Source organism: Nonomuraea insulae (genome assembly GCF_042656245.1).
Genome location: NZ_JBHSPA010000017.1, coordinates 206,666 through 260,814, shown reverse-complemented (window position 1 = coordinate 260,814; position 54,149 = coordinate 206,666). Strand labels below are relative to the sequence as shown.

The window sequence follows — 54,149 nt, the reverse complement described above, 5'->3', positions numbered from 1 at the left end:
CGTCGACTCTGAGATCACCCAGGGCACGCTGACCGAAGACGACATCGTCGCCACCATCGAATACCTGGTCAGGTTGCATGCCGGTGAGGAGTCGGCGCAGGACGATGTCGTCCTGGAGGTCGACGACATCGACCACTTCGGCAACCGCCGTCTCCGTAGCGTCGGCGAGCTGATCCAGAACCAGGTCCGCCTGGGCCTGGCGCGGATGGAGCGGGTCGTCCGCGAGCGGATGACCACGCAGGACGTCGAGGCGATCACGCCGCAGACCTTGATCAACATCCGCCCCGTCGTGGCGTCCATGAAGGAGTTCTTCGGGACGTCGCAGCTGTCGCAGTTCATGAATCAGACCAACCCGCTCGATGGGCTGACGCACAAGCGGCGTCTGTCCGCTCTGGGCCCCGGTGGTCTGTCGCGTGAGCGGGCCGGGTTCGAGGTGCGTGACGTGCACCCGTCCCACTACGGCCGGATGTGCCCCATCGAGACGCCTGAAGGGCCGAACATCGGCCTGATCGGCTCGCTGGCCTCCTATGCGCGGCTCAACCCGTTCGGTTTCATCGAGACGCCTTACCGCAAGGTCGTCGACGGGAAGGTGACCGCGCAGATCGACTACCTGACCGCTGACGAGGAAGACCGTTACGTCAAGGCGCAGGCCAACAGCGTGCTCAACGCCGACGGCACGTTCGCGGAGTCTCGTGTCCTGGTGCGTACCAAGGGCGGCGAGACCGAGCTCATGCGGGCCGAGGAGGTCGACTACATCGACGTGTCGCCGCGCCAGATGGTGTCGGTCGCCACCGCGATGATCCCGTTCCTGGAGCACGACGACGCCAACCGGGCGCTCATGGGCTCCAACATGATGCGTCAGTCGGTGCCGCTGATCAAGAGTGACGCGCCGCTGGTCGGCACGGGCATGGAATATCGTGCCGCCACCGACACGGGCGACATGATCAATGCGGAGAAGGCCGGTGTGGTGGAGGAGGTCTCCGCCGACTACATCACGGTCATGAACGATGACGGCAGCCGCACGACTTATCGTGTCGCCAAGTTCCGGCGGTCCAACCAGGGCACCTCGTTCAACCAGAAGCCGATCGTGGCCGAGGGTGATCGGGTGGAGGTCAACCAGGTCATCGCCGACGGTCCGTGCACCGAGAACGGTGAGATGGCGCTGGGCAAGAACCTGCTGGTGGCGTTCATGCCGTGGGAGGGTCACAACTACGAAGACGCGATCATCCTGTCGCAGCGGCTGGTCCAGGACGACGTCTTGTCCTCGATTCACATCGAGGAGCACGAGGTCGACGCCCGGGACACCAAGCTGGGCCCGGAGGAGATCACCCGGGACATCCCGAACGTCTCCGAGGAGGTCCTGGCCGACCTCGACGAGCGCGGCATCATCCGGATCGGCGCCGAGGTGGTTCCCGGCGACATCCTGGTCGGCAAGGTCACGCCCAAGGGCGAGACCGAGCTGACCCCGGAAGAGCGGCTGCTGCGCGCGATCTTCGGCGAGAAGGCCCGCGAAGTCCGCGACACCTCGCTGAAGGTGCCGCACGGTCAGCGTGGCACGGTCATCGACGTGCGGACGTTCTCCCGGGAGCACGGTGACGAGTTGCCGCCCGGGGTGAACGAGATGGTGCGCGTGCATGTCGCGCAGAAGCGTAAGATCACCGACGGTGACAAGCTGGCCGGTCGGCACGGCAACAAGGGCGTCATCTCCAAGATCCTCCCGATCGAGGACATGCCGTTCCTGGAGGACGGCACTCCGGTCGACATCATCCTCAACCCGCTGGGCGTGCCCGGCCGGATGAACGTCGGCCAGGTCCTCGAAACCCACCTGGGCTGGATCGCCGCTCGCGGCTGGGACATCTCCGGAATCGCGGAGGCCTGGGCTGAGCGTTTGCGGGACAAGGGCTTCGAGAAGGTCGAGCCGCGTACCAACATGGCCACGCCGGTCTTCGACGGCGCTCACGAGAACGAGATCGTGGGGCTGCTGGGCAACACGGTCGCCAACCGTGACGGTGACCGGATGGTGGAGCAGAGCGGTAAGGCCCGCCTGTTCGACGGTCGTAGTGGTGACCCGTTCCCGTATCCCATCGCCGTGGGGTACATCTACATCCTGAAGCTGCTGCACCTGGTCGACGACAAGATCCACGCGCGGTCGACCGGCCCCTACTCCATGATCACCCAGCAGCCGCTCGGCGGAAAGGCCCAGTTCGGTGGCCAGCGCTTCGGTGAGATGGAGGTGTGGGCGCTGGAGGCATACGGCGCCGCCTACGCCCTGCAGGAGCTTTTGACCATCAAGTCCGACGACGTGCTGGGCCGCGTGAAGGTCTACGAAGCAATCGTCAAGGGCGAGAACATTCCCGAACCGGGCATCCCGGAGTCCTTCAAGGTCCTCATCAAGGAAATGCAGTCGCTGTGCCTCAACGTCGAGGTGCTCTCCAGCGACGGCATGTCCATCGAGATGCGCGACACCGACGAGGACGTCTTCCGCGCAGCGGAGGAGCTCGGTATCGATCTGTCCCGGCGTGAGCCGAGCAGCGTCGAGGAGGTCTAACCGCTTTACGGCTGGGCTGGAGCTACCTACCGGAGGTGGCTCCAGCCCAGCTTCCGTTCAGAAGCCCTTTTGGAGCTCGGCCAGCAGGTCCTGTGAGTAGGCGATGCGGCCGGTGAGCTCCGCGGCCGGGCGGTGGCACAGGGCCAGGGCGGCCTCCGCCATGACCGTGGCGGGCTCGGCGTTGGGGTCGTCCTCGGTGGTGAGATGGTGGAAGAGAGTGCCAGGGGTGGGGACGACCTGGTTCGGCGACAGCGCGTTCACGGCGATGTTGTCGGGGTAGAGCTCGGCGGCCAGGCCGGTGGTGAAGCGTTCGAGGGCGGCCTTGCACATGCCGTAGACCGTGCCGCCGCGACCGGCGTACGGGCCGGGCGGGAACGTGGGGTGGCGGGCGGCGATCGAGGAGATGTTGAGTATCCAGCCCTCGCGGCGCTCCCGCATCCCGGGCATGACCAGTTGGGCGAGGTGGAAGGGCGCGTTGACCTGCACCTCGAACATCAAATCGTAGCGGCGGTCGGTGAACTCCGACACCGGCGTGAAGTAGGTGACGGCGGCGTTGTTGACCAGGATGTCGACCTGGCCGTACCGCTGCTCGGCCGCCTGGATGAGCGCCTGTCTGTCCTGCTCGCGTGACAGGTCGGTGGCGTGGGCGAAGGCGGTGCCGCCGGCCGCCTCGATCTGCGCGACGGTCTCGCCTATCGTCCCTTCGAGGCGGCTCTGCGACGCCTCGACGGTACGGGCGGCGGCGACGACCTTCGCACCCTCGGCGGCCAGCCGTACGGCTGTCGCCGCGCCGATGCCGCGCGATGCGCCGGTGACGACTGCGACCTTGCCTTCCAGTACGCCCATGGTTGCCCTCTCCTGAGAAGCTTGCCCTCCAAGGCGATACTAGAACGACATTTTAGAATATGACCAGACTCAGCGGGGCCAGGGTCGTCCGCTGAGCCGTTCGATGTCGGTGTTGAACTGCTGGAGGTCGGCGACGAAGCGCTCCAGGCGCTCGGACGGCCAGTCGGCCACCACTTTGGAGATGCCCCTGGCCAGCCTGTCGCGTTCGGCGGCCAGCCGTCCGGCGCCCTGCTGCGTGATGCGGAACTTGCGGGCGATCCCGCCGTTGGGGTCGAGGGTGCGCTCGACCAGGCCGTCCTTGAGCAGGGCGGCGGTCTGGCGGTTGAAGGTGGAGGCGGCCAGGCCGAACGCTTCGACGAACTCGGCGATCGACATGGGGCCCTGCACTTCGAGCCGGGTGAGCAGCACGTAGGCACTGCGTTCAAGGCGGTCCTCGCCCAGCGCGGGATGTGGCGTGGTCAGCTCGCGTTGCCGCATGAGAATCAGCAACTCGTGCTCGACGTACGCACCCGCCTGCTCGGCATCCATTCGGACCGCCTCCGATCGTGCATGTGTTCACCTGCCACGATACGTCAATGTGCATAGTGCTCAGAATGGGCATGGCGCATCCTTTGTGCATTATGCATACGCTATGTATCGTGCCTCGTACCAACATCGGGAGAGCCGCATGAGTCAGAACGAGGAAGTCCTGTCCTACCCGCTGCCCTACGACACGGCGTTGTCGGCGCCCACCGAGTGGGAGCGGCTGCGCGCCAAGTGTCCTGTGGCCACCATCGAGTTGCCCAGCGGCGACCACGCCAAGATTCTGACCCGCCACGAGCACGTCAAGGGCCTGCTGTCCGACCCCCGCTTCGCCCGCCCCGCCGCCGGGGACAACGCCGCCCGGGTCACGCGGGAAGGATCGGGTGGCGCTGTCGCGAACGGTGACATGTCCATGACCATCCCGGACAGGGGTGAAGGGCACCAGCAGTGGCGGCGCCTCGTCGGCAAGTACTTCACCGCCAAGCGCATGGCGGCCCTGCGTCCGGGCATGACCGCGATCGCCGAGCGGCTCATCGACGACATGGTACGGAGCGGCGCGCCCGCCGACCTCAAGGCCGGCGTCGGCTTCCCGCTGCCGGTGTACGTGATCTGCGACATGCTCGGCGTGCCCGCGGAGGATCGGGACCGCTTCTCCCGCTGGTCGGACATGATGCTCAGCACCTCCCGCTACACCCGGGAGGAGGCAGGCCAGGGCATGGGCGAATTCGTGCAGTACATGTCCGGCCACGTCGCCGCCAAGCGCGCCACCCCGACCGACGACCTGATCGGCATGCTGATCAGGGAGGGCGAGGAGGCGGGCCAGGGCCTGACCGACGCCCAACTGCTCAGCACCGCGATGGGGCTGCTGGTCGCCGGGCACGAGACCACCGCCAACATGATCGGCAAGATGGTCGCCATGCTCCTGGTGGACCGCACCCGCTGGGAGCGCCTGCTCGCCGAACCCTCTCTCGTACGCACCGCCGTGGAGGAGTCGCTGCGCTTCGACACCAACCTCGGCTTCGGCCTGCGCCGCTACCTCACCGACGACATCGAGATCGAGGGCCAGACGCTGCCCACCGGCACCACCGTCGTGTGCAGCATGCCGGCCGCGAACCGCGACGAGAGCGTCTTCGCCGGCGCCGACGACATGGACCTCGGCCGCAGCCCCAACCCGCACCTGACCTTCGGCGCCGGGCCGCACTCCTGCCTCGGCCAGGCCCTGGCCCGGACCGAACTGCAGGTCGTGCTGGAGACGCTGCTGCGCAAGCTGCCCACTCTGGAGCTGGCCGTGAGCGAGCAGGAGTTGCAGCGCGTCGAAGGGCTCCTCGTCGGCGGGCTGCGCCAGGTCCCTGTCCGCTGGTGAGCGCGCGTCCCTGGCAGCTGGTAAGCGCGCGTTCGTCAGGCGACGCCGTGGGCGATCAGGCTGCGGGCGCAGTCGACGACGGTCTGGGCGGCCGGTCGGGGCTGCCAGCCGAGGACACGCTGTGCTTTGTCGGTACTGTGCCGGTTTCGGCGTCCGAGTGAGACGGTGATGGACCGCAGGGGCTTGTCGAAGACCGCGGTCAGACGGACGAGAAAGTCGGGGAGCTGGCGGGTCGACACCTTGGATCCCGCCTCTCCCAGACCTTCGCGCAGGGCGATCGCCATCTGACGCATCCAGGTGAACTCCCCTGTAGCGAGGAACCGTTGCCCGGCCGCTTCCGGCGAGGTCATGGCGCGGACGTGGAGGTCGGCGAGGTCGCGTACGTCGATGATCTCCAGTCCGATGCGCGGGCTGCCCGGCAGTCTGCCGCCGATCATGCGCGCCACGATCCGCACCGAGCCGAGGTTGGCGGCGGTCAGGATCGGGCCGAAGACCGCGCCGGGCAGGATCGTGGTCAGGGTCGTCGGTCCGTGGTGCTCGGCCATGAAGTCCCAGGCGGCCTTCTCGGCGACGGTCTTGGAGCGGCGGTACGGGGTGAGCGACGGGTCGGCCGGATCGGTCCAGAGGGTTTCGTCGGTGACGCCTTCTTCGGCGTACGACGAGGGGCTCGCGGCGTTCGCGGCGGAGGTCATGACGACGCGCCGTACGCCGGCCCTGGTCGCCGCGCCGAGCACGCGGAGTGTGCCGTCCCGGGCGGGGACGATCAGCGCGTCGTCGGTCGCGCCGTCCGCGCCCAGTGGTGAGGCCACATGGAGTACGTAGTCGCAGCCGGACATGGCGGTGTCCCACCCGTCGTCCGAGGTGAGGTCGGTGACGACGAAGGTCAGCCGGTCGCCGGGATCGACGGCGGTGGAGACGGCGGCCCGGGCGGCGGCCTCCTTCGACGCGTCGCGGACGGTCGCCCGTACCCGGTAGCCGCGGTTGAGCAGCTCGACGACGCACCAGCCGGCGACGTAGCTGGTACCGCCGGTCACCAGCACTGTCTCAGTCATGTCAGCTCCAGGTACGGGGTATAAATGGAGGATTCCTCCGTTCACTATATGGAGGAATCCTCCGATTAACAACCGTGGTGGGGAGAGCAGATGACCGGTGAAGCGCGGCCGTTGCGCGCGGACGCCCGGCGTAAGCGCGAGGCGATCCTGGTCGCCGCCGTCGAGGTCTTCGCCGAGCGCGGCATAGAGATCGCGCTCGACGAGGTCGCGCGGCGCGCCGGCGTCGGCATCGCCACCCTCTACCGCCACTTCCCCACTCGCGAGGCGCTCATCACCGGCGCCTACCTCCGCGAGATCGAACTGCTCTGCGACGGAGTCGACGACCTGCTCGCCGCCATGCCGGCGGACGAGGCGCTGGTGGCGTGGATGCAGCGGTTCGTCGGGTACGTGGCCGGCAAGCCCGGCATGGCGCTGGCCCTCAAGTCCATCGTCACCACCACGGACACGGCGGGCCTTCGAGAAAGCCACGACCACGTGTACGCCGCGCTCGGCCGGCTCATCGAGGCCGGCCGTCGTGACGGCCTCATCCGCACCGACGCCTCCTCCGAGGACCTGGCCAACGGCCTGAGCGGCGTCAGCCTCGCCAACAGCCAGCCTGGCACCGAGGAACGGGCGAACCGGCTCATCGTCCTGCTCGTGGACGGCCTGCGGTACAACGCCACTCCCCGGACCGCACGGTAACGACCCCTGCGCGCGGGCCTGCTCAGGCGACCAGCCGGTACGGCTCTTCGAGGGCCCTTACCAGGGCGGCCATCCAGCGTGCGGCCAGTGCGCCGTCGATGGCGCGGTGGTCCACGGACAGCACGAGTGCGAGCAGGGTCGCGATCTCGACCTTGTCGTCGACGACGATCGGGGTCTTGGTGCCTGCGCCGACGGCGAGGATCGACGACTGCGGCGGGTTGATGATCGCCGTGAACTCCTCGACGCCGAACATGCCGAGGTTGGTCACGGTGATCGAGCCTCCCTCCAGGTCGCTCTGCCGCAGGGTGCCGTCGTCGGCCTGCCGCACGAACTCCCGCACCTGGGCGGCGATCGTACTGGGTGAGGACTTCTCGAGGCCGCGCAGCACGGGGGTGACGAGGCCGCGCTTGCCGGCGATCGCGACGCCGACATCGGCGGAGTCGTACTGCCGCAATGCATCGTCGGTCCAGATGACGTTCGCCTCCGGGACGGCCTGGTGCGCCACCGCGACCGCGCGCAGCACCAGGTCATTGACCGAGATCTTGCACGGCGAGACCTCGTTGAGCTGCGCGCGCAGTGCGAGCAGCGCGTCGATGCGGGCGGAGCGCTTCATGGAGAAGTGCGGGATCGTCTGCTTGCTGACGGTAAGCCGCTCGGCGATCGCCCGACGCAGCCGAGTGTGCGGGATCTCTCGGAACCCACCCTCGGCGACTCGCGCGCCCGGCCTCCCCACCGAGGGCGAAACCAGGGCCGAAGCGGGCACGGGGTCCGGTGCGGGTACCTGAGCGGGCGCGGGTGCCCGAGCGGAAGCGGGAGCGGGTGCCGGCTGCTCGGCGTTCGCGATGGCCGCTTCCGCGTCCCTGCGGACGATGCGGCCGTTCGGGCCGGTGCCCCGTACCTGGTCCGGCGTCAGGCCGGCCTCCTTCAGCAGCTTCCGAGCCAGCGGCGTGATGAAGATGCGGTCGGCGGGACCGTTCTGTACGGGTGCGGGTTCGGGCACCTCACGACGCTCGGGAGCCTCATGATGCTCGGCCAAAGCGACCCCGAGTTCATCGAGCAGACGATCGGCGTCGCCGGGCTGGTCGCCGGCGCCGCCGAGGAGTGCGAGTGGTGAGCCGACCTCGACGAGGGTCCCGGCCGGCGCCAGGGTGCGCAGGATCACGGCGGACGTCTCGGCGGCGATCTCCACGGACGCCTTGTCGGTCTCGACCACCGCGACGAGGTCGCCCGCGGCGAAGGGAACGTTCTCCCGCACCAGCCACTCCGACAGGACGGCTTCCGTGGCGCCTGCCGCCACTTCGGGCATCCGCAACAGCGTTGCCATGGTTGGGGACTCCTCGATCTCAGTACGCGGCGATGTCGCGCAGGGCGGTGACGACTTCCTCGGTACGCGCGATCGCGGCACGTTCGAGCACCTTGCTGATGCTGGGCGAGGCGACGCCGCCGGCGACCCGCTCGACCGGCGCGTCCAGCCAGTCGAACAGCCGCCGCTGGATCTCGTCGGCCAGCCAGCCTCCGTAGGACGTGCCGATGGCTCCCTGCTCGACGATCAGCACCCGGTTGGTCTTCTTGACGCTGCGTTCGATGGTGTCCCAGTCGATGCTCGCCCGGTCCAGCCAGCGCAGGTCGATGAGGTCGGCCTTGACCTCCGGCACCTGGTCGAGCGCCACCAGGCTGTGCCCGACCATCGACAGGTACGAGATCACCGTGACGTCGTCGCCCTCGCTGCGCAGCGCCGCTTTCCCCACCGGGATCCGGTAGTCCAGATCGGACACCGGCCCGACGCCGGTCGAGGCGTACAGATCGACATGTTCCAGGACGACGACGGGGTCCTCGCAGGCGAGCGCCGTGTTCATCAGGCCCACGTAGTCGAACGGGTTGGACGGCGCGACCACGCGCAGTCCCGCCGCCGTGGTGAGCAGGCCCGCCGGGTCCATCGAGTGCTGCGACCCGTAACCGGTGCCCGCGGCGAGTTTGGTACGCAGCACGAACGGCACGGGAATGTCTCCGCCGAACATGTGACGTACCTTCGCGACCTGGTTGAACAGCTGGTCGGCGGCGACCCACATGAAGTCCGCGTACATGTACTCCACGATCGGCCGGAACCGCCCGTCCACCGCGATGCCGCCGCCGAGGCCGGTGAAGGCGTTCTCGCAGATCGGCGTGCCGAGCACGCGGTCCGGGGCGACTTCGATCGCGTGCCTGGTGGCGCCGTTGGTGCCGCCCTTGAGCCGGTGTACGTCCTCGCCGAGCACGACGATCCGCTCGTCGGTCTCCATGCGCCGGCCGATGACGTCGCTGACCACGTCGATGAACCGGCGCTCGCCGAGCTCACCGGAGAAGGTGCCGGCCTCCTCGTAGCGGCTGCCCGCCAGCTCGCTCAGGTCGCCGCGGACGCCGACGTCGGCGAACCCGGGATCGGGCCACGCGCTCGCCCTGACCCGGCGCTGTCCCGGCTTGCCGCCCGGCACCGGCTCCAGCAGCACCTCACCGATCTCCCGCATGGTGGCGACGATCTCGTCCCGCGCCGCGGTCACGCTCTCGTCGGTGACGAGGCCACGCCGGACGACCTGGGCACGCAGCAGCTCGATCGGATCCCGGTCCCGCCAGGCCTGCTCCTCGGACTTGTCTCGGTAGCCGAAGGCACTGCCCGGGTACGGCCCGTTCTGGTGGAAGTACCGGTACACCTCGGCCTCGACGATGGTCGGCCCGTCGCCGGCCCGCATGTGATCGAGCGCCTCGTTCATCGCCAGGTTGACGGCGAGCGGATCCATTCCGTCCACCCGCCAGCTCGGGATGCCGAACCCGAGGCCACGCGCGGACAGGCGCGGTTCGGCGGTGGACTCCCCCACCGACGTCGACACCGCGTACTGGTTGTTCTCGATGAAGAAGCAGACGGGCAGCCGCCACGCGGCCGCCAGGTTGAACGTCTCCAGGACGGATCCGATGTTGACGGCGCCGTCGCCGAAGTAGGTCACGGTCACCGCGTCCGTGCCGGACCTGCGCTGGTTGAACGCGTACCCGGCCGCCTGGGGCACGCCGCCGCCGACGATCGCGTTGGTGCCCATCGCGCCCGCCTCCCGCCAGCGCAGGTGCATCGACCCGCCCCGGCCGCGGCAGTAGCCCTCGGCCAGGCCGCAGGTCTCGGCGAGGGTACGTCGCAACACGGTGCGCACGTCGTCGGTGAGCTCGGGCAGCGCCCCGGGCTTGGGCACCGCGACGTGCCCGAACGCCTTGGCCAGGAACTGGTGGTGGCCGCGGTGCGAGCCGTTGACGTAGTCGTCACCGCGCAGCGGCAGGACCGAGCCGACGGCGCCGCCCTCCTGCCCGATGCTCGAGTGCGCGGGGCCGTGCACGAGCCCCTGGCCCGCCAGTTCGAGAACGTACTCCTCGAACGCCCTGATCCACTGCGCCTGGCCCAGCATCCGGAGCAGCACATCGGGGTCCGCCGCGTCCCAGTCCTCGGCCGACGTGGTCAGCTCGACCCACGGGGAGACCGCGGCCAAGTTCACATGGGTGGGCATCGACGCTCCTTGGAACCCATTGGATCCGATTTATGCCTCTTTTCGGCACTGTTCTCTGAAAAAGCACATAATGCAAGCTAATTGGATCCATTGGAGGTTCGATGCCCATCCCCGGACTCACTCGCGTCGATCACATCGGGATCACCGTTCCCGACCTGGACCAGGCGCGCGAGTTCTTCGAAGACGTGCTCGGCTTCGAGTACCTGTACAAGCTCGGACCGCTGCGCGACGACGAGGGCCACTGGATGAGCGAGCACCTCAACGTGCACGACAGGACGGTCGCGCCGCGTATCTACTTCTTCAGGATCGGCGGCCAGGCGATCCTGGAGGTCTTCGAGTACGAGTCGCCCGGCCAGCGGCTGGAACCGCCGCGCAACAGCGACATCGGCGGGCACCACCTCGCCCTGTACGTCGACGACATCGACGCCGCCGTGGCCGACCTGCGGCGACGCGGCCTGCGCGTGCTCGGCGAGCCGACGAACAGCAAGGGACCGCACGAGGGCCAGCGGTGGGTCTACTTCCTGTCGCCGTGGGGACTGCAGTGCGAGCTCGTGTCCTACCCCGACGGCAAGGCGTACTTCCGCAACCCGGAAGCCTTCACGTGAGCGCGAACGTCGCGAGCCGGCGGATCGCCGACCAGCTCCGCGAACGCATCCTGGACGGAAGGCTGCCGCCGGGCAGCAGGATCATCCAGGACGAACTGGCCGAAGAGCTGAACACCAGCCGCCTGCCGGTCCGCGAGGCGCTGCGCATCCTGGAGGCCAGGGGGCTGGTGACCCTGCGCGCCAACCAGGGCGCGTGGGTCAGCCGGATGCACATGCGCGAGTGCGAGCTGAACTACCAGATACGCGAGCGCCTGGAACCGTTCCTGCTCGCCGAGTCGGCACCGCACCTGTCCGCCGAGGACGTCGATGAGCTGTCCCGCCTGCAGGATCGCATCGATCAGACCGACGACGTCGAGAAGTTCCTGGTGCTGGACCGGGAGCTGCACTGGGCGACCTACCGGCACCACAAGGCCGAGGAACTCGCCTCGATCGTCGCGCGGCTCTGGGACACGACGCAGCACTACCGCAGAGCCTTCACCCGGCTGGCCGGCGACCACCGCCGGTGGATCATCAGCTCCGAGCACCGGCTGCTGATCGAGGCCCTGCGCGACCAGGACCTCACGACCGCCCAGCGCATCCTGGAACTCCACATCCGCCGCACGAGGGTGGAACTCACGAAACACCCCGAGGTCTTCTCCACCAAAACCGAATAACCCGCCGTTCCAGGCAGACGGGCCGATCCTCGGCTCCTCAGGACGCGGCGCCAGGGTCGATCCCCGGCTCAGGGTCGGTGGGCGGAGGTTGCGGGTGGGAGAAGACGTCGGCGCGTAGTTCTGTGAGGGCCTGGCGTATCAGGTCGAGGACCTGTTCCGGCCGGGCGACGTGGGTGTCGAAGATTCCGGAGATCGATGCGGTGTCGTCGGTGTGCAGCATCACGAACATCGCGGCCACCCCAGGGGCCAGCGGAGGGCAGACGAACAGGTCGCGGGCGCCGGGGAACATCTGGGTGGCCTGGATCGCGCCCGCGTCGAGCCGGTTGGCCGAGCCTCGGGTGCCCAGGGGCAGGAGTGTCCTGAGCACCGGTAGGGCCGCCGCGGCCGGGATGTCGTAGAGCGCGCGGGCCGTCCGGCGTTGCGAGACGACCTTCGTCAGGGTGGTCTGCTCGATGATGCGCCGCAGCCGTTCATACGGTGACTGCTCGGCGCAGGGCAGGGTCACGGGAAAGACGCCGACGTGGTTCCCGAGCGCCGCGTGGTTGCGGCGGCCCCGCCAGCTGATCGCCAGGTTGACCGTGATTTCCCTGGACCTGCGCGAGGAGGCCTGCCAAGGCTCCGGGTGCCACGCGCGCAGAGCACCGGACAGGACCGCCAGGGTGATCTGCGGGATGGTGGCGTCCGCATGGCGGGCGATGTCGCGCAGTGCCTCGATGTCCAGGGAGGCGACGACCAGACGGGGGTTCGGGCTGCTCGCCGCCTGGGTCGGGTGCCAGCGCGGCGCCGGGGCGGCCAGCCGCCCCAGATCGGCCAGCGTCCTGCGCAACGCCGAGGCGGTCGAGACCGTTGAGCGGGAGGCGGGCATGGGTACGGGGTGCGGCAGCGTCTCGTCGCCCGTCAGCGCTCGCAGGACGCTGAGGGTCGCCAGAACGTCCTGGAAGGCGTGGTGGACGGTGTACAGGAGGACGTGTTCGCCGGCGGTGTGGCCGTGCAACACCCATAGCCTCCACAGCGGCCGGTCGCGGGGCAGCGGCCGGTCGGCCATGACGTCGGTGATCGCCTGGTAGACGTTCTGTCCCGGCTCCAGCTGGTGATATTCGACGTGCCGGGCGGGGTCGAAGTCCGGGTCGGGGGCCCAGCACGCGTGCCGTCCCCTGCCGGTCAGGCGGTAGCGCAGGACGGGCGCCTGCCGCAGTCTGTCCGTGACGAGCCTGCGCATCTCCTCCGGTGGGGGCGGAGGGCCGGGCATGTGGGCGCCCACTGCCATGTGCATGCGCGAATCATCTTTGGCGCAAGCCGCCAGGCACCGCAGGTAATGGTCGCCGAGACTCAGCGGAACCGCGCCCGCCTCACCTACGGTGTCGCTGAGCCTCGGCGGCACCACAGCCGCCCCACCTGCGGTATCGCTGAGCCTCGGCGGCACCGCAACCGCCCCACCTGCGGTATCGCCGTCGAACGCGGCCTTGAAGCCTTCGTCGAGCGACGTGGCAGGGGTGAAGCCCAGATCGTGTACGGCTTCGTCGGGGACACAGGTCCAGTCGGCGTGCCGCATCTCCCGTACCTTGTCGCGGTTGAGAGCGGGCACCGTACGGCTGAAGAGTCCCGACAGCGCGGCGACGGCGGCCAGAAGGGGCACCGGGACCGGCAGGACGGCGGGGGCGCGGCGACCCGCGGCCCGTGCGGCGGCGGCGCAGATGTCGCGCCAGTGGTGGGCGGTGCCGTCGCTGAGGGGATAGACGCCGGCGGTGGGATCGCCGGGGCGCAGGACGTTGCCGCGGTCGGCGGCGGCGAGCAGGGCCGCGCACAGGTCGTCGACGTAGATCAGGCCGTACCGGCGAGGGCCGAAGCCTGCCTTGGGGGCCAGGCCGAGCCGGATCATGGGCAGGAGCGCGGGCAGCAGGGCAGGATCCCCGGGGCCGTAGACGATGCCGGGACGCAGGATGATCGCCGGCACCTCACCGGCATGTTCGCGGACGGCGTCCTCCCCCGCCCGCTTGCTACGGCCGTAGAGGGACACCGGGTTGCCCGCGGCCAGCGAGGAGCACACCACCAGGCGTGGCGGGTCGGGCTGGGCGGCCAGGGCGCGGACGAGGTTCGCGGTGCCGTCTCGGTTGCACGCCCAGAACTCCGCGGCCGTCCGTGCCTTGACCACGGCGGCCAGGTGGATCACCCGGTCGGCGCCGCGCAGCGCCTCGTGAATGCCCTTGCCGCTCACCAGGTCACCGTCCACGACGTCCACGCCCAGCTCGCGCAGTGCCGAGGCCCGCGGTGACGGGCGGGCCAGCGCCATGACCGCGTCACCGCGGGCCAGGAGCGCGCGGGTCAGGCGCCCGCCGACGAAACCGGTGGCGCCGGTCACCAGATAGCGGCGAGCGCCATCCAGCCGGTCAGCGGTCACAGCGCCATCCGGCCTGTCGGCGGTCACAGCGCCGTCCAGCCTGTCGGCGGTCACAGCGCCATCCGGCCTGTCGGCGGTCACAGCGGGCGCCAGTACATGCGGTACGTCTTCGACCGCACGCAACCGTCGGCCATCAGATACCGGTTGACGGCCTGGTTGTCCTCCAGCGTCCAGCCCAGCTCACAGTCGATGGGCCCGCGTGCCTGTATCGCCTCGAAGGCGCGAGCGTAGAGCAGCGCCTCGACACCCCGGCCGCGCAGGCGCTCCACGACCCCGAACAGCACCGCGCGGGTACGGTCGATGCGGCGAGCCGCCCAGGCCAGACGCGCCAACCCGATCGGCAGCCCGCAGCGGGTCAGCCGGCCGCGGGCGGCGGGCAGGGCCTGGTTGACGTCGGGCAGCACCACGGCGACGCCGACCGGTTCACCGGCGACCTCGGCCAGCAGCATGAGGCTGGGATCGATGATCTGGCGCAGCCGGCCTCCGAGGTCGGCGAACTCGGCGTCGGTCATCGAGGTGAAGCCCCAATTGTGCTCCCACACGTCGTTGTACACATTCCTGATCCGGCTCAGCTCGGCGGAGAAGTCGCCGAGGTCCATCGGCCGGACGACGAGCCCGTGGCGCCGCTGGACGCGGTCGGCCAGGCGCCGGACGCGGTCGTCGAGCGGGTGGGGGCCGCGTTTCCACGCCCACAGGTCCTTGGCCTTGGTCAGGCCCCAGCCTTCCAGCAGGTCGCGGTAGTAGGCCGGGTTGTAGGGCATCATCACGCTCGGCGGGGTGTCGAAGCCGTCCACGAGCAGGCCGCACTCGTCGTTCATGGTGAAGTTCACCGGGCCGATCAGGGTGGTGAGGCCGCGATCGCGCGCCCATCGCGCGGCGGCGTCCAGCAGCGCCCCGGCGACCTCGTGATCGTAGACGCAGGCGAACTGGCCGAAGAAGCCGTCGCGGCTCCGGTGGGCGGCGTTGTGGCGGGGGTTGTGCACGGCGGCGATCCGGCCCGCCACCCGCCCGGCCTTGACGACCGTGAAGAGCTCGACGTCGCCGTAGGCGAAGAAGGGGTTGCGGCGCCGGTCGAGCACCCGCCGGCTGTCCTCGCGCAGCGGCGGTACGAAGGCCGGCTCACGACCGTGCAACCGGTAGGGCAGCTCGACGAACTGCCGGAGCCGGCGACGGCTGCGCACGTGTTGCGCTGTCAGCGTCATGCCGACTCGCCTCCGGCAAGAAGCACGCGTGAGGACAAGGCCGACTCACCGCCGGCAAGGAGCCCGCGTGAGGACCAGCCCGGGTCGTCGCTAGGAAGGGGCCGGGGTGAAGACGAGGCTGGCATTGTGGCCTCCGAAAGCGAACGAGTTCGACACGACGGCGCCGGCCGTGAGGGGCCGCGGCCGGCGGGGCACGTCGATCTCGCACGAGGGATCTTGGGAGTCGAGGTTGATGGTGGGCGGGATGAGGCGTTCGTGCAGGGTCAGCACGCTCACGACGGCCTCGATCGCCCCGGCCGCGCCGATGGCGTGACCGAGAACGCTCTTGGTCGAGGTGACGGGCACCTGACCGGGCCCGAACAGCCGGGCGATCACCTTGGCCTCGGTGGCGTCGTTGAGCGGGGTGCCGCTGCCGTGCGCGTTCACGTGCACGACGTCGCTCGCCGAGCTGCGGGCATTCGACAGCGCCTGCCGCATGCAACGCTCGGCGCCGTCCCCGTCCGGGTCGGGCATCGTCAGGTGGTGCGCGTCGGAGGTGCGGCCGTACCCGGCCAGTTCCGCGTACACGCGGGCGCCCCGCCGCACGGCGTCCTCCAGGCGTTCCAGTACGACGAAGGCGGCGCCCTCGGCCAGCACGAACCCGTCGCGATCGACGTCGAACGGCCGTGAGGCGCGTTCCGGCTCGGCCCTGCGCTGTGACAGGGCGCCGCATCGGTGGAAGGCGAGCAGGATGGTCGGCGACACGCACGCCTCGGCGCCACCGGCCACCACCATGTCGGCAGAACCGTCCCGGAGCAGGCGCAGCCCTTCGCCGATGGCGTGACCGCCGGAGGCGCAGGCCGTGGAGATCGTCAGGCTGGGGCCGAGGATGCGATGGCGCATGCTGATGAACGCGGCGGCGGCGTTGTGCATCACCTTCGGCACGTAGAGGGCGGTGGGCCGGCCATGGCCGCGTTCGTCGTGGTCCAGCAGCGTGATCTCGCTGGTCTCGTTGCCGGCCAGGCCGGTTCCCGTCACGACGGCGCGGCGTTCGGGCAGGGCTTCGTACTGGCCGGCGTCGGCCAGCGCGTCGGCGGCGGCGCAGACGGCCAGGAGCGTCGCGCGGTCCATCCGGCGCTCCTGCTTGGCCGTCACGTGGCTCGACGCGGACGGATCGGCGACCGGGCAGGCGAAGTCGACGGGCAGGCCGCCGAAGTCGGGAGAGGTGAGCGTACGGGCGCAGGAGCGTCCGGAGACCAAGGTCTCCCAGAATCCCTTGAGCTCGTTGCCGGCCGGCGTGCGCACACCCAGGCCGGTCACCGCCGCCCGGATCACGCGGCGGCTTGGACGAGGGCGACCATGTCGGTGAGGGTGCGCGCCTCTTTGGCGGTGTCGAGATCGACGGTCAGCTTGAAGCGGTCTTCCGTGGCCGCCGCCAGCTCGGCCATGTCGAGGCTGTCCGCCTCCAGCCGGTCGCGCAGGTCCACTTCCCGCGTGATGACCGCCGGGTCGACCGCGAGGATCTTGGCGCACATCGCGCGCAGTTCTTGAAAGACTTCCTCATCACTCATGTTTCTCCCATCGGCTTTGTCCGAGACTGGCGATAACCCTACGAACGCACTCGACGACTATAAGTTACTATCCGGTGGCGGCAAGTTGATCGCCCGGCGAGGAGACTGGACATGCTCAGCACTACCGCGAGAATTGACGCCTTCGCCAAGTGCCGGCCACCTGACGTGCTCCACGACGTGATCTACCCCTACTATCAGCCGATTCAGGAACGCCTGAGCGACGTCGAAGTGGTCATCGACGGCCGTCGCGTGCTCATGGCCGGCTCCAACGACTACCTCGGGTTGTCGAACGATCCCCGGCTGAAGGCCGCCGCCGGCGAAGCGCTGCGGCGGTTCGGCGCCGGCAATTCCGGCTCCCGCGTTCTCAACGGCACGCTCGAATCGCACCAGAGGCTGGAAGGCGAGCTCGCCGACTTCCTCGGGCACGAGGCGGCGATGGTCGTCTCCACTGGCTACCAGGCCAACCTGGCTCTCAGCTCGCTGTTCGGGAGCGGCGACCTGCTGCTCGCCGATCGGCACATCCACGCCTCACTCATCGAGGCCACCCGGCTCGGGCAGGCCAGGCTCCAGCGTTACCGGCACAACGACACCGCGCAGCTCGCCGAGCTGCTGAGGGCCGCCGACCCCGCCACCGGGCTGATGATCGTCACCGAGGGCATGTTCTCGGTCGCCGGGGATCTGTGCGACCTGCCCGGCATCGCCGATCTCGCGACCCGGTTCGGCGCACGCGTCATCGTGGACGGCGCGCACGACGTGGGGCTGCTCGGCGCGGGCGGGCGGGGCGCCGCCGAGCATCTCGGACGGTTGTCGGCGGTCGACGTCCAGACCGTGACGTTCTCCAAGTGCTTCGGCACCACGGGCGGCGCCGTGACCGGGCCGGCTCATGTCATCGACCATCTGCGCCATCACGCCAGGTCGGCGATGTTCTCCGCGTCCCTGCCGCCAGCCTGCACGGCGGCGGCGCTGGCCGCTCTCGACGTCATCCGCACCGAGCCGGAACGCCGGCGGCGGGCCATCGCCGCCGGCCGCCGCCTGCGCTCGGGCCTGGCGGTGTTCGGGCTTCCCATGGTCGCCGCGGACACCCCGACCGTCGCCCTGGAGGTGGGTGACGCCGCGTTGTGCTGCCGCCTCTGGAAGGAGCTGTTCGACCAGGGCGTGCTGGCCAATGCCATGCTCCCGCCGAGCGTTCCGGGCGGAAAGGCGCTGATCCGGCTGAGTGTCACGGCGGCCCATACCGACGTCCAGGTGGATCGCATCCTGGAGGCCGTGGCCGGGGCGGTCCGCCGCGTCTCGCCCGCGCACCACGGAGCCGCGACAGCATGAGAAAGCCGATGCAGCCGATATGGGAGCCATGGGTGGGCAGCGCGGTTCTGCCCGCCGCCCTGATCGTGGGCGATCGGGTCGTCGATCGAATGCTGACGCGCACCGGAGGCATGTTCGGCCTGTGGTTCCCCGGCATCGGGAAGGCCGTGATGGTGGCGGATCCCACCCTGGTCAGGGAGATCTGCCGGGCTCCCGCCGACGTCGTCGACTCCGCGGGCGCCAACCGCGTGCAGGAGCCGGTCATCGGCCCGCAGGGGCTCGGCAGCCTGGAGGGCGCGGACCATCGGCGGTTGCGCGCGGTCATGGCGCCGGCCGTCCGCGACCGGGCGTTGCCGCGCCTGCGTACGGCGACGGAAGAGCTCGCCGAGCAGGTCGTCGGCCAGTGCCCCGTCGGCACGCCGTTCTCCCTGCGGCCCCTGCTGCACCAGGCGATGATGCGCGCCGTCCTGGAGATCACGATGAGCGTGGAGCGCTCCAGGCAGAACGTGTGGCTGAGGGCGATACAACAGCTCTTCCTGCTGGCCGACTCCTACGAGATCACCATCCGGTACGCCCTGCGGCATGCCGGGGCGCTGGCCCTGTGGCCGTCGTACCATCGCGCGAAAGACGTCTGTGACCGGCTGATCCTCGACGAGATCAGCCAGCGGCGGCGGCGCGGCGACGAGGGCGACGACCTGCTCGGCATGTTGCTGCGCGCCCGCGACGAACGTGGCGCGCGGCTGACCGACGGGGTGATCCGCGACCAGGTGATGAGCATGATCGCCGGGGCGCGCACCACCACCTCCAACGGCCTGGCCTGGGCGTTCGAGCGGGTGGTGCGCCATCCCGACGCGTTGTCCCGGCTGAGCGACGAGAGCGACAAGGGGTCCGAGGACGTCTACGCCAGTGCGGTGCTGTACGAGGCGCTGCGCGTGCGGCCGCCGGTCGCGTTCTTCGGCCGCAGGGTCAGACGCCCCTTCGACCTGGGCGGCAGGCGGCTGGCGCCGAACACCACGATCATCATCCACCTCCGGTCGCTCCACCACGACCCCGGCCTCTATCCCGATCCCGCGGCCTTCCGCCCCGACCGCTGGCTCGACCGGCGGCCGGCGGGCTACGGATGGATGCCGTTCGGCGGCGGTTCACACACGTGCCTGGGAGATCGTCTGGCCATCATGCAGATGAAGACGTTCCTCCAGGTCTTCACCCGTTCGCTCGCTCTCTCCCCCGCCGATCGCCGCGACGAGCCGGTCAGGTGGAAGGCGATCTCCAACTCGCCCGGAGCGGACTGCCGCGTCGTCGCGCGTCACCGATGAGCGGTCACGCGCTCCCTCGCGGGGCGGGCGCCGGCTGAGACGACGCGCCGCGGGCGCGGCCAGGGCAGCCACCAGTTGCGCTCGCCGAACAGCCGCATGAGCGCCGGTACGAGGACCATGCGGATGAGCGTCGCGTCGAGGATGATGGCCGCGCCGACGGCGAAGCCCGCCTGCTGGTGGTCCGTGCGATGGGTGAGCAGCAGGCCCAGGAACGTGGTCGCCATGACGGCGGCGGCCAGCGTGACGGGGTGGGCGGTGTGCCGGATGCCCTCGACCACCGCCTCGGTGTTGTCGCCGGTGGCCCGGTAGTGCTCGGCGATGCGGTGGGTGAGGAAGACCTCGTAGTCGAGCGACAGCCCGAACACCAGGGTGAAGGCGAGCAGCGGGAGCGTCACGTTGACCGTGCCCGCCGCACCGAGGTGCTGGAACAGCAGGGTGAGCAGCCCGAACGCCGCGCCGATGGACAGCAGGTTCATGCAGATGGCCTTCACCGGGATCAGCACGCTGCGGAAGATCACCATGAGCAGCACGAACGAGCAGCCCAGCACCAGCGCGAGCACCTGCCACAGACGGGTGCCGAGTTCCTCGGTCACGTCGGCGAGCAGCGCCGCGCCCCCTGCCGCCAGCATCTCCTGGCCCGGCGGGAGATGTCGCCGCGCGAGGTCGTGCATGTGCTCCTGCAGCGCGACGGAGTGAGCGCTGTCGGGCGCGTGACGTTCGGCCACCGACAGGACGGTCAGGTCGCGGCCGTTGTCCATGACCGAGACCTGCGCCACGCGCGGGTCGGCCCGCAGCGCGGCCACCAGCGGGCGCGTCGCGACCCGCGCGGTCCCCTCCTGGCGCGGCAGGGCGAGCATCGTCGTGTTCGCCAGCCCGTCGCCCTCCATCCTGGCCAGGGCCCGCCCGAGGTCGGAGCCGGCGATGGCGGAGCGCTCGTAGTGCATGCCCAGGCGGAGGTTCACGACCGGGGCGGCGGCCAGCAGCATGACGGCCGTCACGCCGAGGACGTAGCGCCACGGGTGGCGCATCAGGTGCCGCGCCCAGGCCACCCACCTCGGCGCCGCGGTCGTACGGCCTCGCCACGGCACGCGTCCCCAGCCGAGCAGGCGGTCCAGTCTCGGCAGCAGCGCGGGCAGCAGGGTGAGCGCGGCCGTCATCGTGAGGAACGTGCCGAGCATGCTCGCCACGGCGATGGTCCGCACGATGGGGGCCGGGACGATGAACAGGCTCGCGCAGGCGAGCAGGATCGCCAGGGCGCACCAGGCCACGGTCGCGCCCGCCGTGGCCATGGCGTGGCCCACGGCGGTGCGGGGATCGTCGCCGTCCGCGCGGGCCCGGCGGTAGCGCAACATGATCAGCAGCGTGTAGTCCAGGCCCAGCCCGAGGCAGAGCGTGGAGATGACGGTCACCACCGTCGAGTCGACGCTGACCAGCGCCGCGACCCCGGCCAGCACGGCCAGGCTCGCCAGGATCCCCGCCGCGGCCACGAGCAGCGGCATGAGGGCGGCGCCCACCGTGCCCAGCCCGAGAACCAGGATCAGCAGGCCCGCCGGAACGGTGATGATCTCGGCCTGTCGCAGGTCGTCCATCCCGGAGCGGTTGAGCTCCTCGTACATCGCGCCGGTGCTCACCAGCGTGACCGTCACCGCGCCGCCGGACGCCTGGCGCACGGCGCCTTGCGCGGTGGTCCGCTGGGCGCCCATCTGCTGCCGGCGGGCGGTCTCGTCGCCGGTGACGCCGGCCTGCGCGTAGGCGTGGCGCGGGTCCTGATCGGGCAGGCGTGGCATCGGCTGTACGGCGCCGACCTCAGGGCGTACGTCCAGAGCCTTCGTCGTGGCGGTGACCGCGCGGCGGTAGCGCACGTCCCAGTTGGGCCACTGCACGGAGTCGAACGCCAGCATCACCTGCTCGTCGCCCAGCTCAGGAAAGCCCCGCGCCACCAGGGCCGCGGCCCGCTGGGACGGGGAGCCCTCGATCTCCCACGACGGCGGCTTCAGGCTGCTCTGGACCCGCGGGAGCAGGAGCAGCGACAGTGCGGCGACGACCAGCCAGATCGCCATGATCAGCCGGCCGTGGGCGGCGGCCGCCACACCGGCGCGGTGCATCAGGACGCGGGATCTGCTCTCGTCGAGAACACCGTGCCGCATGGCCGCCTCCGTTGCCGTCGCCCTTTGAGCCAACTACCGATGGTAGTTCATCAAATACGCAAAGTGACCGATGATGCTGGAGACGGCATGGCCCTTCTGCTCAGAAACTTCGCCGACGAAGCCAGCGCAGTGAGGCGTTGCCCAGCGCGGCGGCCATGTTCACCAGGTGGCGATCCACGCCCTGTCCTGCCAGGCGCAGGAGGAAACCGGCATGCATGGCGAGGAAGACGTCGATCGGCTCCGGGTCGAGGTCGCGGGTCAGCGGATGGTCCCGCAGGAACGGTTGCGGGTCCAGCCCGCTGAGCGAGGCGCTCGACAGCAACGTGAGCACGTCACAGTACGCGGGACCGACCCACGCGTGGGGCCAGTCGATGACGAGGACGCGGTCCGAGGTCAGCATGATGTTGAAGGGGTAGAGGTCTCCGTGCAGCAACGTCTCACCGGTGAGAGCCGCCTGGCTCTCCAGCGCGATCAGGTCGTCGAGGTGGCCGGCCACCCACGGCGGCAGCCAGTCACCCGCGCCGGCCAGTTCGTGCCAGCCGCCGAGCCGGGGCGGGGCCAGCGTCGTCGCCTCGATCGGCGAGGGAGTCAGCGCTCGCGCCACATCGACGGTCGTGGCGAGCACACGGTCGAGTTCGTCGCGCCGCCACGGCTGGGCCGGCAGTCCTCCGTCGATCTCCTCGAAGATCAGGGCCACCCATTGGCCGTCGTCATAGGCGTCGAGCAGCCGGGGCGCCGGAACCCGGCTCGGGAGACGCCGGGAGATCTCGATCTCCCGGCGATGGAACGGCGCCACCGCCGGCGAGCTCGCCACCTTCACGAACGCCCGTTTTCCGTCGGCCAGCCGTAGCCGGGCGGCCACGCCCTCGGAGAAGCCGCCCGGCTGGCTGGTCGCGCCGATCACCTTACTGCCGAGCAGGCGCTCGATCGAGATGCGCACCTCGCCGGGGAGTTCACTCCAGGGAAAGCGCCGGCTCCCGGTGGCATGTGGCATGTCTCGGTCCTTGTCGCGTACTCGATCAGAGGGGGACGTGGTCGGCCACGGTGGCGAGCGCGCGCCAGGCCGTCGTGGGACGCAGGGTCTCGGCGGGGTCGCCGTCGAACGGGTCGAGGACGACGGTCTCGGAGCCGAGCGCGCGCAGCTCTTCGAGATCCTCGAGGACCTGGCCGATGGTGCCCTCGCCGGCGCGCCGCTCGGGGCCGGTGACCGGGGTGTCGGTCAGTCGCAGGACGATGCGCGGGGTCAGGGCGGGCACCGGGCGCTCCAGCTCCTCGGCGATGGCCGTCAACCGGGACACCGCGCCCCTCAACCACGGGAGGGTCATGCGCAGGGGATGCCACGCCTCGCCGAAGCGTACCGCGCGGCGCAGGCCGGCGTCGCCGTTGCCGCCGACCCAGATCGGGATCGGCCCGCTGCGGTAGTCGTCCTCGTCCTCCCATGCGGCGCGCATCGCCTGGAGGTGCTCGTCGGTCAGCCGCCCGCGCCGGTCGAACGGCACCCCGAGCGCGCCGAACTCCTGGCGCGCCCATCCGACGCCCACGCCGAGGACCAGCCGGCCGCCGCTGAGCCGGTTGAGGTTCGCCGCCATCCTGGCCATGAGCAGGGGATGCCGGTACGGCACGATGAGCACGGAGGTGCCGAGCCTGACGCGCTCGGTGACGCCGGCCAGCCACGAGAGCGTGGTGAACGGCTCGTAGAAGGGAGCCGGGTACTGCTCGGCGACGTCGGGCGTCACCACCACGTGGTCGGAGATCATCAACAGGTCGTAGCCGAGCGCCTCCACGGTCTGGGCCCAGCGCCGCAGCACGCCGGGGTCGGTCCCCGGCCCGAAATTCGGAACGTTCACACCGATTCGCATGGCACTGACGTTATCCAGGGAACGGCCTCATCCAGGTGACGGCCTCGCCCACGCTCAGGCCGGAGTGGGAAGCGTCGCGGCCCGATGCTTCGCCGCCCGCAACATCCGCGGCACGAGCCGGCGATGGACGGCCGACAGCGGCGTCCATACGCCTCGGCCCAGAAGCCGGTCGTAGCGGATGCAGGTCGTCAGCGACACCTGCCCGCCGGACGCCTGGACGAGAAGGTTGGCCGTCATGAACCAGGAGGCGGTTTCCAGCCTGATCCAGTCGTCGCCGCGCCCGGTGATCCGCCATCCGGCCACGGTGTCCGGCGACCGCCCCCGGCTGAGGCGCAGACCGAGGAAACCGCGCCAGATCAGCCGCTCCGCGGCGCTGGGGACGTCGCCGAACATCGCGCGGGCCCACTGCTCAGGCGTCGCCTCGACGTCGGTGGAGACGGTGAAGTGGTCGACGTAGTCGATGCGGGACAACGAGCTGAGAGCGTGGACGGCCATCAGGGTGTCTCCATTCATGTATACGCTACCGTATAGAGCGAGGCTAAACCCGTTTATACGGTGGCGTATATGTGAGGTGGGACACAGCGTGGGCGTAACTCGTACCTCGCGGGAGAAGTGGGTCGAGGAGGGGCTGCGGGCGCTGGCCGCGGGCGGCCCCGACGCCGTCCGCGTCGAAGCGCTGGCGAAGCGGCTCGGCGTCACGAAGGGCGGGTTCTACGGCTTCTTCGACGACCGTGACGCGCTGCTGAAGGCGATGCTGGACACCTGGGAACGGGAGAGCACCGACGAGGTGATCGACCGGGTCGAGCGCGAGGGCGGCGACCCGAAGGCCAAGATCCAGCGTGCGGGCATGCTCACCTTCTCCAGCGACCGCCTGCTGCCCATCGACCTCGCGGTCCGCGACTGGGCCCGGCGCGACGAGTCGGTCGCCGAGCGCCTGCGGCGGGTGGACAACCGGCGCATGGAGCTGCTGCGCGAGATGATCGGCACGTTCTGCGCCGACGCCGACGAGGTCGAGGCCCGCAGCATGCTCGCCTTCTGCGTGGCGATCGGCGCGCACTTCCTCGCCGCCGACCATGGCGATCGCACCCGGGCCCAGGTCCTCGCCCGCGCCGCCGACCTCCTGCTCGATCGTCCCTGATCGCGGTGCTCAGCTTTCACGGAAAAGCCGGTGTCAACGCGGAAAGAACCCTTCCGCATAGCCTTCTAGCGTGGGGATACCGACTCAGAGGAGACCTCCGATGGAGCCCTTCACGATCGACATCCCCCAGCCTGCCCTCGACGACCTGTCCGAGCGGCTCGTACGGACCCGGTGGCCGGACGAGCAGCCTGGCGCCGGGTGGAGCAGGGGTGTTCCCCTGGACTTCCTGCGGGAGCTGGCCGCGTACTGGGCCGACGGCTACTCCTGGCGCGCCGCGGAGGCCGAGCTCAACGAGTTCCCGCAGTACGTCACCGAGATCGACGGGCAGCGCATCCACTTCCTGCACGTGCGCTCCGACGATCCGGACGCGCTCCCGCTGGTGCTCACGCACGGCTACCCCAGTGCGTTCGCCGAGTTCACCAGGCTGGCCGGGCTCCTGCCGGACTTCCACCTGGTGGTGCCGTCGCTGCCCGGCTTCGGCTTCTCCAATCCGGTCCACGAGCCCGGCTGGGCGCTCGGCCGTACGTCCAGGGCCTGGGCGGAGCTCATGCGCCGGCTCGGATACGACCGCTACGGCGTCCACGGGGGCGACATCGGCGCCGGCGTGGCCGGCGCGGTGGCGGGGCTCGACGGCGAGCACGTCGCGGGCGTGCACGTGGTGACGGACCCGAACACGGCCGCCGCCACGGCCACCTTCCTGCCCGGCATGGCCGAACGGCTGAACCAGGACGACCCGGTCGACAAGCTCATCCTGGAGCGGATGGCCGAGTTCCGCCGGGAGGGCAGCGGCTACCTGGCGATCCAGAACAGCCGGCCGCAGACCATGGCCTACCTGCTCAACGACTCGCCGGTGGGGCAGCTCGGCTGGATCGCGGAGGCGTTCGAGCGGTGGACCGACCTGCCGTACGGCCGCGACCGGCTGCTCACGATCGCGAGCCTCTACTGGTTCACCGGCTCGGGGGCCTCCGCGGCACGGTTCCTGCACGAGCAGGCCCACTCCGCCGACTGGGGCGCTCCGCACACGGTGCCGCAGGGCTTCGCCGTGTTCGGCGCGGACGAGACGGTCACGAGGCTGATCGAAAGGACCGAGCACTGGACGGAGTTCGAGCGGGGCGGGCACTTCCCCGCCATGGAGGCGCCTGAGCTGCTGGCCGAGGACATCCGGCGGTTCTTCCTGGGGCATTGATCAGGCGCGCGGCAGCACCCCATGTCACACCCGGTGAGAAATAGGTCTTTGTCCGTGTGCGAACGGGTTGCGGGCGACTTGATCTCCCCTTAGTGTTCCTGAGATATGTTCACGTGCTCGGCATGAATGGCGCTCAGAGCGCGCGCGGCATCGGTATTTGCGCAGCTAAAGGCCATGTCCATGCGTCCGGCAACGACAGCGTGAACCGATGGATTTACTCTAAGTAAACACGCCTGGAAATATGTCCTAATTTAGGAGGTTTGCGGCCTCTATGGCTTCGTACTACGAAAAAATCGGCGGCGCCTTAACCGTCCGTCAAGTGGTCGACCAGTTCTACTCGGCTGTACTGGACGAACCCGAGCTCAAGCCATATTTCGACGGCGTTGACCTGGTACGGCTCAAGCGGCACATGGTCGTGCTGCTGTGCTCCGTGCTCGGCGGGCCGGAGCAGTACGAAGGACAGGACCTGGCCGACGCGCATCGGGGCATGGGCATCGCAGGGGAACACTACGAGAAGGTCGGCGACCTGCTCGTCACGACACTCCGGGGCCAGGGGGCCGATGAGGAGGTCGTCCAACACGTCGTCACGGTCCTGAACCAGGTGCGCGGGGCCATCGTGGAGCACGCCGGTTAAGTGGACACGCAAGCATTGAAGGGCAGTTGGCACCTGGTCGCCCAGTCCGGCGATCAGGTGCCGCTGTTCTTCTACTCAGCCTTGTTCCTGATGTTCCCCGAGACCCGTGGCCTGTTCCCGGTGTCCATGGCCACCCAGCGCGACCGGCTCGTCAACGCGCTCGGGCACGTGGTCAGCAACGTCGACCGGGTGGACGACCTGGTTCCGTTCCTCCAGCAACTCGGCCGCGACCATCGCAAGTTCTCCGTGGTCGCGCAGCACTATCCCGCCGTCGGGCAGGCCCTGCTCGCCACCCTGGAGCACTTCCTCGGCGATCGCTGGACGCCCGAGCTGGCACGGGACTGGACGCAGGCGTACGGGCTGGTCGCGAAGGTGATGACCGAGGCGGCCGAGGAGTCGTCGAACACCTCGCCGCCCTGGTGGGAGGGCGAGATCATCCTGCACGAGGTACGCGCTCCCGGCATCGCGCTGATCCGCGCCCGCCTGAACTACGCCTACACCTTCCGTGCGGGACAGTCCGCCTCGGTCTCCGTCGCGCTGCGGCCGAAACTGTGGCGCTTCTACTCCTTCGCCAACGCGCCCCGCCGCGACAACACGATCGACCTGCACGTACGCGTGGTCGACGGAGGCACGGTCAGCACGGCCCTGGTGCACGGCGCGCAACGCGGCGACATCCTGAAGGTCGGCGCACCGGTGGGCGACCGGCTCACACTCGATGCGAACCAGCCCAGGGACCTCCTCCTGATCGCCGGCGGCACCGGCCTTGCCCCCCTCAAGGCGCTCCTGGAGCAGATGGCCTACGACGGGCCGCGCCGCAACGTCCACCTGTTCATGGGCGCCAGAACCTCCCGCGAGTTGTACGACCTCGAGTCGCTGTCCAAGATGGCCGCCCAGAACCCCTGGCTCAACGTGGTGCCGGTCGTGTCCAACGACGCCTTCTACAGCGGCGAGCACGGCTACGCGGTGGACGTCGCGCTGAAGGCGTGGCGCGGCCAGGACGTCTTCGTCTGCGGCTCAGAAGAGATGGTCCAAAGCTCCGTCACCCGACTCCTGGACGCCGGGGTGTCGCCCGGGCAAATCCGCTTCGACGAGTTCACCAGTGCTGGAGGTAGGGAGCAGTGACGGGAGAGGCGTCTTGGGCAGAACGCCCATCGGACGACCGCCAGCGACTTACGCCGGATCGGGTACGGAACAAGGAATTCTCACGTACCAAACTCGGGCACCGGGGCATCAGCGAGGACGAGGTACGCACTTTCCTGTACCGCCTGGCGGATGACATCGCGGCCGGCGACATGGAGAAGGCCGACCTGCGCGCCGAGATCGACCGGCTGAAGAACTGGTACAAGGACCACGGCACCGACACCGGCGGCGCGCAACAGGCGAGGCTCAACGTCGCCGCGGTCAACCTCCTCTCCCGCGCCCAGCAGACGGCGGACGCCCAGATAGCCGAGGCGGAGGACTATGCCCGGCGGCTGGTGGGGCAGGCTCGCCAGCAGTACGAGCAGATCCTGCACGAGGCGCAGCAGCAGGCCGAGGCGGCCGCGAACCGGGCGGTCAACGTCTACCGCTCCAGCGGCGCGGTCCAGTCCGCGGAGGCCGAGGAACTGGAACGCCGCATCGCCTATCTGCGCACCTTCGCGGAGGTCACGCAGGTGCAGTTGCGCGCGGTCCTCGAAGGACTGACGAACGAGGTCGGCAAACTGGGCAACCTGCCGGCCACGGTCGCCGCCTATTCCTCCCAGGATCAGGGCTAGACGTTCTGGGGCTCTCGGAGGGGGAAGTGGCAGGCGGCCGAGTGTCCGGGGTCGAAGGTGAGCAGGGCCGGTTCCTCCTCCGCGCAGCGGGTCTGCGCGCGTGGGCAGCGGGTGCGGAAGCGGCAGCCTGACGGCGGATCGTACGGGCTGGGCAGTTCGGAGCCGATGTCCAGGTCGTCGGCGGCCTGCCCGCCGGGGGCCGGTTCGGGGATCGCGGCGATCAGGCTGGCCGTGTACGGGTGCGCGCCACGGAGGTAGATGTCGTCCGCCGAGCCGATCTCGACGAGCTTGCCCAGGTACATGACGCCGACCGTGTCCGCCATATACCGCACGACGGTCAAATCGTGAGAAATCACGATGTAGGTGAGGGCGTGTTTGGCCTGGAGGCGTTTCATCAGGTTGAGCACCTGGGAGCGTACCGAGACGTCCAGCGCGCTCACCGGCTCGTCGGCCACGATCACGCGCGGGTTGAGCGCCAGCGCCCTGGCCAGCGCGATGCGTTGCCGCTGCCCGCCGGAGAACTCGTGCGGATAGCGCTCCAGCACGTTGTGCGGCAGTCCGACCTCGTCGAGCAGCTCCTTGATCGCCGTCAGTTGCTCGGCGGCGGTGCCGATGCCCTGGGCCTCGAACGGCTCGCGCAGGATGGCGCCGACGCGCATGCGGGGGTCGAGCGCGTCGAGCGGGTCCTGGAACATCATCTGCAGGTTGCGCCGATGCCGGCGCAGGCCCCGCCCGCGTAGTTCGTTCAGTTTGCCGCCGAGGGCCGTGACGTCGCCCGAGGAGGGCTTCTCCAGCGCGACGATCATCTTGGCCAGGGTGCTCTTGCCGCAGCCGCTCTCGCCCACCAGCCCGAACGTCTGGCCCGGCAGGACCGAGAACGACACCCCGGAGACGGCCTTGACGCTGCGCGCCTGGCGGCGCGGCACGAAGCCGCCCGCGCCATACTCCTTGACGAGGTCGTCGACGGAGACCACCGGGTCGGCGGAAGTCTTGTCCGAGGTGGCCGCGGGATCGGTGACGGGTGCGAGCGGGCCTTCGACCGGGTTCCAGCAGGCCAGCAGGTGGCCGGGCCGGGCCGGGGCGAGCGGGGGCGCCTCGCTGGTGCAGTGGTCGGTGGCGTGCGCGCAGCGGGCGGCGAAGCGGCAGCCGGCCGGCGGGTCGGCCAGGTCGGGCGGGGCGCCGGGAATGGAGTAGAGGGTGTGCTCGCGCCGCTGGGTCAGCCGGGGCGTGCAGGCCAGGAGAGCCTGCGTGTACGGGTGCCGCATCCCCGTGAACAACTCGTCGGTGCGGGCGCTCTCGACGATGCCGCCCGCGTACATGACGCTGACCCGGTCCGCCCAGCGCGCGATCACGCCCATGTCGTGCGTGATGAGCAGCATGGCCATCCCGAGGCGGTCCTTGAGGTCGTGCAGCAGCCGCAGGACCTGCGCCTGGACGGTCACGTCGAGCGCGGTCGTCGGTTCGTCGGCGATCAGCACCTTCGGCTCGCAGGACAGGGCCATGGCGATCATGACGCGCTGCCGCAGCCCGCCGGAGAGCTGGTGCGGGTAGTCGCCGTACCTCTCGGCGGGGCGGGCGATGCCCACCAGCGCGAGCATGTCGAGCGCCCGCTCGCGCGCCTGCTTCTGGCTCGCCCCCGTGTGCAGCCTGATCGGCTCCGCGACCTGCTCGCCGATGGTCTTGGTGGGGTTGAGCGAGGTCATCGGGTCCTGGAAGACCATCGCGATCTCGTTGCCGCGGATGCGCTGGTACTCGCGTTCGGGCAGGCCGGTCAGTTCCCGGCCGTCGAGCTTGATCGAGCCCTCGGTGATGTGCCCGCCGGGCGGGAGCAGGCCCATGATGGACAGGCCCGTCATCGACTTGCCGCTGCCCGACTCGCCCACCAGGCCGAGGGTCTCGCCCGCGCGCAGGCTCAGGTCCAGGCGCGTGACGGCCTCGACGGCCGACTTCCTCATGCGGATGCTGGTGGACAGGCGCTCGATGGCCAGCAACTGGGTGCCCCCTTCTGTGCGAGCGGGCATCAGCGCCGCCTCAGCCGTACGTCGATGGAGTCGCGCAGCGCGTCCCCGACGAAGTTGAACGCCATGACGATCAGGACCAGGCAGCCCCCGACCGGGTAGATCAGCCACCAGGCGCCCTCGAACAGGTGGCTCACCCCGTCGGAGAGCTGCGTGCCCCATTCGACGTTGGGGTAGTTGAGCCCGAATCCGAGGAAGCCCAGCAGCGACACCGCGATGATCGCGTCGGCCACCTGGAAGGTGATGTTGACGATCACGACGCCCAGCGCGTTCGGGATCAGGTGGCGGGCGATGATGCGCGGCTTCGTGGCGCCCATGACGGTCGCCGCCGCGACGAAACCCCGCGAGCGCAGGGAGAGCACCTCGGCCCTGACCAGGCGGGCGGGCGCGAGCCAGGAGAACGCGCCCAGGATCAGGCTGAGCGACAGGACCGAGGAGCTGAACCGGGTGGCGGCGATCAGCACGATGAACAGGAACGGGATCGACAACATCGTGTCGACCACGCGCATCATGATCCCGTCCACGATGCCGCCGGCGAGACCGGCGACCGTGCCGTACAACGTGCCGAACGCGGTGGCGATCAGCGCCGCGAACAGCCCGATCTGCAGCGACGCCTGGCCGCCCTTCATGATGCGCCCGAGCACGTCGAAGCCCTGGGCGTCGGTGCCGAGCGGGTGCTCGCCGTCCGGCGGCAGCAGGCTGCTGACCGGATCGACGGCGATCTGCTCGGTGAGGTAGAGGTGGGGGCCGACGAAACAGAACAGGCCGAGCAGGACGATGATGCCGACGCCGACGACGGCGAGCCGGTTCTGCGCGAACGACCGCACAGCGAGCCGCCAACCGCTCATGCGCGCTGCGTCCTCGGGTCGCTGACCGCCACCACCAGGTCGGCCAGGAGGTTGCCCAGCACGGTCAGGATCGAGGCGACCAGGGTGTAGCCGAGCAGGACCGGATAGTCCTGGTTGTTCAGGGCGTTGAAGAACAGCAGCCCCAGGCCCGGATAGTTGAAGACCGACTCGACCACGAGGTTGCCCGCCAGCAGCAGCGGAATCGTCATGCCGATCAGGGTCACCAGCGGCAGGCAGGCGTTGCGCAGCAGGTGACGGGTGAGAACCAGGCGCATCGACAGTCCTTTCGCCCGCGCCACCCTGATGTAGTCCTGCGCGAGCTGGTCCAGCGCCGCGGAGCGCTGGTACCTGGAGTACAGCGCGACCGTGATGCCGGTCAGCGTCAGCACCGGCAGCAACATGGCGCGTGGCTCGGTGAAGATCACGAAAGTGGAGCTCGACTGGGACGCCTGGGCGGGCAGGATGCCCAGCCCCAGCGCGAAGACCTGGATCAGCAACATCGCGAGCAGGAAGACGGGCATCGAGTACGCGATGAAGGTGAGCGTGGTCAGCACGTTGTCGCCGATGCTGTTGCGCTTGACCGCCTGGTACACGCCCAGCGGCATCGCGATGGCGACCGCCAGCAGGAGGGCCACGCCGGCCAGCATCGCGGTCCGGCCGGCGTTCTCGGCCAGCAGCGCGTTGACGCTCTGGTTCAGCTTGTAGCTGTGCCCGAGGTCACCGTGCAGAAGCCGGCCGAGGTAGCTGAAGTACTGCACGACGAGCGACTGGTCGTAGCCGTGCTCGTGGTCGAAGGCGGCCACCGCTTCCGCGCTCGCCTGCACGCCGAGGATCGCGCGGCCGGGTGATCCGGACATCCCGTGCAACATGATGAAGGTGATCACGGAGACGCCCAGGACCACGATGGCCGACGTCCCCAGCCGTCGCAGGACGAACCGGGTCATCGCAGATACCAGTACTCGGGGGTCAGCACCGTGGTGGGCAGGGCGGCGAAGGTCTCCTGCGGCCCCGACAACGTGTTCTTCCAGGCCCAGATGGTGTGCGCGTTCGGCAGCCAGAGCACGGGCAGGTCGGTCCGCAGGTGCTCGATCTCGGCCTGTACGGCCTGGCGGTCCTCGCCGTGCACCGATGCCTGGATCAGCTCGTCGGTCTTGGGGTCGTCGTAGGCGCCCACGTTGCCCGAGCCCTTGGAGTCGAACGTCCCGGTCATGGTCGGGTACGGCGTGGTGCTGAAGCCGCCCCAGGTCGACATGGCCCACTCACCGGCCTTGGAGGGGGCCGCCGGGACGTTGTAGTTCTGGATCAGGAAGCTGAAGGTCTTCGGCGCGACCGCGATCGTCATGCCCAGCTTGCGGGCCTCCGAGGCGAACGCCGTGCTCACCGCGCTGTGCAGTTGCGGCTCGCTGCGGTAGAAGAGGTTGAACTTGATCGTCTGCCCCTGCGGGATCCCGTCGCCGCACTCCGTGGCCCCCGCGCCGGGGCGTTCGCAGGTGGTGGCGCCGTTCGGCACCACCTTCCAGCCGTGCTCCTCCAGCAGCTTCTTCGCGGCGGCCGGATCGTAGGGGTACGGCGCGGTGGCGACGGTCTGCGCGGCGTAGGGCGAGCTGGCCGGGGCGGTGCCGTAGCTCTCGGCGGCGGCGCCGTTGTACATGCCCTTGCTGGCGATGTACCCGGGCTGGTCGATCAGGTGCTGCAACGCCTGCCGGATGTAGAGCTGGCCGAGGATCTTGTCGACGTTGTCGGTCGTGTCCTTGAAGTTGAGCATGATGAAGTTGAAGCCCTGCCGGGGCGCGCCGTACACGTTGTAGCCGGCCGCCTTGAGCGCGGCCACCTGGCTCACGTGGCTCTGGTCCACCGTGCCCATCGTCAGGTTGCCGCTCAGGAGCTGGTTGAACTTCGCGGTCTCCGAGGTGAACGGCCGGAAGTTCAGCGTCTTGATGCGCGCCTTCTGCGGCCCGGTGTACGCCTCGTTGGCGCTCATCGAGTAGAAGTTCGTGGTCACGTCGAAGCTGCCCAGCCGGTACGGGCCGTTCACCGTCTGCCAGAGCGGGTTGGAGGCGAAGGAGGCGGGATCCCGCGAGGCCTTGTCGAGGGCGGTGTAGATCGCCTCGGCGTCCTTCGACCCGCCCGTGGCCTTGGTCCACTGCTTGGCCGGCAGCGGGACGACCGAGGTCAGCTCGTCGGCGGTGAACCACTCCGGGTTGTAGGACTCCTTGAGCTTCAGCGTCAGGGTGTCCGCCGAGGTCGCCTTCGCGCTCGTGACGTTGTCGGGGAACTGGCCGGGTGTGTAGCTGCCCCAGTTCGCGGCGTTCTTCTTCAGCGCCGCCTTGAGCAGGTCGATGAAGAAGACCACGTCGCCGGCCTCGACCGGGGTCCCGTCCGACCAGGTGTAGCCCGGCTTCAGCTTGATGGTCACCGTCTTGTCGCCGTCGGTGAACTTCGGCAGTTCGGCCAGGCTGAGCGCCTCGTTGACCTTGGGGCTGGCGCCTTCGGGGAACCAGTAGAGCGGCCGGTACATGAGCCGCTGGAACTGGTAGGTCACATACGTCGAGTTGAAGGCGCCGGGCACGATCGGCAACATGTAGTAGGGCCCGGCTCCGGGCTGCTGCGCGATGTCGATGGTCCCGCCGTCCTTGGGCGTGCCCGACTCGGCCGGTAGCTCGCCGAAGGTCTGGGATCCGGACTTGCGGGCGGCCGAATCGTTCTTGCTCTCGCCGCCCGCGCCGCCGCTGCACGCCGCGAGCGGCAGGAGGGCGGCCAGCGCCGCCGCGGCGAGCACGCGCCCCCTCGCGGCTCTGTGTCGGTTATATCGGTATATGTCCACGTCGCCCGCTCCTGTTGCCGATGCGGGGGGAAGTCACGGCTCTGGGCGGCCGTCAGTTCCCCCAGACCGCCTTTGCGTAGGTGTAGAAGTTGCGGCCGAGGATCTTCTCGATCCTGGCCGACGAATAGCCGCGCTCCTCCAGCAGGCGGGCCAGCTTCCTGAACTGGTCGACACCGCGCAGATCGACGACGAACGGATAGGTGTCGCTCCGCTCGCCGGCCGCGGACGCCCCGGCCGCCTGGCGCCGCGCCACCTGCTCGGCGAGCTGGTCCTGGTAGGCGTCCAGGTCGTCGATGGCGGTGATCGTCCCGTCGGTGCCGATGCCGACGTGGTCCTCGCCGCACACGTTGACCGCGTGCACGATGTGCTCCACCACGTCCGCGGCGCCGGCGTGGCCGGAGGCGTTGAGGAAGGGCATGAAGTAGATGCCGACGAAACCGCCCCGCTCGGCGACCAGCCGCAACTCCTCGTCGGTCTTGTTGCGCGGCAGGTCCACGAGGGCCCGGCAGCCCGTGTGGTTGATCGAGATCGGCTGGCTGGACACCCGCGCGGCCTCCAGGCAGGTCCGCTCACCGCTGTGCGACAGGTCCACCATGACGCGGTGCTCGTTGAGCGCCGCCACGACCTCCCGGCCGAGAGGTGTCAGGCCCCGGTTGGCCGGCGCCATCGAGCCGTCGCCGATCTGGTTCGCCTGGTTGTAGGTGAGCTGGATGACCCGCACGCCCAGGCCGGCGAAGGTGGCCACGCGTTCCGGCCGGTCCTCGGCCGCGGCGGCGTTCTGGAAGCCGTAGATGATGCCGATCCTGCCGGTCCGCTTGGCCTCGGCGATGTCCTCGGCCGTGTCGATCCGCACCAGGTGCTCGTGGTTCTCGCGGATGATCGAGTCCCAGGTGCCGATCTCGCGCAGGGTGTGCTCGTACGGCGGGAAGTCGCCCATCGTGTAGCCCAGGGTGACGTTGATCGCGGTCACGCCCGAGGCGTGCGCGTCCGCCAGCGTGCGCGCGTCGATGGTCAACTGCTCGCTGGTCTGTACGAGCGCGCTGGAGGAGGACACGTTCGGGTTGTCGAGCACGCCGAGGGCGTTGACGACGAGGTGGTCGGTGATGTCGATGCTCATCTTCACGCCCCTGTCCGGTCGTGACGCCGTCCGCGCTTGACCGTCGTGATGATGCGGCGGAGGTGGTCGATGTCCTCGTACGGGTCCGCGGCGACGATCAGCAGGTTGGCCAGCTTGCCGGCCTCGACGCTGCCCATCGTGGCCGCCCGCCCCAGGCTCGCCGCCCCCGCCAGGGTGGCCGCGCGGATGACCTCGTGGGGCGGCATGCCCATGGCGTGGACCAGGTAGTGCAGCTCGTCGTGGAGCGAGGGGTAGGCGTCGTCAGGCGGGGTCTCGTAGTCGGTGCCCGTACAGATCGGGACGCCCGCGTGGCGTGCGCGGTCGATCAGCCGCCGCAACACCCCCTGCGCCATCTCGGCCGCGCCGGAGATCCTGGGCACGACGCTCGCGGTGGCGTCGAGGATCGTGCCGCGCCGCCGCATGTCGTCGAACAGCGCGTCGACGGCGTCCACCGGCGCGTCCAGGAAACGCTCGTAGACCTTCGGGAGGTGCTCGCGCTGCCCCCGGTACGTCGAGGGCCGGATGCCGGCGAAGTGGTAGGCGAGCATGTGGGCGTGCGACACCACGTCGACACCGGCCGCCACGACCTCGCCGGGCATCGCGGGGAACACCGTCGCGTGCGACCACACCAGCAGGTCCTGCCGGTGCGCCTCGGCGGCGATCCTGGCGACCATCTCGGGTTCGAGATCGGCGTAGACCTTGATGGCCACGGCTCCGGTGCCCTTGGCCCGCGCGACGGCCAGCGGCAGGTCGGTCTCGTCGTCGATCGCCTGCATCCACGGCGCGGTGCCGGGGGTCGCCCCCTGGGTCACCTGCCACGTGCGCGGATCGTCGAAGAAGCTCGGGCCGGCCATCAGCGCGGCGGAGTGGATGTCGGGGCCGGGGATCTCGCCGAGCAGCGCGGCCCGCTCCAGGTCGGCCATCTGCCGCAGGTCGCCGGCCATCTCGCGGATCGCGGTGACGCCGCCGTACACCTGCCGGCGCATCGCCGCCTCCGCCTGCTCGCGGTTGGGCGGGGTGGACAGATGCTGGTGGGTGTCGATGAGGCCGGGCAGCACGTACGCCCCCGCCAGGTCGACCACCTCGGCGCCCGCTGACGGGCCCAGGTCGGCATCCGGGACGACGGCCCTGATCAGCGGCCCGTCGGTCACCACCGTCATGCCGCGCCTGACGGGCGCACCGGTGCCGTCGATCAGCGACGCGTCACGGTAGATCGTCACGTGCCCCGGCTCGGCGGGCGCGAACGGTGTGGGGGCCGCGTCGTTGTCCGCGACCGGTCGTGCGTCTCTGTCGGTCATGGCGATTCGCTCGGTCTCCGTTCTCATTGTTACATAGAGCGTAACAACTGTTGCAACAGTAGCAACGTCTGTTAACATGCGTCAAGCATGGAATGATGACCTGGACGACCGTGGAGGGGGACGTTGCCCAGCTCTGCCGTGGACAAAGCCCTGGACCTCATCGAGGCCGTCGTCCAGGCCGACCGCCCTCTTCGCCTCAGCGAGCTGGCGAACCAGGCGGGCATGCACCGCGCCACCGCCTACCGCATCCTGGTGGACCTGGTCCGCCGTGGCTGGATCATGCGCAGCCAGGATCACTACCTGCCGGGGACCGTCGTGTTGCGCTTCTCCCAGGCCGCGGCGGCCAACTCGCTGGTGGTCCTGAGCAGGCCCGTGCTCCAGACGTTGTCCGACCAGACGGGGATGATGATCAACCTTCAGGTCCTCGAACCCGACGGCGCGCGGGTGATCGACGTCATCCGCCCCCCGCGGCTGGCGATGATCACGGACTTGCTGGGCGAGCTGCTGCCCATCCACAAGTTCGCCGGGCCCATGGCCCTGGTCGCCGCGCTCGACGAGGCCGCGCGGGTCCCCTACCTGCGCAGCGCCGAGCAGCAGGGCCACCCCGCGACGGCCAGGGCCGAGCTGCTCAAGGACCTCGAGCTGACCCGGGACACCGGCTTCGCGCTGGAGCGCGGGCGCGCCGAGGAGGTGATCGCCTCCCTGAGCCGCGCGGTGCTCACCGGCAACGACCAGCCGATCTGCGCGGTCACGATCGTCGGCCTCGACAGCGAGTTCGACGACCCCACCCTGGCGACGTTGAAAGACCGCCTCGCCGCCGCCACGGAGGAGCTGCGAAGCACTCTGAGCGGCACGACCCCCGGAGTCGACCTTGACTGACACCGCAGTGAGCGGAGTTCTCGTTCTCGACCGGGACCTGACCAGGCAGGCATTGCCGCCGGACGAGCTCCTCGCGGCGGTGCGCACCGCCCTCGTCGCCATCAGCCGCGGCGGCGCCTCCGCCCCGCCGCGCGTCGCGGCCCGCTCGCCGTACGGGCTGCTGGGCGCGATGCCCGGCTACGTGCCCAGGCTCGGGCTGGCCGCCAAGCTCGTGAGCGTCTTCCCCGCCGGAGGGCACCGCGGCATCGTCGCCTACTTCGACGAGGAGGACGGCCGCCCGCTGGCGGTCATGGACGCCGAGACGATCACCGCCGTTCGCACGGCGGCCACCGCGACCGTCGCCATGCGGGCTCTGGCCCGACCGGACGCCCGGCGGATCGCCGTGATCGGCACCGGCGCGCAGGCACGCGCCCAGATCGACCTGCTCACCCCGGCGGAGTCCGCTCACCTGCTGGTGGGCGCACGCGACCGGGGCAAGGCCGAACTCCTCGGCGCCGCGGCCGGCATCGAGGAGGCGGTCAAGGCCGCCGACGTCGTCTTCTGCTGCACCTCCAGCAAGGAGCCGGTGCTCCACCGGTCCTGGCTCGCCGACGGCGTGCACGTCAGCTCGGTCGGCGGCTCCGACGGCCCGGAGTTCGACGCCGCCACCCTGCGGGCGTCGTCGTTGTTCGTGGAGTGGCAGGGCGCCGTGACCGAGCCGCCGCCGGCCGGCGCCTGGGAGCTCCAGGGCACCGATCCGGCGGACGCCGCCCTGATCGGGGCCGTGCTCGACGGCACGCATCCGGGCCGGCGCTCGGCCGGGGAGCTGACGGTCTTCAAGTCCACCGGGCACGCGGCGCTCGACGTCGCGGCGGCTTCGGTGGCCTATCGGGTAGCCAGGGAGCGCGGGCTGGGGTTCAGCGTGGATCTGTGACCGGCCTGTTGGCCACCGGGCTCGAAAAGATCATCGTGCTCGACGGCTTGCCGTAGACGGCCAGGCGGTCGATCAGCGACTCGAACGCCGCCATCGACGGCACGGCGATCTTGAGAATGCTGCACACGTCGCCGGTGACCCGGTGGATCTCCCGGATCTCCGGCCAGGTCGCCACTTCGGGATCGCGCAGCACGCAGGTCGGCCCGTAGCAGGTCAGCTGCACGAACGCGGACACCGCCCAGCCGGCCTGCCCGAGGTCCACCGTGGCGTGATAGCCGGCGATCACCCCCGACTCCTCCAGGCGCCTGACCCGCTCGGCCACGGCGGGCGGTGACAGGTGGACCCGGCGCGACAACTCGTTGAAGGAGAGGCGCGCGTTCTCCTGGAGTTCGCGCAGCAGGTCCCAGTCCATGGCGTCCATCAGCGGGCTCTTTCCTTCGAAAACCGTATGCCCGATATTGGTACCAAACATAAGGCTTGATGGGAAAAGGCCGTTGATCTGGCATTCCTTCCGGTCGTATCACCGCAGCACCATGAGGTGCATGAAATCGATGACGAAGACTGGGATCCCCTACGACGCCTACGTCCGCACCGACATCCTGCACAGCCTGCAACGGCCGTTGAGCGACGCGCCCGGCGAGATGTCGTTCCTGATGATCACGCAGATCATGGAGCTGTACTTCAAGCTCATCGCCTACGAGTTGCGCAGCGCCCAGGAGTCGCTGCGTGCCGACCGGGTGCCGGACGCGGTCGGGGCGCTGCGCCGTACGGCCCTGCACCTGGAGGGGCTGAACGCGAGCTGGCTCGGCCTGCGCTGGATGACGCCCGCGGACTTCAACAGGTTCCGTGAGCTGCTCGGGGAGGCTTCAGGGCTGCAGTCGAGCATGTACCGGCTGGTGGAGTTCCGGCTGGGGTTGAAGAACGAGGCGCTCCTGCGGCCGTTCCGTCACCGGCCGCAGGGCGACGGGCTGCAACGCGCGTTCGCCGAGCCGAGCGTCTGGGACGACGCCGTCGCGCTGCTCGCCCGGCGTGGCCACGACCTGCCGGACAAGGTGCTCGACCGGGACTTCGACGCCGAGTACGAGCCGCACGACGCGGTCGAGCGGGCCTGGGTGGAGGTCTACCGTGACGACTCCTCCGACCTGCGGGCGCTCGGGGAGGCGCTGGCCGAGGTCTCCGAACGGTTCGGCGACTGGCGCTACCAGCACGTGGCGGCCGTGCGCAGGGCGATGGGCGCGAAGCCGGGGACCGGCGGTTCCAACGGCCTGGGCTGGCTCGAACGCAGCATGGCGCGCGTGGTCTTCCCCGAGCTCTGGTCAGCCCGCACGCATATGTGAGGAGACCACCCGGCGCGCTGTCGTGAGTAATGGCCTACTCATTTCCCGATCCCCCGCCACGCTCGGCCGATGCGCCCGCCCCCGCCCTTTTCCCGGCCGGACCGCCGCGGATTTGAGCAATCCGCTGCTCACGACAGCCGGAGCCTGCTGCGACAGGATCTGCGTTGTCAGACGGCAATTCGTGGAAGGGGGGTGTACCTCATGCAGAAGACCATTGACACCAAGGAGACCTCGTTCGAGTGGGATCTCGGCGGGATGGTCGCGGACGACCGGGATTTCCCGGTTCTGCTCTGCACCGACTACGACTAAACCTCTTTCGATATTCACCGCGTCATCCCCTCCGGTCCATCAGCTTTCGTGAGGACCGGCGGAGCAGCCGGTGAGGAAAAGGTTTGCCGAAAGTAAAAAATACGGCCACCGGCCGCCAGTGGCTTACGAATCACCGACACACTTTAGTGTCGGCCACGCTATTGCGAAATCGTGGCCATCTCGATCTCCAAGGTCAGCTTGATCTCCAAGGCCGGGCCACCGAATAGGGGCTGACAGCGCGTCAATACGGCATTTACGGCGGCGGGATTACTGTCGCCCTGTCGAACAGCGCCTGCAACGGAATTGAAATGGCTGCTATTCAGCCGAGCAGCCATGGTGTGTGATCTCTCAGCACGCCCATGAAGGACTCCGCCGGCCCGCTCCGGTGCCCGCGCCTCCTGCGTACCGCGACCACGGGCAGCCCCGCGTCCATGCCGTCCACCTCGACCGCCCGCAGGCTCCCGATCCGCAACTCCTCCCGCACGCCGCTGATGGGCATGAGGGCGATGCCGAGCCCCGCCTCCACCAGCCGCCTCTGCGCGGTGAGGCTGTCGATGTGCGTGATCGCGGCGTCGGCCAGACCGGAGGCGGCCAGGTGACGTTCGAGGAGCCGGCCGTAGGAGTCGGAGTCGCCGCGCTCGGGCGGGAAGCTCAGCCAGCGTTCGCCCTGGAACGCCCGCAGGTCCGGCAGCCGCGCGGCGGTGACCGGGTGCGAGGCGGGCAGCACGACCAGGAGCTTCTCGGTGCCGAGGAGGATCGACTCCAGCTTCGGGTCGGCGTCGGGGAAGTAACGCAGGCCCAGGGACGCCTCGCCGCTGCGGACGAGCGCACTCACCTCGCGGCTCGTCGCGGTCCGCAACTCGACCTCGGCCTGCGGGAAACGGGCCTCGAACGTCCGCAGGGCGTCGACGATGTGCGAGTCGGCCAGCGTGCCGACGATGGCCAGGGAGAGCGTCCGCACGGCCTGCGCCGACGCGTCGCGGACGGCCCGCTCGCCGTCACGGACCGCCGCCAGCACGGCCTCCGCGTACGGCAGCAGCGCCAGGCCCGCCTCGGTCAGCGACACCTGGCGCCCGGCCCGCTCGAACAACGCCGACCCCAGCGACCGCTCCAGCTCGTGGATGCGGCGGCTGATCGCCGGCTGGGACCGGTTCAGCCTCCTGGACGCCTCCGTGAACCCGCCCAACCGGGCAATACATACGAACGCCTCGATCTCCTCAACCGTCACAATCCATCAGTATTCCTGATGTGAACCATCCCATGAATGCATTTGACCGATCAATCGAGCAACAACGAGAGTGAGCCAGGTGACCGATCAACTGACCAAGGCAACGCACTTCCGCGCCCTCCACGAACGACCGGAGCCCTTCCTGCTGCCCAACCCGTGGGACGCGGGCACGGCCAGGCTCCTGGCCGGCCTCGGCTTCGAGGCCCTGGCCACGACCAGCCTCGGCGTGGCCAACGTGCTCGGCCGCACCCGGGCCGACCGGCAGGACATTCTCGACAACTGCCGCCTCATCAGCGAGGCCACCTCCCTGCCCGTCAACGCCGACCTCGAGAACTGCTTCGCCGACTCCCCCGCCGAGGCCGCCAAGATGATCGAGGACGCCTGCGCCCACGGCGCGGTCGGCGCCTCCATCGAGGACGCCACGGGCGACCGCGAGAGCCCGATCTACGACTTCGGTCTCGCCGTCGAACGCGTGCGGGCCGCCGTCGAGGTCGCGCGCGGACTGCCCGTCCCGCTCGTCCTGACCGCCAGGGCCGAGAACCTCCTGTGGGGCGTGGGCGACCTCGACGAGAGCATCCGGCGTCTGCAGGCTTATGAGGAGGCGGGGGCTGACGTGCTGTACGCGCCGGGTCTGCGCACCCTCGACCAGATGCGCGCCGTCGTCTCCTCCGTCGGCAGGCCGGTCAACGTCGTCATGGGCTTCGCCGATCCCACGATCACGCTGGAGCAACTCGCGGAGATCGGGGTGCGGCGGGTGAGCATCGGCGGGGCGCTCTCCCGGCTCGCGCTGGGGTCGTTCCTGAACGGCGCGCGGGAGATGCGCGCGGGGCGGTTCGGGTTCGTCGACGAGATGGTCTCGGTCTCCGAGCTGCACAGGACGTTCGGAGTCTGACTTTGGGCCTTGCGCACTGGCAGTCCATCCGTTAATCCTTAGGAAACTTTCTTTATCGTTTCCGAGGAGTGGTCACGTGCGTAGAATCCTGGCCCCGCTCACCGCGTTGTTACTGGCCACGGGGGTGCTCGCGGTGCTCCTGCCGAGCGCGGCGAACGCCGCCACCTGCGCGACCGCGTGGAGCGCGTCGGCCGTCTACACCGGCGGGGCGGTCGCGTCGCACAACGGGCACAACTGGTCCGCCAAGTGGTGGACCCAGAACGAGACCCCCGGCGGCGCCGACGTCTGGGCCGACCAGGGCACCTGCACCGGCGGCAGCGGCGGCGGCGGCACGGCCTGCTCCTATCCGAACTGGGTCGCCGGGCAGTGGTACGCGGTGGGCAGCATCGTCCGCTACACCGACGGCAACCACTACATCGCCGTCCACGAGAACCCCGGCTACGACCCGGTGATCAGCAACTGGTTCTGGGACCCGTACACCTGCACCGGCGGCCCCACCGACCCGCCGGACCCGTCGGGCTTCGTGGTCAGCCAGGCCCAGTTCAACCAGATGTTCCCGAGCCGGAACTCCTTCTACACCTACAGCGGCCTGGTCTCGGCCATGGGCGCCTTCCCCGCGTTCGCCAAGACGGGCAGTGACACGATCAAGAAGCAGGAGGCGGCCGCCTTCCTGGCCAACGTCGGCCACGAGACGGGCGGGCTCGTCCACATCGTCGAGCAGAACACCGCCAACTACCCGCACTACTGCGACGCCGGCCAGCCCTACGGCTGCCCGGCCGGCCAGGCCGCCTACTACGGCCGCGGCCCGATCCAGCTGAGCTGGAACTTCAACTACAAGGCCGCCGGCGACGCGCTGGGCCTGCCGCTGCTGACGAACCCGTGGCTGGTGCAGCAGGACGCGGCCGTGGCGTGGAAAACCGGCCTCTGGTACTGGATGACCCAGAACGGCCCCGGCACCATGACGGCCCACAACGCCATGGTCAACAGCCGCGGCTTCGGCGAGACCATCCGCAGCATCAACGGCAGCCTGGAATGCAACGGGGGCAACCCCGGCCAGGTGCAGAGCCGGGTCAACGCCTACCAGAGCTTCACCCAGATCCTCGGGGTCACCCCCGGCGGCAACCTCACCTGCTGAAACGTCACCACGGCCCGCACGGCGACCGTGCGGGCCGTCGCTCGTCCAGTCTCGCAACGTGGCGCGGTGGCGCGTGGTCGGCCCGCCCCTACGAAGATCGTTCGGTGGCGGCCGGCTGGGACTGGACCTGGCGGATGCGTTCGACGTCGAGCTTGCTCGACCGATCGAAGCGGTAGATGCCGTTCTCCTCCTGGAACACGTCGGTGAGCTGCGTGTAGCAGTAGCCGAACATGTCCGCGTTCTCCAGCAACGCCTCCGTCAGCCCGGCGAAGCGGACGTGGAACTCCTCCTCGGTCCGCACCCGCTGCCCGTACCCCCAGGAACCCACCCGGGTCGCGTCCTGCTCGGTCCCGGCGAGCTCGGGGTTCCACCAGATGCCGCCGTACTCGCTGACGAAGTACGGCTGCCCGCGGTAGGGAACGGAGATGGGCCGATCGCCGGAGGTGGTGTTGACGAAGGGCTCGTTCTTGCTCAGCCCGCTGAGCTGCCCGGCGAAGGCCGTCGGCTCCTGCTCGTAGTTGTGCGAGTCGTAGATGTCGGTCTCCGGCACCCGGTGGCTGTAGCCGGAGGCGTCGACGACCGGGCGGGTGGGGTCGGCGAGTTTCGTGGCCAGGTACATGCCGCGGGTGACGTCGTCGAGCTGGGCGACTCGGTCGTGGATGGCCTCGGAGGTCTCGTTGAGCGGGCACCAGCCGATGATCGACGGATGTGAGACGTCCCGTTCCAGGACCTCCAGCCACTGGGTGATGAAGGAGGCGGTCGGCTGCTGCTCATGCCCGGTGGAGGCGCCCCAGTCGCCGAACTCGCCCCACACCAGGTAGCCCAGCCGGTCGGCGTGGTAGAGGAAGCGCTCCTCGAACACCTTCTGGTGCAGGCGGGCCCCGTTGAAGCCGGCCGCCACCGACAGCTCGATGTCCCGCAGCAGGGCGGCGTCGGTGGGGGCGGTCATGAGGCCGTCGGGGTAGTAGCCCTGGTCCAGGACTAGGCGCTGGAAGACGGGGCGGCCGTTGATGAGCACACGCTTGCCGTCGATCGCGATCGAGCGCAGCCCGGCGTAACTGTCCACGGTGTCCGTGACGGCGCCCCCGGCGTCGAGCAGCTGGACCCTGACGTCGTAGAGGTAACCCTCGCCTGGCTCCCACAGGTGGACCCGGTCCAGCTCCAGGCGCAGGGAGGGGGCGAGGTCCACGTCGGCGCGGGCGGTCGCGGTGGCGACGACGCCCTCCCGGTCGGAGACGGTCACGCGGACCGAGGTGCCCGGGCGGTTGCCGGACAGCGGGGTGACGACGGTGAAGGAGGAGTTGGCCACGTCGGGGGTGATGCGCGGGCGGCTCAGATGCACGTCGGGGACGGGCTCCAGCCACACCGTCTGCCAGATCCCGGTCGTACGGGTGTAGAGGCACTCGTAGTTTCCGTACCTGGTGGACTGCTTGCCCCGCGCCTGGGAGCCCTGCCGGGGGTCGCGGGCGCGGACCACGATCGTGGCGTCCTCGCCGGGGCGCACCTCTTCGGACAGATCAGCCGTGAAAGGGGAGAAACCACCGCGGTGGCGGGCCACCTCGACGCCGTTCACCCACACCGTGGCGTCATGGTCGACGGCGCCGAAGTGCAGCAGCGTACGGCGACCGGCCCACGCGGCCGGAATCGTCACGGTACGGCGATACCAGACCGCCTCCATGAAGTCGGTGTGCCCGAGGCCGGACAGCTCCGACTCCGGCGCGAAGGGCACGGTGATCGTCTGAGAAAGCTCGCGTTCCCGCAGGCCGCGATCCAGGCCGGAGTCCCCGGCGTCGATCTCGAACTGCCACGGGCCGTTGAGGTTCAGCCAGTCCTGACGGACCATCTGCGGGCGGGGATATTCCGGCCGGGGTACCTCGTGGGCAGGGGAAATCGACATCTGACACCCTTCGGAATTCCCATAGTCAAGACCTTTTGCTACGTAGCAGAGTGTGCCACACTCCCTCCAACCGGAGTCAACATCCGGCCACCCCCCTGTTGTGAGGGCCGGCCGGTCCTCTGCAAGGAACCACGTATGAGCAAGTGGCCTAACTCCCCGCTGTCTCGGCGCAGGGTGCTGCAAGCCGCGGGACTCTCTGCCCTGCTGGCCGGCTGCGGCACTGGGCCGGCCGGGCGAAGTTCGCAGGAGATCACCTTCTGGCATCTCCTCAGCGGCGGCGACGGCGAACGCATGGACCAGATCGTCACCAAAGCCGACGCGGAAATGCCCAACGCCAGCATCAAACAGGTCGTTCTATCCTGGGGAGCCCCGTACTACACCAAACTCGCCATGTCCGCGGCCGGTGGCCGCTCCCCCGATCTCGGTATCGTGCACATGTCCCGCCTGGCCGGGTACGCGCCCGGCGGCCTGCTCGATCCCTGGGACCTCAACCGGCTCGCCCGCTACGGCATCGGGGAGTCGACGTTCACGGCCCCGGCGTGGAAGAGCTCGATCGTCAACGGCAAGGTCTACGCCCTGGCCCTCGACTCGCACGTCTTCGTGAACTTCTACAACACCGAACTCGCCGGCAAGGCCGGGCTGCTCGACTCCAGCGGCAAGCTTCCGCTGGTCAAGTCGCTGGAGGAGATGAAGGCCCTCGGCCGGGAGTTCAAGAAGGCCACCGGCAAGCAGAACGGCTTCGCCTACGGCTTCCTCGCCGACGGCGCCCAGCTCTGGCGCCTGTTCTGGACCTATTACAGCCAGCACGGGGCCACGTTCGACCTGCTGGGCGACAAGTTCGTCTATGACGCCGAGGCGTTCGCCGAGTCGGTCGAGACGATGCGCAGCCTGGTGGACGGCGAGGTCGCCTCCAACGCCACCGACTACGCCACGGCGACCTCGGCGTTCATGAACGGCGACGTCGGGCTGGTCTTCTCGGGTGTCTGGGAGCTGCCTCAGTACCAGGACGCGAAGATGCCCCTGGGCGCCATGCCGATCCCGAACCTGTTCGGCACGGGCATCGACGCGACCTGGGGTGATTCGCACACCTTCGTCCTGCCGCACCAGTCGAACCCGGACGAGGCGAAGCGCGAGCTGGCGTACGAGGCGGTCTCGAAGATCCTCAAGAACTCGTTGCCGTGGGGCAGGGCGGGGCACACGCCCGCCTACCAGCCCGTCGTCAACACCCCGGAGTTCAAGGCGCTGCGGCCGAACAGCGACTACGCGGTCACGGCGACGTACCTGCACTACGACCCGCCGTCCTCGTTCACCGGCTCCGGCTCCAACTTCATGACCCAGTTCGGCGACGTGGTCCAGAACGTGCTGATCGGCCAGACCTCGGTCAAGGACGCCGTGGCCAACTTCGAAGAACGCGTCAATGTCCTCATGTCCAAGGCGGTGAAGCGATGACGTCGGCCACGCTGACGAAGGGCGCCGTGACCGACGCGCCCACCAGCCTGCCGCGGGCCCGCAGGGGCCGGATCGGGCTCCTGTACGTGGCGCCGTTCTTCGTGGCGTTCGCGTTCTTCCTCGTGTGGCCCACGGTCAGCGGGATCTGGATGAGCTTCACCGACCGTGACCTGGCGGCCGGCGCCGAACCGAAGATGGTCGGCTTCGCCAACTACGCCGAGGCCCTCACCGACCCCATGGTGTGGACGACGTTCGGCAACACGGTGCTGTTCACCCTGCTCACCACGATCCCGCTGGTCGTGTTGTCGCTGGCGGCGGCGTTGCTGGTCAACATGGGGCTGCCGGGGCAGTGGGTCTGGCGGATGTCGTTCTTCCTGCCGTATCTGCTCGCCTCGACCGTGGTCAGCCTGTTCTGGAAATGGCTCTACAACCCGGAACTCGGACTGATCAACAGCATCCTCGGCCTCTTCGGGTCGGAGGGCGAGAAATGGTTGCAGGACCCGAACGTCGCCATGTTCTCCATCGCGATCACCACCACGTGGTGGACGCTCGGGTTCAACTTCCTGCTCTATCTGGCGGCCCTGCAGAACATCCCCGCCACGGTCTACGAGGCCGCCTCCATCGACGGGGCCGGCAAATGGCGTCAGCTCTTCTCGGTCACGATCCCGCTGCTGCGCAACACCACCGTGCTCATTCTCGTCCTGCAGATCCTGGCCTCGCTCAAGGTGTTCGACCAGATCTTCCAGATGACGGGCGGCGGCCCGGACAACTCCACCCGTTCCATCCTGATGTACGTCTACGACACCGGCTTCACGGGCTACCGGCTCGGATACGCCTCGGCGATCTCGTACGTCTTCTTCGCGATCATCCTCGTTCTGTCGCTGCTGCAGTTGCGGTTCGCCCGGAGGTCTGACCAGGTATGAAGAACGTCAATGCCGGGCGCGTCGTAGCCTTCGTGGTCCTCGCCCTGTTCAGTCTTCTGATGCTGGCGCCGTTCCTGTGGGCGTTGAACACCTCGCTCAAGTCCGAGGCGGACGCCGGCGCGTCTCCCGTGTCGCTCCTTCCCGCGGGCGGATACACCTGGGAGATCTACGCGAAGATCTTCCGGACCGGCGACATCCCCGCCTGGATGGTGAACAGCTTCGTCGTGGCGGCCGGGGTCACGATCATCACGCTGGTGATCTCCACGCTGGCCGGGTACGCGTTCTCGCGGCTGGACTTCGCCGGCCGCAAGGTGCTCCTGGGGCTCACCGTCGCGGCGATCATGATCCCTGGGACGATCTTCATCGTGCCGCTCTTCGACGAGATGCTCGCCTTCAACATGGTGGACACCTACTGGGGGCTCATCCTTCCGCAGGTGGTGGCGCCGGTGATGGTGTTCATCCTCAAGCGCTTCTTCGACAGCATCCCCCGGGAGCTGGAGGACGCCGCGCGGGTGGACGGGGCTTCGTCGTTCCGCATCTTCCTGCGGATCGTGTTGCCCCTGTCGCGGCCGATCATCGCGGCCGTGGCGATCTTCACGTTCGTGGGGGCGTGGAACAACTTCCTGTGGCCCTACATCGTCACCAACGATCCCGCTCTCATGACCCTGCCCGTCGGGCTGCAGACGGTCATCTCCGGGTTCGGCGTGGTCTTCGCGCAGAACATGGCCAGCGCGATGCTGGCCGCGCTGCCGCTGATCATCGTCTTCCTGTTCTTCCAGCGGCAGATCATCAAGGGCATCGCCACCACCGGGCTCGGCGGCCAGTGACCACGGTTCCCTTCCTCGTCGGCGGGGGCCGCGTGGAGCACCGTACCCACACCTATCCCGCACCGGGCCCGGGTCAGTTGCTCATCCAGCCGCGCGCCAACGCGTTGTGCGGCAGCGACGCCGGCCTCTTCCGCGACGGCGCCCCCGTCGTCGCGGGCCACGAGGCCGCGGGCACGGTCATCGCCGCCGGCCCGGGCACCAGCACGCCGGTGGGCGCCCGCGGTGTCGTCTACCTCATGGCCTACTGCGGGCGATGCCGTAGCTGCCTGGCGGGCGCGACCAACCTCTGCCTGAACAAGTCCGGCGACATGGGCTTCAACCGCGACGGCGGCCTCGGCCCCCGGGAGATCGTCGACGAACGTATGTTCTTCCCCATCGACGACGATCTCCCGTTCCCCCTGGCCACGATGCTGCTGGACGTCATGGGCACCAGCGGCGCCGCCCTGGGCAGAGCCCTGACCGTCCGCCCCGACATCGACTCCCTCCTGATCACCGGCGCGGGCCCGGTCGGCATCGGCGTCCTGGCCGTCGCCCGCCTGACCCTGGGTGTGCCGATCTACATCACCGACGTCTCCGACTGGCGCCTGTCCTTCGCCGAATCCCTCGGCGGCATCCCCGTCCACGCCGGCGCCACCGGGGACATACCGGAGGTGGACGCCGCGGTGGACGCCTCGGGCCGCACCACCGCCCGCCGATCCGCCCTGGACAGGCTCTCCAAGAGGGGCGTGCTCGTCTGCGTCGGCCACGGGGAGGGGCTGCGTCTTGACGTCTCCCCCGACCTCATCGCCTCCGGCCGCGCGGTGCTGGGCAGCGAATACTTCCCGTACGCGGACTTCCCCGCGAACCTGGAGCTCCTCCGCTCGAACGCCGGCTACCTCGGCCAGATCGTGACGCACACCTTCGACGTGAGCGAGACGGCCCTGGCCTTCGAGACGTTCTTGTCCGGCAACTCCGGCAAAGTGGTCGTTACCCAGTAAGCATCCTCGGCACGGGAGATGAAATGCGCGACGCACCCACCCGCGTGGCCATTGTCGGCGCAGGACAATGGGGCGACCAGCACGCCCGTGCCTTCTCCAGCCGCTCCGACTCCCAGGTCGTGGGGATCTTCTCCCGCGACCTGTCCCGGGCGCGGGGCCGCGCGGCCCGCTGGTCCACCCAGGCGTACGACGACATCCCACGCATGATCGCCGAGACCACGCCCGACCTGATCAGCGTCTGCCTCCCCAACACCGGCCACTACGCCCCCACCCTGGACCTCATCCGCCACGGCATCCCCCTGTTGGTGGAGAAACCGCTGGTCTTCGACCTCGGGGAGGCCGACAGCCTGCTGGACGAGGCGAACGCACGCGACCTCTTCTTCGCCATCAACTTCAACCACCGCTACGCCGCCCCCGTCGTACGCGCCAAGCGCGACCTCGACCGGCTGGGCGCCCTGTCGTTCGCGACCTGGCGCTTCGGCGGCGAAGGCAGCTCGGCCCACCACCCCTACGCCAACCTCATCGAAACCCAGTGCCACGGCATCGACCTGCTGGAGTATCTGCTGGGCCCGATCGACGCGGTCAGCGCCGAAATGACCAGGGCCGGTTCCACGCTGGTCGTGGCCGCCCATTTCGCGTGCGGCGCCGTCGGGAGCCTCGTCGGCTCGTACGACTCCTCCTACGCCTATCCCCGCACCCACCACGTCGAGATCAACGGGGACGCGGGACGCCTGCTCATCGACGACACCACCAGACGATACGAGTTCTCCACGGCAGGCTCGGAGGAACGCACGGTCTGGGAAGCCGGTTACTTCAACGACCGTGGACGCTCGTTCCACGAAACCTTCGACGCCCACCTCGACGCGCTCATCCCCGCGTTGAGAAACGGGGCCAGGCCCCCCGTGCACGCGGAGGCCGGGCGAAGGGCGCTGCGGATCGCGTATCGAATCATCGAGGCTTTCGAAACGGGCGGCAGGGTCACGGTCCCACCCCCTGACTTGATTCGCGCACCTTGAGCTCGAAGTCCACCGTGATGTGCGAGGCGTGCCCACTGCATTTACCGCTGATCTGCTCGTGCAACATCGCGACCGCATTACTCGCCAGCGCGTCCACATTCGGGGAGACAGAGGTCAGCGACGGCGTCGAATAACGAATCTCCTCGACGTCATCGAATCCCACCACCGCGACCTCCTCCGGCACCCGCACCCCTCGGGACCGCAATGCCCGGAGCGCGCCGAGGGCGAGAGAGTCGTTCATCGCGAAAATGGCGTCCGGCATCATCCGCCCGGCGTCCAGGTGCTCCTCGATCACCTGCTGCCCGGCCGCACGCGTCCATCCGGCCCTGATCATCAGCTCCTGGTGCGTCGTCAGCCCCGCCTCGGCCATCCCCTCGAAGAACCCCCGCAACCGCATCCGCGCCGTCGCCCCTCCGATGGGGTCATAACCGAGCACCATCAGCCGCCGCCTGCCGGTGTCCACCAGATGCCGCGCCACCGCCAGGGAGGCCTCCCGGTTGGCCATGCCGACGTGGTGAACCTCCCCCTCCAGCACCTGGTCCCCCACCAGCACGATCGGATAGTCCGCCCGCCGCCGCTGCCCGTCCTCCGGCCGCAACGACATGGCCATCATGATCGCCCCGTCGGTGAGCTGGTTCCGGCCCCCCGTCAGAACCTTCAGCTCCCGCTCACGGTCCGACTCCGTCAGCTCGATCAGCACCGTGTAGCCGAGCGCTTCCGCCTCCCGCACCACCGGCCCCGTGATCTCGGCGAAAAGGCGCGCCCTGAAGTCGGGCAGGACAAGCGCGATGAGCCCGGTATTGGAGGACCGGAGCCGCCGGGCGGCGGCATTAGGCACATAACCGAGCTCGGCCATGGCATCGAGCACGCGCTGCCGCGTCTCCGGGCGGACGTATTCATAGTTGTTGACAACGTTGGAGACCGTACGCTGAGAAACACCGGCGGCGCGGGCCACATCGTGCATGCTCACGGCCATCAGCGCGATATCTCACGCGGTATCGGTATCACGGCCCTCATCGTAGTATCGGGCCCCACCTGATCTCATCGGCTTTTTCACGCCTTCAGTGAGGTGAGAATCTCCAGATAGTGCGGGTTGTACATCAGGCCCAGGATGTTGCCCCAGGGGTCGATGACGGAGGCGGTGATGAAGCCGGCGCCTCGGTCGTGGAGTGGGTCGTGTCGCTTGGCGCCCATGGCCACCAGGCGGTCCAGGGTCGCGGGGACGTCGTCCACGTGCCAGTGGACCATGGCACCCGCCGGAGTTCCGACGGTGGCGGGGTCGGGGGTCATGGCCAGGTCGGTGCCGGCGTAGGAGCTGTGGATGATGCCGAACTCGTGCTGGTAGTCGCCGACGCGCCACTCCATGTACGCCGGGGTGTCCATGTAGGGCGGGATGCCGAACAGGTCGGTGTACCAGCGCTTGGCCGCCTCGAAGTCGGGAGAGTAGAAGACGACGGTGGTGAGTCCTCGCAACATTTCCGGTTCCTCTCGCGGGGATGGGTGATGCGACCATCCTCGTCCTTGAAAGTGCTCATCAACTGAGCACTTTTTTGAGGAATCCTGCGAGGGTCAGCGGAGGGTGACGGTGAAGGTGCGGCCGTAAGCGTGGTGGGTCGTGGCCTGGATGAGGGTGCCGCCTGGCACGCGTCGTACCGTGACCCCCTCGTCGGCGGTGACGAGCCGGAGTGGCGCGCCGTGCAGGACCACGGTGACGCGGTCGCGGGTCATCGTGGGGTCGGACAGGGCGACGGTCGTACGGTTGCCGCCGGACCGCACGATGACCGAGGCGGGGCCGTCGATGAGCAGGCGCTCGGCGTGGTGGGGGCCGTCGGTGAAGACGTTGGCGGCCACGAGGCCGAGGGTTCTGTGCTTGACGGCCTGGATGTGCCGGGTGTTGGCCAGGACGGTCAGCGGGCCGTTCGTGTAGCCGCGGAGGCGGGCTTCGGTGGCGTTCGGGACCAGGGCGTAGGCCAGGGCTTGGACGCCGTCGGCGGCGGGGTGGGAGATGGCGGCGGTGAAGACGTTCTTGGTCATGGGGGTGTCGGGGTTGGTGGTGCGTACGGCTCTGCGGCTGCGGGTGACCGTTTCCAGCCCGGCCGTCACGGGTTGCCTGGTGAGGAAGGCGTACCCGATCGCGGTGCGGCGGGTGCCGTTCGCGTAGCGGAGCCAGCGCGGCGGTGTGGTGGTCGTGTCGCCCGGCCGCCAGGCGCCGCCGTTCCAGCGCTCGCCCGTGAGGGCGACCGCGTCACCCGGGGCGGCGATGCGGCTGTCCACGGTGGTGGTCGCGGCGCGGCCGGCCTGGCCGGAGAGGTTCGCGGCCAGCACCACGATCTCGTCGTCGAGCATGAACCAGGACTTGGTGACCCGGGCGTTCTGGTAGGCGACGAAGTCGTCGGGGAGGGTGCCGGACTGTTTGGCGATATAGGCGGCATCGTCGGACTGCACCATGCCGCTCACCCCGTACGTCCCGAGCGTCGCGCCGCCGGAGAAGGTGTTCTCGGCGCGCGGAAAGTACACGTAGGTGTTCTGGGACTCCGAGGAGGAGGTGAAGTTGAGCGGATGGCCCGGGTTCTCGTACCAGAGCCGCCCGTACAACTCCGGCACCGTCCGCCGCTCCTCCACCGGCGCGGTCACCCCGGCCAGCCGGTACGGCGACACAGCCGTGTAGTAGTCGACCCCGAAGACCTCGCGCTGGTCCTCCCCTGCCAGGTAGAGATAGTAGGCACCATCCCCCTGGAACCACGGCATGAGGTTCTCGCCGCTCATGTACTCGTATTTGCTGATCCGATCGGAGCTCCGCGCCAGCGCGAAGGCGTAGCCGGGACGCCGGTGCACGGTGCGGTCCATGGCGTTGAACGCGACGCACCGCTCGGCCGGGTTCAGGTCGGCGGCCGGGATGGCGGAGTCCGCACGGATGGCGGCGTAACGGGCGATGCTGACCGGCGAGACGAACGCGGTCGTGTCGGCCGCCGGCAGGAACCTGAGGTACTTCTTCAACGCCAGAGCGTCGGCGTCCCCCACGTGATCGGCCAGGTCGGCGATGGCCTCCACGATCACCCCGACGTCGGTGTAGCCGGTGGCGGTGCGCGAGACCGCGCGCCCCTTGACGATCTCCATCATCCAGCCCTCGAAGATCAGCGGGGCGAAGCCGTCGGCGACCCAGCGGTAGACCACGGGGGCCAGGTCGCCGTCGCTCGTCACGCCTTCGAGCATCTTGAGGGTCTGGACGACGCGGGTCAGCAGCGCGCGCCCGTACGAGCCGGTGTAGGCGACCGAGTGGTGCTGGATGAAGGAGCCGTCGGGGTAGTAGCCGTCGGTGTTGCCGTGCTGGAGATCGTAGGGGTCGATGGTGGCGAAGACGGTGGACTGGTCGGAGATGGCCTTGGTGACGCGGGCGTCGTCGGCGGTGAGCGCGCCCTGCAGGATGCGGTTGGCGGTGATGTCGGCCAGGTTCGCCCCGGTGTGGAAGCGCGAGTCGAGGTCGACGTCCCCGTTCTTGCCGCTGCGGAGGTAGGCGTCCATGGAGGCGATGTACGTCGCCGCCAGTCCCTGCGGTAATTGTCCGGCCAGCAGGGCCAGGATTCTGCTCACATGAGTGGGAATGCCGATTTCCCAGTTATGCCAGTTCCCGTAATAGCCCTTCGACTGGTCGCCGAAATAGCGCTCGTGCAACCACAGCAGCCCGTCCGTCACCCGCCGCTGAACGGCGGCGTCATCGACGAGTGCGCTGCCGGGCGCACGGGTGGCGAGCGCGATCTCGTACAGGTATTGGAAGGCCAGGCGCAGGTTGACGTCGTCGGTCCCCAGCACCAGACCCGGGAACAGTTCGCCGTCGCCCGCCTGGTCCATGGCCGTCAGCCGCTGCCTGGCGGTGCCGAGGATGGAGGCCAGCTTGGCGGCGGTCTCGGGGCGGGCGTTGACGTCGGGGGTGCCGGCGAGGATGGCGATGGTGTTGGTGAGCAGGCGGGTGTGGTCGATGGCC

The 54,149-nt window shown here is 69.3% G+C and carries 47 protein-coding genes (1 of these 47 cut by a window edge); 22 read left to right on the top strand and 25 right to left on the bottom strand.

What is annotated here, in order from left to right; genetic code table 11:
* On the top strand, positions 1-2,548 hold a 2,548-nt coding region (gene rpoB / locus ACFPZ3_RS14540), incomplete at its 5' end, for a DNA-directed RNA polymerase subunit beta (protein WP_379514593.1).
* Between the two features lie 57 nt (positions 2,549-2,605).
* Here rpoB and ACFPZ3_RS14535 read toward each other — a convergent pair.
* Positions 2,606-3,394 (bottom strand): SDR family NAD(P)-dependent oxidoreductase, encoded by a 789-nt coding sequence (locus tag ACFPZ3_RS14535; RefSeq protein WP_379514592.1) that lies wholly within the window; start codon positions 3,392-3,394, stop codon positions 2,606-2,608.
* A 69-nt stretch (positions 3,395-3,463) separates the two neighbouring features.
* Positions 3,464-3,922 (bottom strand): MarR family winged helix-turn-helix transcriptional regulator, encoded by a 459-nt coding sequence (locus ACFPZ3_RS14530; protein ID WP_379514591.1) that lies wholly within the window; start codon positions 3,920-3,922, stop codon positions 3,464-3,466.
* A 139-nt stretch (positions 3,923-4,061) separates the two neighbouring features.
* Here ACFPZ3_RS14530 and ACFPZ3_RS14525 point away from each other — a divergent pair, with 139 nt between their 5' ends.
* Complete coding sequence (locus ACFPZ3_RS14525; RefSeq protein ID WP_379514590.1) at positions 4,062-5,279, top strand: cytochrome P450; 1,218 nt, start codon at positions 4,062-4,064, stop codon at positions 5,277-5,279.
* Between the two features lie 35 nt (positions 5,280-5,314).
* On the opposite strand, the gene ACFPZ3_RS14520 is transcribed toward ACFPZ3_RS14525, so the two are convergent.
* Positions 5,315-6,331 carry an NAD-dependent epimerase/dehydratase family protein gene (locus ACFPZ3_RS14520; protein WP_379514589.1) on the bottom strand — a complete coding sequence of 339 codons (1,017 nt, stop codon included), beginning with the start codon at positions 6,329-6,331 and terminating at the stop codon, positions 5,315-5,317.
* A gap of 90 nt (positions 6,332-6,421) precedes the next feature.
* Between ACFPZ3_RS14520 and ACFPZ3_RS14515 the strand changes: the two genes are divergently transcribed.
* Positions 6,422-7,012: a TetR/AcrR family transcriptional regulator gene (locus tag ACFPZ3_RS14515; protein WP_379514588.1), complete on the top strand. Its 591-nt coding sequence runs from the start codon at positions 6,422-6,424 to the stop codon at positions 7,010-7,012.
* A gap of 22 nt (positions 7,013-7,034) precedes the next feature.
* Here ACFPZ3_RS14515 and ACFPZ3_RS14510 read toward each other — a convergent pair whose 3' ends face one another.
* Together ACFPZ3_RS14510 and ACFPZ3_RS14505 are read right to left on the bottom strand one after the other, a co-directional pair.
* Entirely contained in the window at positions 7,035-8,336 is a 1,302-nt protein-coding gene (locus tag ACFPZ3_RS14510; protein ID WP_379514587.1) for a dihydrolipoamide acetyltransferase family protein, read from the bottom strand.
* A gap of 19 nt (positions 8,337-8,355) precedes the next feature.
* On the bottom strand, positions 8,356-10,536 hold the full coding sequence (locus tag ACFPZ3_RS14505) for an alpha-ketoacid dehydrogenase subunit alpha/beta (RefSeq protein ID WP_379514586.1): 2,181 nt from the start codon (positions 10,534-10,536) through the stop codon (positions 8,356-8,358).
* A 101-nt stretch (positions 10,537-10,637) separates the two neighbouring features.
* On the opposite strand from ACFPZ3_RS14505, the gene ACFPZ3_RS14500 reads away from it, so the two are divergent.
* Entirely contained in the window at positions 10,638-11,141 is a 504-nt protein-coding gene (locus ACFPZ3_RS14500; protein ID WP_379514585.1) for a VOC family protein, read from the top strand.
* A complete protein-coding gene (locus ACFPZ3_RS14495) occupies positions 11,138-11,794 on the top strand; it encodes a GntR family transcriptional regulator (RefSeq protein WP_379514584.1) in 657 nt (218 codons plus the stop codon). Before ACFPZ3_RS14500 ends, ACFPZ3_RS14495 begins: the two co-directional genes overlap by 4 nt.
* Before the next feature lie 37 nt (positions 11,795-11,831).
* On the opposite strand, the gene ACFPZ3_RS14490 is transcribed toward ACFPZ3_RS14495, so the two are convergent.
* The 4 genes from ACFPZ3_RS14490 to ACFPZ3_RS14475 form a co-directional block, all read right to left on the bottom strand.
* Positions 11,832-14,192 (bottom strand): NAD-dependent epimerase/dehydratase family protein, encoded by a 2,361-nt coding sequence (locus ACFPZ3_RS14490; RefSeq protein WP_379514583.1) that lies wholly within the window; start codon positions 14,190-14,192, stop codon positions 11,832-11,834.
* Between the two features lie 77 nt (positions 14,193-14,269).
* The gene (locus tag ACFPZ3_RS14485) at positions 14,270-15,394 is read right to left on the bottom strand and encodes a hypothetical protein (protein WP_379514582.1); all 1,125 of its coding nucleotides are present in this window, start codon (positions 15,392-15,394) and stop codon (positions 14,270-14,272) included.
* A 90-nt stretch (positions 15,395-15,484) separates the two neighbouring features.
* Positions 15,485-16,708 carry a beta-ketoacyl-[acyl-carrier-protein] synthase family protein gene (locus tag ACFPZ3_RS14480; RefSeq protein WP_379514581.1) on the bottom strand — a complete coding sequence of 408 codons (1,224 nt, stop codon included), beginning with the start codon at positions 16,706-16,708 and terminating at the stop codon, positions 15,485-15,487.
* Positions 16,705-16,944 carry an acyl carrier protein gene (locus ACFPZ3_RS14475; protein WP_379514580.1) on the bottom strand — a complete coding sequence of 80 codons (240 nt, stop codon included), beginning with the start codon at positions 16,942-16,944 and terminating at the stop codon, positions 16,705-16,707. The genes ACFPZ3_RS14480 and ACFPZ3_RS14475 overlap by 4 nt, the downstream gene beginning before the upstream one ends.
* Before the next feature lie 111 nt (positions 16,945-17,055).
* Between ACFPZ3_RS14475 and ACFPZ3_RS14470 the strand changes: the two genes are divergently transcribed.
* Both ACFPZ3_RS14470 and ACFPZ3_RS14465 read left to right on the top strand, forming a co-directional pair.
* Complete coding sequence (locus ACFPZ3_RS14470; protein WP_379514579.1) at positions 17,056-18,267, top strand: aminotransferase class I/II-fold pyridoxal phosphate-dependent enzyme; 1,212 nt, start codon at positions 17,056-17,058, stop codon at positions 18,265-18,267.
* A 32-nt stretch (positions 18,268-18,299) separates the two neighbouring features.
* The gene (locus ACFPZ3_RS14465; protein WP_379514578.1) at positions 18,300-19,562 is read left to right on the top strand and encodes a cytochrome P450; all 1,263 of its coding nucleotides are present in this window, start codon (positions 18,300-18,302) and stop codon (positions 19,560-19,562) included.
* Here the strand turns inward: ACFPZ3_RS14465 and ACFPZ3_RS14460 are convergent.
* The 4 genes from ACFPZ3_RS14460 to ACFPZ3_RS14445 all read right to left on the bottom strand — a co-directional run bounded on the left by ACFPZ3_RS14460 (position 19,553) and on the right by ACFPZ3_RS14445 (position 24,063).
* The gene (locus ACFPZ3_RS14460; protein WP_379514577.1) at positions 19,553-21,709 is read right to left on the bottom strand and encodes an MMPL family transporter; all 2,157 of its coding nucleotides are present in this window, start codon (positions 21,707-21,709) and stop codon (positions 19,553-19,555) included. The genes ACFPZ3_RS14465 and ACFPZ3_RS14460 overlap by 10 nt on opposite strands.
* 100 nt (positions 21,710-21,809) lie before the next feature.
* Positions 21,810-22,703 (bottom strand): aminoglycoside phosphotransferase family protein, encoded by an 894-nt coding sequence (locus ACFPZ3_RS14455; protein ID WP_379514576.1) that lies wholly within the window; start codon positions 22,701-22,703, stop codon positions 21,810-21,812.
* A 25-nt stretch (positions 22,704-22,728) separates the two neighbouring features.
* Positions 22,729-23,568 carry an LLM class flavin-dependent oxidoreductase gene (locus tag ACFPZ3_RS14450; RefSeq protein ID WP_379514575.1) on the bottom strand — a complete coding sequence of 280 codons (840 nt, stop codon included), beginning with the start codon at positions 23,566-23,568 and terminating at the stop codon, positions 22,729-22,731.
* A gap of 54 nt (positions 23,569-23,622) precedes the next feature.
* A complete protein-coding gene (locus ACFPZ3_RS14445) occupies positions 23,623-24,063 on the bottom strand; it encodes a hypothetical protein (RefSeq protein WP_379514574.1) in 441 nt (146 codons plus the stop codon).
* An 88-nt stretch (positions 24,064-24,151) separates the two neighbouring features.
* On the opposite strand from ACFPZ3_RS14445, the gene ACFPZ3_RS14440 reads away from it, so the two are divergent.
* The 5 genes from ACFPZ3_RS14440 (at position 24,152) to ACFPZ3_RS14420 (ending at position 28,280) form a co-directional block, all read left to right on the top strand.
* Positions 24,152-24,706: a TetR/AcrR family transcriptional regulator gene (locus tag ACFPZ3_RS14440; RefSeq protein WP_379514573.1), complete on the top strand. Its 555-nt coding sequence runs from the start codon at positions 24,152-24,154 to the stop codon at positions 24,704-24,706.
* 100 nt (positions 24,707-24,806) lie between these two features.
* A complete protein-coding gene (locus ACFPZ3_RS14435) occupies positions 24,807-25,892 on the top strand; it encodes an epoxide hydrolase family protein (protein ID WP_379514572.1) in 1,086 nt (361 codons plus the stop codon).
* 271 nt (positions 25,893-26,163) lie between these two features.
* Positions 26,164-26,526 (top strand): group I truncated hemoglobin, encoded by a 363-nt coding sequence (locus ACFPZ3_RS14430; protein ID WP_379514571.1) that lies wholly within the window; start codon positions 26,164-26,166, stop codon positions 26,524-26,526.
* On the top strand, positions 26,527-27,648 hold the full coding sequence (locus ACFPZ3_RS14425; protein ID WP_379514570.1) for a globin domain-containing protein: 1,122 nt from the start codon (positions 26,527-26,529) through the stop codon (positions 27,646-27,648). It abuts the gene before it with no gap.
* Positions 27,645-28,280: a DivIVA domain-containing protein gene (locus tag ACFPZ3_RS14420; protein WP_379514569.1), complete on the top strand. Its 636-nt coding sequence runs from the start codon at positions 27,645-27,647 to the stop codon at positions 28,278-28,280. Before ACFPZ3_RS14425 ends, ACFPZ3_RS14420 begins: the two co-directional genes overlap by 4 nt.
* Here the strand turns inward: ACFPZ3_RS14420 and ACFPZ3_RS14415 are convergent.
* The 6 genes from ACFPZ3_RS14415 to ACFPZ3_RS14390 all read right to left on the bottom strand — a co-directional run bounded on the left by ACFPZ3_RS14415 (position 28,277) and on the right by ACFPZ3_RS14390 (position 36,385).
* Positions 28,277-30,301 carry a dipeptide ABC transporter ATP-binding protein gene (locus tag ACFPZ3_RS14415; RefSeq protein WP_379514568.1) on the bottom strand — a complete coding sequence of 675 codons (2,025 nt, stop codon included), beginning with the start codon at positions 30,299-30,301 and terminating at the stop codon, positions 28,277-28,279. The two genes, ACFPZ3_RS14420 and ACFPZ3_RS14415, sit on opposite strands and share 4 nt — an antisense overlap.
* Positions 30,301-31,146: an ABC transporter permease gene (locus ACFPZ3_RS14410; RefSeq protein ID WP_379514567.1), complete on the bottom strand. Its 846-nt coding sequence runs from the start codon at positions 31,144-31,146 to the stop codon at positions 30,301-30,303. The genes ACFPZ3_RS14415 and ACFPZ3_RS14410 overlap by 1 nt, the downstream gene beginning before the upstream one ends.
* Positions 31,143-32,090: an ABC transporter permease gene (locus ACFPZ3_RS14405; RefSeq protein WP_379514566.1), complete on the bottom strand. Its 948-nt coding sequence runs from the start codon at positions 32,088-32,090 to the stop codon at positions 31,143-31,145. The genes ACFPZ3_RS14410 and ACFPZ3_RS14405 overlap by 4 nt, the downstream gene beginning before the upstream one ends.
* Complete coding sequence (locus ACFPZ3_RS14400) at positions 32,087-33,925, bottom strand: ABC transporter substrate-binding protein (protein ID WP_379514565.1); 1,839 nt, start codon at positions 33,923-33,925, stop codon at positions 32,087-32,089. Before ACFPZ3_RS14400 ends, ACFPZ3_RS14405 begins: the two co-directional genes overlap by 4 nt.
* 97 nt (positions 33,926-34,022) lie before the next feature.
* Complete coding sequence (locus tag ACFPZ3_RS14395) at positions 34,023-35,087, bottom strand: dipeptidase (protein WP_379514564.1); 1,065 nt, start codon at positions 35,085-35,087, stop codon at positions 34,023-34,025.
* A gap of 2 nt (positions 35,088-35,089) precedes the next feature.
* A complete protein-coding gene (locus tag ACFPZ3_RS14390) occupies positions 35,090-36,385 on the bottom strand; it encodes an amidohydrolase family protein (protein WP_379514563.1) in 1,296 nt (431 codons plus the stop codon).
* Positions 36,386-36,508: 123 nt separating this feature from the next.
* Here ACFPZ3_RS14390 and ACFPZ3_RS14385 point away from each other — a divergent pair, with 123 nt between their 5' ends.
* Both ACFPZ3_RS14385 and ACFPZ3_RS14380 read left to right on the top strand, forming a co-directional pair.
* Positions 36,509-37,264: an IclR family transcriptional regulator gene (locus ACFPZ3_RS14385; protein ID WP_379514562.1), complete on the top strand. Its 756-nt coding sequence runs from the start codon at positions 36,509-36,511 to the stop codon at positions 37,262-37,264.
* The gene (locus tag ACFPZ3_RS14380; RefSeq protein WP_379514561.1) at positions 37,257-38,177 is read left to right on the top strand and encodes an ornithine cyclodeaminase family protein; all 921 of its coding nucleotides are present in this window, start codon (positions 37,257-37,259) and stop codon (positions 38,175-38,177) included. Before ACFPZ3_RS14385 ends, ACFPZ3_RS14380 begins: the two co-directional genes overlap by 8 nt.
* Here the strand turns inward: ACFPZ3_RS14380 and ACFPZ3_RS14375 are convergent.
* Entirely contained in the window at positions 38,161-38,598 is a 438-nt protein-coding gene (locus ACFPZ3_RS14375; RefSeq protein WP_379514560.1) for an Lrp/AsnC family transcriptional regulator, read from the bottom strand. The two genes, ACFPZ3_RS14380 and ACFPZ3_RS14375, sit on opposite strands and share 17 nt — an antisense overlap.
* Before the next feature lie 130 nt (positions 38,599-38,728).
* On the opposite strand from ACFPZ3_RS14375, the gene ACFPZ3_RS14370 reads away from it, so the two are divergent.
* Complete coding sequence (locus tag ACFPZ3_RS14370; protein ID WP_379514559.1) at positions 38,729-39,514, top strand: tryptophan 2,3-dioxygenase; 786 nt, start codon at positions 38,729-38,731, stop codon at positions 39,512-39,514.
* A 628-nt stretch (positions 39,515-40,142) separates the two neighbouring features.
* Here ACFPZ3_RS14370 and ACFPZ3_RS14365 read toward each other — a convergent pair.
* A complete protein-coding gene (locus tag ACFPZ3_RS14365) occupies positions 40,143-41,051 on the bottom strand; it encodes a LysR family transcriptional regulator (RefSeq protein ID WP_379514558.1) in 909 nt (302 codons plus the stop codon).
* A 79-nt stretch (positions 41,052-41,130) separates the two neighbouring features.
* Here ACFPZ3_RS14365 and ACFPZ3_RS14360 point away from each other — a divergent pair, with 79 nt between their 5' ends.
* Positions 41,131-41,943, top strand: coding sequence for an isocitrate lyase/PEP mutase family protein (locus ACFPZ3_RS14360; RefSeq protein WP_379514557.1), 813 nt, complete (start codon positions 41,131-41,133; stop codon positions 41,941-41,943).
* A gap of 76 nt (positions 41,944-42,019) precedes the next feature.
* On the top strand, positions 42,020-43,078 hold the full coding sequence (locus ACFPZ3_RS14355; RefSeq protein ID WP_379514556.1) for a glycoside hydrolase family 19 protein: 1,059 nt from the start codon (positions 42,020-42,022) through the stop codon (positions 43,076-43,078).
* 88 nt (positions 43,079-43,166) lie between these two features.
* Here the strand turns inward: ACFPZ3_RS14355 and ACFPZ3_RS14350 are convergent, their stop codons facing one another.
* Positions 43,167-44,975: a glycoside hydrolase family 2 protein gene (locus tag ACFPZ3_RS14350; protein ID WP_379514555.1), complete on the bottom strand. Its 1,809-nt coding sequence runs from the start codon at positions 44,973-44,975 to the stop codon at positions 43,167-43,169.
* A gap of 135 nt (positions 44,976-45,110) precedes the next feature.
* Between ACFPZ3_RS14350 and ACFPZ3_RS14345 the strand changes: the two genes are divergently transcribed.
* The 5 genes from ACFPZ3_RS14345 to ACFPZ3_RS14325 are packed head-to-tail and all read left to right on the top strand — an operon-like array spanning position 45,111 to position 50,167.
* On the top strand, positions 45,111-46,424 hold the full coding sequence (locus ACFPZ3_RS14345; RefSeq protein WP_379514554.1) for an extracellular solute-binding protein: 1,314 nt from the start codon (positions 45,111-45,113) through the stop codon (positions 46,422-46,424).
* Entirely contained in the window at positions 46,421-47,347 is a 927-nt protein-coding gene (locus tag ACFPZ3_RS14340) for a carbohydrate ABC transporter permease (protein WP_379514553.1), read from the top strand. Before ACFPZ3_RS14345 ends, ACFPZ3_RS14340 begins: the two co-directional genes overlap by 4 nt.
* Positions 47,344-48,174: a carbohydrate ABC transporter permease gene (locus ACFPZ3_RS14335; RefSeq protein ID WP_379514552.1), complete on the top strand. Its 831-nt coding sequence runs from the start codon at positions 47,344-47,346 to the stop codon at positions 48,172-48,174. The genes ACFPZ3_RS14340 and ACFPZ3_RS14335 overlap by 4 nt, the downstream gene beginning before the upstream one ends.
* Positions 48,171-49,151, top strand: a complete 981-nt coding sequence (locus ACFPZ3_RS14330; protein WP_379514551.1) for an alcohol dehydrogenase catalytic domain-containing protein — start codon at positions 48,171-48,173, stop codon at positions 49,149-49,151. Before ACFPZ3_RS14335 ends, ACFPZ3_RS14330 begins: the two co-directional genes overlap by 4 nt.
* Positions 49,152-49,174: 23 nt before the next feature.
* The gene (locus ACFPZ3_RS14325; RefSeq protein ID WP_379514550.1) at positions 49,175-50,167 is read left to right on the top strand and encodes a Gfo/Idh/MocA family protein; all 993 of its coding nucleotides are present in this window, start codon (positions 49,175-49,177) and stop codon (positions 50,165-50,167) included.
* Here ACFPZ3_RS14325 and ACFPZ3_RS14320 read toward each other — a convergent pair.
* The 3 genes from ACFPZ3_RS14320 to ACFPZ3_RS14310 all read right to left on the bottom strand — a co-directional run.
* Positions 50,130-51,131, bottom strand: coding sequence for a LacI family DNA-binding transcriptional regulator (locus ACFPZ3_RS14320; RefSeq protein ID WP_379514600.1), 1,002 nt, complete (start codon positions 51,129-51,131; stop codon positions 50,130-50,132). The genes ACFPZ3_RS14325 and ACFPZ3_RS14320 overlap by 38 nt on opposite strands.
* Positions 51,132-51,220: 89 nt before the next feature.
* On the bottom strand, positions 51,221-51,643 hold the full coding sequence (locus ACFPZ3_RS14315; RefSeq protein ID WP_379514549.1) for a VOC family protein: 423 nt from the start codon (positions 51,641-51,643) through the stop codon (positions 51,221-51,223).
* Between the two features lie 93 nt (positions 51,644-51,736).
* Positions 51,737-54,149, bottom strand: the 3' portion of a protein-coding gene (locus ACFPZ3_RS14310; protein ID WP_379514599.1) for a polysaccharide lyase family 8 super-sandwich domain-containing protein. Its footprint extends 77 nt past the window's final position; only the last 2,413 of its 2,490 coding nucleotides appear in the window; the start codon falls outside the window, past its right edge; its stop codon occupies positions 51,737-51,739.

Bases quoted from the DNA above. Each gene is read 5' to 3' on its own strand.
- ACFPZ3_RS14535 (WP_379514592.1), bottom strand. From the start codon at position 3,394: ATGGGCGTACTGGAAGGCAAGGTCGCAGTCGTCACCGGCGCATCGCGC.
- ACFPZ3_RS14530 (WP_379514591.1), bottom strand. From the start codon at position 3,922: ATGGATGCCGAGCAGGCGGGTGCGTACGTCGAGCACGAGTTGCTGATT.
- ACFPZ3_RS14525 (WP_379514590.1), top strand. From the start codon at position 4,062: ATGAGTCAGAACGAGGAAGTCCTGTCCTACCCGCTGCCCTACGACACG.
- ACFPZ3_RS14520 (WP_379514589.1), bottom strand. From the start codon at position 6,331: ATGACTGAGACAGTGCTGGTGACCGGCGGTACCAGCTACGTCGCCGGC.
- ACFPZ3_RS14515 (WP_379514588.1), top strand. From the start codon at position 6,422: ATGACCGGTGAAGCGCGGCCGTTGCGCGCGGACGCCCGGCGTAAGCGC.
- ACFPZ3_RS14510 (WP_379514587.1), bottom strand. From the start codon at position 8,336: ATGGCAACGCTGTTGCGGATGCCCGAAGTGGCGGCAGGCGCCACGGAA.
- ACFPZ3_RS14505 (WP_379514586.1), bottom strand. From the start codon at position 10,536: ATGCCCACCCATGTGAACTTGGCCGCGGTCTCCCCGTGGGTCGAGCTG.
- ACFPZ3_RS14500 (WP_379514585.1), top strand. From the start codon at position 10,638: ATGCCCATCCCCGGACTCACTCGCGTCGATCACATCGGGATCACCGTT.
- ACFPZ3_RS14485 (WP_379514582.1), bottom strand. From the start codon at position 15,394: ATGACGCTGACAGCGCAACACGTGCGCAGCCGTCGCCGGCTCCGGCAG.
- ACFPZ3_RS14475 (WP_379514580.1), bottom strand. From the start codon at position 16,944: ATGAGTGATGAGGAAGTCTTTCAAGAACTGCGCGCGATGTGCGCCAAG.
- ACFPZ3_RS14470 (WP_379514579.1), top strand. From the start codon at position 17,056: ATGCTCAGCACTACCGCGAGAATTGACGCCTTCGCCAAGTGCCGGCCA.
- ACFPZ3_RS14460 (WP_379514577.1), bottom strand. From the start codon at position 21,709: ATGCGGCACGGTGTTCTCGACGAGAGCAGATCCCGCGTCCTGATGCAC.
- ACFPZ3_RS14455 (WP_379514576.1), bottom strand. From the start codon at position 22,703: ATGCCACATGCCACCGGGAGCCGGCGCTTTCCCTGGAGTGAACTCCCC.
- ACFPZ3_RS14450 (WP_379514575.1), bottom strand. From the start codon at position 23,568: ATGCGAATCGGTGTGAACGTTCCGAATTTCGGGCCGGGGACCGACCCC.
- ACFPZ3_RS14445 (WP_379514574.1), bottom strand. From the start codon at position 24,063: ATGGCCGTCCACGCTCTCAGCTCGTTGTCCCGCATCGACTACGTCGAC.
- ACFPZ3_RS14435 (WP_379514572.1), top strand. From the start codon at position 24,807: ATGGAGCCCTTCACGATCGACATCCCCCAGCCTGCCCTCGACGACCTG.
- ACFPZ3_RS14430 (WP_379514571.1), top strand. From the start codon at position 26,164: ATGGCTTCGTACTACGAAAAAATCGGCGGCGCCTTAACCGTCCGTCAA.
- ACFPZ3_RS14415 (WP_379514568.1), bottom strand. From the start codon at position 30,301: ATGCCCGCTCGCACAGAAGGGGGCACCCAGTTGCTGGCCATCGAGCGC.
- ACFPZ3_RS14410 (WP_379514567.1), bottom strand. From the start codon at position 31,146: ATGAGCGGTTGGCGGCTCGCTGTGCGGTCGTTCGCGCAGAACCGGCTC.
- ACFPZ3_RS14405 (WP_379514566.1), bottom strand. From the start codon at position 32,090: ATGACCCGGTTCGTCCTGCGACGGCTGGGGACGTCGGCCATCGTGGTC.
- ACFPZ3_RS14395 (WP_379514564.1), bottom strand. From the start codon at position 35,087: ATGAGCATCGACATCACCGACCACCTCGTCGTCAACGCCCTCGGCGTG.
- ACFPZ3_RS14390 (WP_379514563.1), bottom strand. From the start codon at position 36,385: ATGACCGACAGAGACGCACGACCGGTCGCGGACAACGACGCGGCCCCC.
- ACFPZ3_RS14375 (WP_379514560.1), bottom strand. From the start codon at position 38,598: ATGGACGCCATGGACTGGGACCTGCTGCGCGAACTCCAGGAGAACGCG.
- ACFPZ3_RS14370 (WP_379514559.1), top strand. From the start codon at position 38,729: ATGACGAAGACTGGGATCCCCTACGACGCCTACGTCCGCACCGACATC.
- ACFPZ3_RS14350 (WP_379514555.1), bottom strand. From the start codon at position 44,975: ATGTCGATTTCCCCTGCCCACGAGGTACCCCGGCCGGAATATCCCCGC.
- ACFPZ3_RS14345 (WP_379514554.1), top strand. From the start codon at position 45,111: ATGAGCAAGTGGCCTAACTCCCCGCTGTCTCGGCGCAGGGTGCTGCAA.
- ACFPZ3_RS14340 (WP_379514553.1), top strand. From the start codon at position 46,421: ATGACGTCGGCCACGCTGACGAAGGGCGCCGTGACCGACGCGCCCACC.
- ACFPZ3_RS14335 (WP_379514552.1), top strand. From the start codon at position 47,344: ATGAAGAACGTCAATGCCGGGCGCGTCGTAGCCTTCGTGGTCCTCGCC.
- ACFPZ3_RS14325 (WP_379514550.1), top strand. From the start codon at position 49,175: ATGCGCGACGCACCCACCCGCGTGGCCATTGTCGGCGCAGGACAATGG.
- ACFPZ3_RS14320 (WP_379514600.1), bottom strand. From the start codon at position 51,131: ATGCACGATGTGGCCCGCGCCGCCGGTGTTTCTCAGCGTACGGTCTCC.
- ACFPZ3_RS14315 (WP_379514549.1), bottom strand. From the start codon at position 51,643: ATGTTGCGAGGACTCACCACCGTCGTCTTCTACTCTCCCGACTTCGAG.